The sequence below is a fragment of the Bradyrhizobium sp. Leo78 genome, assembly GCF_059512425.1.
Genome location: NZ_JCAMOT010000004.1, coordinates 284,263 through 331,496 on the forward strand (window position 1 = coordinate 284,263; position 47,234 = coordinate 331,496).

The window sequence follows — 47,234 nt, forward strand, 5'->3', positions numbered from 1 at the left end:
AGCAGTTGCCCACAGGTAATACTGGTCCTACAATACAACCGAGATCTCGGCCCGCCTCGGATCTCGAATCGACTTGATGGCGTTGCCCGCTCTTCTTTTGCGACCGAAATCGCTCTTTCCGATTCCCAGTGTTCTCCTTGCTGTAAGCTTAGTTGTCCCGAGTGATTAGTAGCTCTGTTTTCGGGAGAGAACAGAAATGGCGTGGAGTAGAGTTTTTAATTTATCTGATCCGTCACAGTGCAAGGCAGTTATTTGGTCCGCGGACATAGAACTTTTTCCGACGGCGAAAGGAAGCTTTCATGCCGAAATTGCGCAGATCGGCATAAACAGGCTTTTGGTGCAACGATATCAAGTGTCGCTTCCGCAGGTTAACACCCTCGCGATCAGTCCAGGCCGCAGATCAATTGGCTTTCTTACCGAACCCAATGAATCGGCCTTCCTGCACTGCGGCCTGGAGGTCTTAGCCAGCGATCTCGTCGTAAACAGGTCCGACGTCGTACATCAACGATCTGGCGCGAACCTCCACTATGGCACGATCTCTCTCGCGGCTGATGACTTTGATGCTGCTGCCGAGGCAGTACTCGGTCGCGAGTTTGTCGAAATGCCGCAGAATCGAATTGTTCGCCCGCATTCTGCGGCGATGCTCCGACTGCTGAAACTGCACAAGAGCATTGGGCTGCTCGCTCATGACATGCCGGATGTTCTCGAAATCCCGGAAGTGGGGCGGGCACTCGAGAATGAGCTCACTTATGTCATGGTGAGGTGCGTTGCCGAAGGCGCCGCTGTAGAGTCGAGGACCGGTAGCCGTCGTCACGACGCCATCGTCGCACGATTTGAGGAATTCCTGGAGGCCAATCCCGACCGGCCGCTTTATCTTGCGGAAATCTGCGCAGCGACTGGCGTCGCAGAGCGCACGCTCCGCGCCTCCTGCGAAGAGCATTTAGGAATGGGGCCGATCCGTTATCTCGCCCTGCGCCGAATGCACCTCGTACACCGCGCGCTCCTGAGCTCGGACCATTCAAAGCGGACCGTCACCCAGATTGTCACCGACCACGGTTTTTGGGAACTCGGCCGCTTTTCGGTTGCCTACCACGCACTGTTTGGCGAGGCGCCATCGCATACCTTGCGGCGATCGGTCGAGCTGCCGGAAACGCGTCCCAATCGCCCAACATCGCTTGCAGCCACAAACTTGCGGGCAGCTTGAGCCAGACAGGGACTTAATACAATGTCGTGGGCAAGAGTTCTCAGATTTACCGATCCGTTTCCCTGTCAGGCGGCCGTTCAAGCGACTGATGTCGAGATACTCCCCACAACGAAGGGAGATTTTTGGGCCGAGATTACACAGATTGGCATGACCAGACTTTGGATGCAGCGTTTCACTGTATCTTTGCCGCAAATCAGCAACGTTGCGTGCAGACCCGACCGGCGATCGATCATCTTTCTCACCGAATCCAATTCGTCCCCACTACAGCACTGTGGCCAAGACGTCTTGCCTGGTGACATCATCATTAACAGAACTGACGTTGCACATCATCGATCCGGCCATGATTATCATTTAGGGGCGATGTCTCTCCCGATCGATGAATTCGACGCCGCGGTCGAAGCGATAGCTGGCGGTGGTTTCAGCAAGCGGCTGGATGAGCGTAGCGTTCACCCGAATCCTGCGTTGATGTCGCGGCTGCTGAAGCTGCACAAGGTGGTCGGACAACTCGCCCATGAAACCCCCGATGTACTCGCAATACCGGAAGTGCTTCGCGCCCTCGAGAGCGAACTGGTGCATGTCATGGTCCGGTGCCTCGCGGAAGGCGTCGTGCTGGAAACGAGCATGGGCGACCGTCGCCATGACGCGATCGTCGCGCGGTTCGAGGAATTTTTGGAGGCCAATCCCGACCGCCCACTTTATCTCACGGAGATCTGCGCGGCGATTGGTGTCGCCGAACGCACCCTTCGCGCCTCCTGTGAGGAACATTTGGGCATGGGACCGATTCGTTATCTCACCTTGCGCCGAATGCACCTTGTGCGACGGGCGCTCTTGAGGTCGGACCCATCAACGGCAACTGTCACGCAAATCGTGGCCGACCACGGCTTTTGGGAACTGGGGCGCTTTTCAGTTGCCTACCGAATGTTCTTCGGAGAAACGCCGTCGTGCACCTTGCGGCGCCCGCCAGCGGACCCGAGGGTTCGGCTCGACCGCCCATCAACCCTTGCTTTTGCCGGGCCCGGCCTCGCCTGAACCGGGTGCGCGTGATCGCAAACGCGCGGTCGCCTGCGACAAAATCATGCCACTACGCGCGGAAAATCGCTAAATTCGAAAAAACCTCCGGATAAGGCGGTGAGTTCGATTGCTCTCTTGCAGGCTTCGCTCTCCCCTGCAAGAGGGGAGAAGGAGGCCCTTTGGAATGCGCAAACGCATTTTTTACGGGGCACTCGTTGTTTTCGTTCTGCTCGCAAATACGCAGCGGATTTCTGCGGCTTGCGTCGATCCCACACAGGTTGCGCACTCAGCCGTCAGCATCTTCAGGCATTTCGATGACGCGGAGCGCGAGTCGCATCGGGGCCTCGTCGGCGTGCGAGGCACCGGTTGGTTCCTGTCACCAACAACGATCGTCACCGCTGAACACGTCACCGCCGGCATGGAGCTATCGACGCAGGACTGGAAGTCACTCGAAATCGTGGACGGGAACGACAGTCAATTCATCGCCGCCCGAATCCTGCGCCTGGCTGGAGGGCAGATGGAAAAGCTGGCCGTAATCGAACTCGGACGTGCCGTTATCAACGCCCAGAGTGCGGCGATCCGCCACGAGCCACTCGTTCCGGAAGAGCAGGTCGTGGCGCTTGCCTATGGGGCAGGCCGCCCGCAACTCGTCGGAGGACGGTTCGTTCGATTTGGAGACGGCGGGAAGTTGTCGGGCATGGCACTCCTTGAAATGTATGAGGGCGAGAATCGCCTTATCATCGATCACGGTGCGTCGGGAGCACCGGTTCTTGATTGCGGAGTCGCGTTACGGCGGTCCTGAGCCACGTGTTTACCCAGAACGTTGGGTGGGCCCACCGGCAGATCAGGACGTCGACAGCATGGGGAATGCCCAACGTCGCGTCCGTGCCGGTCAAGGCGTTGGAAGAATTTGCCGAGACGAGATGAGAGCCGGGTTATCGCATCGTCAGTGTCGCCACAAAATGGGCATCCGGCCACAATTACTCCGCCAACTACGAAAGACCGCCCGCGGGTGGTCTTTCCACTGAGGGGGCACCTATGGTCGCCGCACCTGGTCGAGATTATCGACCGGCTTGCCGGATTTGCATATTCTTCACATTCCACCCCCGCCATCGACCTTCCGAACCCGCATAGCCGACGGCGGCCGACTGCTTGATGCTGCCTCCCTCGATGAGACCGGACCGTGCACCGGTCCGACGGGACGGCGCAAATGGCAGAAGGCGCGACACTCACGTTTGGCGACGCTGACGGCTATGCCGCAGGATTCGGCGATGTCCGTATCAATCTAACGATAACGGGTGCCGGCGATTTCGAGGCACGGCTAACACGGTTGAGATTGAACCATCTGGAATTGTGTCGGTGCCGGGAAATCCTTCCGCGCATCGCATACATTTCGCTGCCCCCCGAACGGATATTCCTTTCTTTTCCGCTGGGTACCGCGTCCCTCGTGTCCGACGGGCTCGTCTTGCGGAACGGCGACATGGTTTTGCACGGTCGCGGCGAAAGCACCCATCAGCGCTCCCACGGCGCGTCCCAATGGGGCTTGATAGCCCTATCGCCGGACCAATTCGGGACTTGCAGCAAAGCCTTGACTGGACGGGAAATCGCGCCGCCGCCCGTGAGCAGAGTGCTCCACCCTGCCCGCGCGAATATATCAAGATTTCGTCTTCTCTTCAGAGAAGCTTGCTACCTTGCAGAGGCTGGACGGAAATTGATCGAGCACCCCGAGGTAGCAAGAGCGCTGGAGCAGGAATTGCTCCACGCGATCATCGATTGTCTGACCGCCGACGACATCGACAACAATAACTCCAAGGCAAGACACCATCACACTGCCGTCATGCATCGATTCGAAGATGGCCTAAGCAAGCGCATCGATCAAAGACTCAAAATGCCTGCGCTTTGTGCCGAGATCGGCGTGCCGGAGCGCAGCCTGCGGATGTGTTGCGCGGAGTTCCTCGGCGTAAGCCCCGCACGATATCTCTTGTTGCGGCGATTGAACCAGGCTCGTTCGGCACTGCGTCGCGCCGATCCTTCGATAGCAACCGTCGCGGAGGTCGCGCGAAATCATCAATTCCAGGAGCTTGGGCGCTTTGCGGTGACGTATCGCACCACCTTCGGAGAGTCGCCTTCCGTCACGCTGCAACGCGATCCGTGATTTGATCCGCCGAAAGCGCACAGCCAGCCCTGCGAAGCCAACATTAGCCTCAGCCTCGTAGGCGAGGCTTTCAATCCTTTGTGCCGATTGACGATTGCGGGCGTGGTCGCTGCGGTACGGCGGCAACGCGCTTTGGTATACCGCTTTCCATCACGCCCTCAATCTGCCGAATGTGCATAGCGCATTCAGGGCCTTTCGCCCAATTTGCCGTCGCAAAGCGTCCGACCGATTGCCGGTTGCGATCTCGCATGAACCGGCAAAGGCAAGTTGGTCGGCGGGTGGAGGTGGGCGAAGGCTGCGGCCCGGGGCTTTCGGCAGCCGCCAACTAAGGAAGCAACCATGAGCTTGTTCCGACCAATTTCGGGCGCTCTTGTCTTGGCGTGTGCCGTCATGACAGTGGCAAGCATTCCTGCCTCCGCCCAGCAGGGACAAAAACCCAACATCCTCTTCATCATGGGCGACGATATCGGATGGATGCAGCCAAGCATCTATCACCGCGGTCTGATGGTGGGAGAAACGCCTAATATCGATCGCATCGGCAACGAGGGTGCCATCTTCATGGACTACGTCGCCATGCAGAGCTGCACTTCCGGCCGCAATGCGTTCTTCACTGGCATGTATCCGCTGCGCACTGGCATGATCCCGCCACAGCTCCCGGGGAGCCCGTCCTACCTGCGGCCCGGCACGCCGGCTCTCGCCCAGTTCCTGTTCGATCTCGGCTACACCACCGGCGAATTCGGCAAGAACCATCTCGGCGACCACACCGACGCCCTGCCGACGGCACACGGGTTCCAGGAGTATTGGGGCTATCTCTACCACCTCGACGCCATGCAGGGCGTGAGCTTCCCCGACATCAACAAGACCGCGCTCCAGCAGACCGTTGCGCCGCCGTGCAAGAACACGCCGATCCCCGGCGTGCCGGAAGTGCCTGGCGCGGTGGATCCCAAGACGACGATCTGTCTAACGCCCCCGCGCAATATCCTGTCGTGCAAATCTTCGGACGGCACCAGCAAGAACCAGATGTGCAGCGACGAGGGTCCGCTGACCCTGGAACGATCGAAGACGGTGGACGAGGAGATCTCGGAAAAGGTCATCAGCTTCCTCGACCGTAACGACCCCAAGAAGACCAATAAGCCGTTCTTCGTCTGGTACAACCCTGCCCGCATGCACGTCGTGACCGTGCTGCCGCCGAAATACGAGGCCATGGTGGGCGAGCGCGGCGGCAAGGACTGGGGCGTCAACGAAGCCGGCATGAAGCAAATGGACGACAACATCGGCCTCGTCCTCAAAAAGCTCGACGACATGGGTCAGGCCGACAATACCATCGTCGTGTTCACCACTGACAATGGTGCCGAGCAGATCAGCTTCCCGGACGGCGGCATCACGCCGTTCAAGGGGCAGAAGGGCGAGGCGTGGGAAGGCGGCTACCGCGCGCCGATGGTCATCAAATGGCCGGGCGTCATCAAACCGGGCACGGTGAAGAACCAGCTTTTCGCCGCCCTAGACTGGATGCCCACCCTGGTCGACATCGCCGGCGGACCCAAGGGCGACGAGCTGAAGCAGCAGATCGAGGCAGGGAGGTATCCCGGCATCGTCAAGACCACCCTCGACGGCGTCAACCAGCGCGACTACCTCGAGGGCAAGTCCGAAAAGTCCGCGCGCGACTTCTTCTTCTATTTCTCGGGCGCGACGCCGTCGGCGGTGCGCTACAAGAACTGGAAGATGTATTACACGATGTCACAGCCCGGGCCGGCCGGCTGGATCATGCCGCTGATCCCGTTCCATTTCACGCTGGTCCAGAACATCAAGCGTGATCCCTTCGAGCAGAATGTCGGCATCGACCAGAAATCCGCCATGAGCCTGGGCGGCACACTCGGCGCCCCGGCCACGGCTTTCCAGTACGACTGGAACCTGTTGCCGATCGGTCAGCAGCTATGGCTGCAGCACCTCCTGACGTACGAGAAATTCCCGCCGCTGCAGGCGCCGGAGAGCTACAACCTCAGCGGGATCCTGGACGAGGTCAAGAAGGCCAATTCCCGCGCAGCGAGCGACTAAGCTGCATGAAGGGAGCGCGATGTGAACAGGCAGACGCCCTACGGGGCGTCTGCACACGACAGTTGGAGCGAAAGATGGCTTCTATGCCCGCCCAGAATATTCAACCTTCGCTCCGATCCGTTCGAGCGGGCTCAGCACGAGTCCGGCGACGACGTGCGCTGGTTCATCGAACACGCCTTCCTGCTCGTGCCAGCGCAAGCGATCATGCAGAATTAGGAGACGATCATGCAGGCTCTCTTGCACTATCGCACGAACCGCCGCGTTCTGATTTCGATCTTGACGCTGTTGCCTGCCTTGTCCAGTCCGCTCCTGACGATCCCGGCATTGGCGCAAACAACGTCGCAGGCTCCATTGCCTTCATGGAACGATGGGGCCGCGAAACAGGCGATCCTCGACTTCGTGCGCGTCACGACCGACACCGCGAGCCCGAACCACGTGCCACCGGAGAATCGAATTGCCGTCTTTGACCAGGACGGCACGCTCTGGGTCGAGCATCCGATGTACACGCAAGTGCTCTACTGCCTGGAGCGCGTCCCGGCGGTGGTCGAGAAAAAGCCGGAGCTCAAGAACGTCGCGCCGTTCAAGACCGTGCTCTCGGGCGATCGGGAGGCGATCGCCAGGCTTTCCTTGCCGGACCTGGAGGAGATCCTGGCTGCGACGCTGACGGGGATGTCGGTGGAGGAGTTCAAGGCCGAAGCGAAGCAGTGGATCGCGACCGCGCGGGATCCACGCTGGAAGCGCCCCTACACCGAGCTCGTTTATCAGCCGATGCTCGAAGTCCTGCAATTCCTGCGTGATAACGGTTTCAAGACCTTTATCGTGACAGGTGGAGGGCAGGACTTCGTGCGTGTATACGCCCAACAGGTCTATGGCATTCCGCCGGAACAGGTCGTCGGTACCGCGGGCGGAACGAAATATGGCTACGGCAAGGACGGCAAGCCGTTTTTGACCAAGGAGCCTAAGCTTATCCTGAACGACGACAACGCCGGCAAACCGGAAGGGATTCACCTCATGATCGGACGTCGGCCGTATGCGGCGTTCGGCAACTCGACGGGCGATCGCGAGATGCTGGAGTGGACCGGTGCGGGTGCTGGTGCGCGTCTGAAGATGCTGGTGCTGCATGACGATGCCGCCCGCGAATACGCCTACGGCCCGGCACAAGGTCTGCCGGACACCAAGGTCGGCACTTTCACGCCCGCGCTCTATGACGAGGCCAGGAAGGACGGCTGGACGGTGATCAGCATGAAAAACGATTGGAAGCGACTGTTTCCGTTCGAGCAGTAGCACCGATTCTGAAGGCGACGCGGCAGGCGATGGACCGGCTCAGCCGGCAATGTCGCGCAGACATTTTGCCGAATCTGCATAGCGCGGGACAGCACCAGAGGATTTGCTGGAATTCGTCCTTAGCCTGCAGCGGATAGCAATTCGTGGCGCGCAGCGACAACAGAGCAGATAGGAACCAGAGGCCACCGACGCGCGCCGCCACATGGATGGCGATGGCAGTTCTCGCGTTGGGTGGTTGTGCACTCCTGTTTGCCATCAATGGCGGTGTCGTCCGCCCTGCGGCTTTTCGTTCAAGCAAGGCCGCCTCTGCTGCCGTCTTTGTCGGCAGTGAAGCCTGCGCCGGGTGCCATCAGGCCGAATCCGCGTTGTGGAGGGAGTCCCAGCACAAGCATGCCATGCAGCACGCGACCGCCGCTTCCGTGCTTGGGAATTTCAATGACGCCCGTTTCGACTATTTCGGCGTCCATTCGCGGTTCTTCAAGAAGGAGAACAAATTCTTCGTCGAGACGGAAGGTCCTGACGGCAAGCTTGCGAACTTCGAGATCAAGTACACCTTCGGCATCGATCCGCTCCAGCAATATCTGATCGAGTTCCCCGATGGTCGTATTCAGGCGCTTTCAATCGCCTGGGATAGCCGGCCGAAGGACAAGGGCGGGCAACGCTGGTTTCATCTCTATCCCAATGAGGAGATCAAGCACGACGACGTGCTGCACTGGACCAAGCTCAATCAGAACTGGAATTTCATGTGTGCGGAGTGCCACTCCACGGGCATCCGGAAGAACTACGACGCGGCCGAGGACCGCTTTCGCACGACCTGGACGGAGATCAGCGTCGGCTGCGAGGCATGCCACGGCAAAGGCTCGCGGCACGTCGCTTGGGCGCAGAGCCAGCGGAACTGGTTTGGGAAAGACGATGACACGCGCAAGGGGCTAGCCGTCTTGCTGAACGAGCGGGATGGCATTAGTTGGCACCCCGATCCGAAGACCGGCAACCCGCAGCGCAGCATCGCTCCTGCGGTGACACGCAGGGAGGTCGAGACTTGCGGATTGTGCCACGCCCGACGCGGTGAATTTTCGGAAGACTGGGTACCAGGACAACCATTGTCCGACACGCATGCCGTTTCCCTTCTTGCTCTTGGCCTGTATCACGCGGACGGGCAGATGCTCGATGAGGTGTATAACTACGGCCCGTTCAAGCAGAGCAAGATGTTCGCGGCTGGCGTGACCTGCAGCGACTGCCATGACCCTCATGCCGCCAAGCTCCGCGCTCCAGGCGACGGCGTTTGCCTGCAATGCCACGCCTCCGACAAATATGAAGTGACCTCACATCATCGCCACGAAGGCGTTGTGCCGGCCGTGGCTTGCGCGTCATGTCACATGCCCGTCAGCACCTACATGGTGATCGACAAGCGGCACGACCACAGTCTTCGAATTCCGAGGCCAGACCTCTCCGTAAAGCTTGGCACCCCGAATGCCTGCAACAATTGTCATGCCGATAGATCCGCACAATGGGCGGCCGACGCGATCGAGCGCTGGCACGGACCGGTCCGGAAAGGCTTTCAGAATTACGCCGAGGCTTTCCAGGCTTCCTGGACCGGCCGCGCCGACGCTGCCACACTGCTGGCCCTGGTGGCGGCCAGTCCCACCGCACCGTCCATTGCGCGTGCGAGCGCCCTTGGCGAACTTCATTCGCGGGTCTCGGGCGCGAATATCGAGCTGGCGCGCAAGGGATTGGCAGATGCCGACCCGATGGTGCGGGTCGCAGCGCTTGATATGCTCGACGGCCTTCCGGGCGAGCGGATCTGGCCGCTGGTCGCGCCGCTTCTTGCCGATCCAAGCGGCGGAGTTCGTATCAGGGCGGTGTCGATCTTGGCCGCCGTTCCGACCGCGGCCCAGCCCTCGGCGGACCGCGCGGCCTTCGAACGGGCCGCTGCCGAGTTCATGGCGGCGCAACATCTCAACGCCGACCGACCCGAGGCACGATCGACCCTCGGAAACTTCTTTGCGCGGCGCGGATTGGCAGCCGATGCAGAGCGCGAATACAAGGCGGCCCTGCGGCTCAGCCCGCAATATGCGCCTGCGGCGATCAATCTGGCAGACCTTTATCGGCAGCTTGGCCGGGACCGCGACGGCGAAAGTGTTCTGAGAACTGCGATCATGTCTTCACGCCAGGACGCCGGCTTGCACCACGCCCTCGGGCTCAGCCTGACGCGGCAGAAGCGGCCGGATGACGCGCTTGGCGAATTCCGCACGGCGAGCGAGCTCGAACCTGACCGGTCGCGCTACGCCTATGTCTACGCCGTGGCACTACATTCGTCGGGCCGCATCGGGGAATCGATTGAAGTCTTGAAGGCGAACCTGACCCGCCATCCGGACGATCGCGAGTCCCTGTCTGCCCTCGTCTCGTTCAGCCGCGATTCCGGCAATATTGCTGCCGCCCTTGAATACGCCGAGCGACTGTCTCGCCTCCTGCCGAATGACCGTGAACTGACCCGTCTCACCGACGATCTTCGCGCACGTTTGAAGTGAGTTGACAGCGCTTTCCTGCCGCTGCGGACGAACTGCGCATCGCAGGAGAGTATCGGCGGCACACCGAGTTATGTCAGTCTGCTGACCTGTCTTCAAATGTCGAACTGGAAGTGATCCTGCCTCGCAGAACAGGACCATATTTTCGTGATCGTGATAGCGTGCGTAGCTCGCCGATCTTCCTTGCCGATCGACGCGGCTTTAACACGTCAGCACAGCTTACCTAGCGCCGCCGACACTGTGCTGATTCGGCGCATCTATGTCTTTATCTTTGCTGGGCGAGATGAGACCTTGTCATCGGACGTGATGATAACAACGATCGGAATGGCAGGAAGACCCAGGTGGGCCAAACGAACAAGGAAGTGGCCATGTCCACGTCTGCGTGTGCCGACCGTTTGAACAAAATGCGTCGCATGCGGCAGACCGGACTGCTGATCTTGGTAGCTCCCGTGCTGCTAGCGGCTTGTCAACGTGAGCCAGAAACATCGGCTCCAGCCGTCCGTCCGGTTCGAACCGTAACCGTTGAAAAGAGCAAGGCCGGAACACCGCTCACATTTACCGGCAGGATTGAAGCCGAGGACGAGGTCTCGCTTTCATTCCGTATTGGCGGTCGGCTTCTCGAGAACAACGGCAAGCTCGGAGATCGGGTGAAGCGCGGTCAGGTCGTCGCGCGCCTTGAACCTCAGAACGAGATGAACGGCCTGCGGCAGGCGCAGGCTGCTCTCGCAGCCGCCCAGGGCCAATTGGTCCAGGCCCGCAATCAGTTCGAGCGCCAGCAAACTCTCTTCGCGCAAGGCTGGACCACGAACGTCAACTTCGACCAGGCAAAACAGGGCCAACAGACCGCTCAATCGCAGGTCGATGCGGCCGAGGCCCAGCTCAAGATCGCACATGATCTGGTTGGTTTCACCGAGCTCAAGGCCGACGCTCCGGGTGTTCTGACGACAATCGGTCCCGCCGCAGGTGAAGTCGTCCAGCCCGGACAAAGCATCGTCAGGCTTGCCCGCAAGGATGGCCGCGATGCCGTTTTCGACATCCCGGCCCAGGTCATCCGAACGGCGCCGAGCGATCCTGAAATCAGTGTGAGTCTGACCGACGACCCCGCGGTGACCGCGCAAGGCCGCATCCGCGAGGTCGCCCCACAAGCCAATCCGGCGACACGCACCTTCGAGGTCAAGGTTGGCCTGACCGATCCTCCGCCGGCCATGCGCCTCGGCGCAACCGTCACCGGACGCCTGGAGACGGAGGCTGTTCCGATCATTGAAATCCCGGCCACGGCGCTAACGAGAGTAAATCAACAGCCCGCCGTGTGGGTCGTCGATCCCTCGAAGAATACCGTATCATTGCGAAACATCGACGTGCTGCACTTCAACCAGGCGCTGGTAGCGGTTTCCCAAGGAATCGACACCGGCGAAATCGTGGTCACGGCAGGCGTGCAAGCCCTGCACCCCGGCCAGAAGATTCGCATACTCGGGTCGGGGCGGTCATGAGATTCAATCTTTCCGAATGGGCGCTGAATCACCGCTCGTTCGTAGCTTTTCTCATGATCATCGCTGTCGTTGCCGGCGTTGTATCCTATTTCCGTCTTGGGCGCAGCGAGGATCCCACCTTCATCATCAAGACGATGGTTGTTCAGGCGGCGTGGCCTGGAGCAACCATCGAGGATACCCTCAAGCAAGTGACGGAACGACTTGAGCGCAGGCTGCAGGAAACGCAGCATCTCGACTTCCTGCGCAGCTATACCAAGGCCGGCATCACGACGATTTTCGTCAACTTGAAGGGCAACGCAAACGCCAAGGAGGTGGCCGACACCTGGTATCAGGTTCGCAAGAACATCGGTGATATCAGGCATACACTGCCAGCCGGGATCGTTGGGCCCGGCTTCAACGACGATTTCGGCGCTACATTCGGGATCATCTACGGTTTTACGAGCGATGGGTTCACCCATCGCGAACTTCGCGATTACGTTGAAGACATCCGCTCGAAGCTGCTTCTTGTTCGCGACGTCTCGGAAATCGAACTGCTGGGCGCCCAGGACGAACGGATCTTTGTCGAGTTCTCGACCAAAGAACTCGCCGGGCTCGGCATCGACCGCACGGCGCTCATTGCCGCGCTCCAGGCCCAAAACGTCGTGCGTCCGGCCGGCACGATCCAGACCGGCGATGAGAGTCTTTCGCTGCAGGTTTCAGGTGCATTTCGGACGGAGCAGGACGTCGCCAACGTCAACTTCATTGCGGGCGGACGGACGCTCCGCCTGAGTGACATAGCGCAGGTTCGGCGCGGCTATTCCGATCCCCCGCAGCCCATGTTCCGCGTCAACGGCGAGCCAGCGATCGGGCTTGCCATCGCCATGCGGGAGGGGGGCGATATTCTCGCCCTCGGCAGGAACATCAAGCAGGCGATGGACCAGATCACCGCGGATCTGCCGATGGGGATCCAGCCAATCCTGGTCGCCGATCAGGCCGTTACGGTCGATGGCGCGATCTCCGAGTTCATGACGTCGTTGTTGCAGGCGATTGCCATCATTCTCGTGATCAGCTTCATCAGTCTGGGCCTCCGCCCGGGGTTGATCATCGCACTTTCGATTCCTTTGACGCTCGCCATCGTGTTTCCGATCATGCAGATGGCGGGCATCGACATGCAGCGGATATCGCTCGGCGCCCTCATCATCGCGCTGGCCCTGCTCGTCGATGACGCGATGACCACCACCGACGCCACGCTCAACCGGCTCGTTGCGGGCGATGACAAGATTGAAGCTGCGACTTTCGCATTCCGGACCTATGCGTTCGCCATGCTCGCAGGAACGCTGGTAACTATCGCCGGATTTGTTCCCGTCGGCTTTGCAGCCAGCTCCGCGGGAGAATACACCTTCTCGCTATTTGCCGTCGTCAGCATCGCACTGCTCGTATCCTGGTTCGTGGCGGTCGTCTTCGCGCCACTGCTCGGTGTCGTCATTCTGAGACCACCCCAGACCTTGCAAACCGCGACCCCCGGCAGAATTCTCTCTTGGTATCGAGGCTTCCTGACCGCCGCTATGCGGGCAAAATGGGTGACTATTCTTCTCACCGTGGCGCTCTTCGTTCTGTCCTATCTCGCCCTTCCGCTCATTCCCCGCCAGTTCTTTCCGTCCTCCGATCGTCCGGAGCTTCTGGTCGATATCAGCCTGCCGCAGAATGCGTCGATCTATGCCAGCGAAGCCGCCGCGAAGCGCTTCGACGCGGCGCTGAAGGGCGATGCGGACGTGGCGCGCTGGAGCACCTATGTCGGACGCGGCGCCATTCGCTTCTATCTGCCGCTCAATGTCCAGTTGGGGAACGACTTTTTCACGCAAGCGGTGATCGTTGCAAAGGATGTCGCCGCACGCGAACGAATTCGCGTCAGGCTTCAAGAACTCCTGGCCAATGAATTCCCGAATGCGATTTCCCGGATCTCTCCGCTCGAACTCGGCCCGCCGGTCGGCTGGCCTGTGCAATATCGTGTGAGCGGCCCCGGCATTGACCAGGTGCGGGACATTTCGCTGAAGCTTGCCCAGATCATCGCGACCAACCCGCAAGCCGAGCAGGTCAATTTCGACTGGATCGGGCCGGCGCGTCAGCTCCGCATCCGTGTCGACCAGGACGAGGCGCGATCGCTGGGTCTGAGCTCGCAAGCCGTGGCTAACGTCCTGAACACTGTGATTTCAGGCACGCCTGTCACTCAGGTTCGCGACGACATCTATCTTGTCGATATCCTCGTGCGCGCGACCGACGAACAGCGCGTCTCGCTGGCGAACCTGAGCACCTTGCAAGTGCCGCTGCCTAACGGGCGAACAGTTCCGCTCAACCAGTTCGCTACATTCGAATACAAGCAGGAATATCCGTTGGTCTGGCGGCGCGATCGCATACCTACGCTCACGGTGCAGGCCGATGTGGCGCCCGGGGCGCTTCCGGAAACCGTGATCAATGCGCTTGCGCCGGCGGTCGATAAGCTGGCAGCAACCCTTCCCCGCAGCTATCGCATCGTCGTGGGCGGAACCGTCGAAGAAAGCCAATATTCGCAAGCTTCCGTCATCGCCGTTGTTCCGGTCATGCTGTTGCTGATGTTCACGGTCCTCATGGCCCAGTTGCAGAGTTTTCAGCGGCTGTTCCTGGTCCTCAGCGTCGCGCCTCTCGGCTTGATCGGCGTTGTCGCGGCGCTTCTCGTGTCCCGCAGGCCGCTCGGCTTCGTCGCCATCCTTGGCATTCTGGCTTTGATCGGCATGATTACCAAAAACGCCGTGATCCTGATTGGCCAAATCGAAGCCGAACGCGCACGGGGAGAGAACGTCTGGTCAGCCGCAATCAATGCCAGCAGCTCCCGCTTCCGCCCAATCATGCTGACCGCCGTATCGACCGTTCTCGGCATGATCCCGATCGCTCCAACGGTGTTCTGGGGACCGATGGCGTTCGCGATCATGGGAGGATTGCTGGTCGCGACGATACTTACACTTATCTTCCTTCCTACCCTGTATGTAGCTTGGTTCAAGGGAACCGAAAAATCAGCCGATCCGCAGATGCCGGCGGAGATCGGTATTCCGAGGATCAACGCATAACACTGGGTTGCTGACAGTCTGGGTTGCTGACAATGGCGCCAAATCAGCCCGCCAGCGAAACGACCGAGCGGTTTCCTATGGCTATCGGTGCTTCTCACATTTATCTGGTTCGCGGCGAACTCGCCCTTCGCCGTCAGCGCGCGCGACCGCGCGTTGATTTCCGTCGCTCTGGCCTACATGTTCACGCGCAAACCGAGCGCGTGGCGAGACGTCCGTCAGCGGCATCACGCGGAGGATTTGCCACGCCAGATATTGGCTCGATCGCAGCGGGCTAGTTTCCACGAAAGACTGGCTTGCGCTTCTCTCGCTGAGCCGCCCGACCTTCCGCATAATCTTGACTGGCATAACATCGATCCGCCGCCCGCTGGGCACGTTCGAGATCCGGCGGTCCGTCGCGCCGAGCAAGTTCCTGGAATGCGATCCGCGCTGCGGCCAGACTAAGCGGTGCAGCAGACAACAAATCTCCTACCGCCGCGTCCACGATAGTTGCCATCGCTTCGACGCTGTCGGCCAACCAGTTTACGAGCCCTAGACGAAGCGCATCCTCGCCTCCGTAGCGTCGCCCTAGCAATACCATCTCGCGTGCCTGAGCCAGCCCGACCACATTGAGGATGGTCGCGATATCTTCGAGCCGATAGGGCAGACCGAGCCTTACCGCAGGTACTCCAAACTGCGCGTTCTTCGTGCAGACCCTCATATCGCACATCAGAGCCAGCTCAAAGCCAGCTCCAAGGCAATAGCCGTTGATCGCAGCAATGCTCGGCTTGGTCAGCGCGCGAAACCGAGTAGCCACATCGCGTTGCAGGGCGTTGTAAGCCGCTGCCGCGACAGGATCGGCCCGAACCTTGTCGAACTCGCTGATATCGTTGCCCGAGCAGAAGCTGCGGTCGCCCGCGCCCTGGAGCACCAGGACGCGGACGGCGGCATCATCCCGCACCTTCGCCAGAAGCTCTGGGAAGGCGCGCCACATGTCCTGGTTGATGGCGTTCAGCCTGGATGGATTGTCGAATGTGAGCCGAGCAACACCTCTGTCAATCGTCAGACGTAACATTCTCCCAACTCCGTCCGTTTCGGCATTCTCAGCGAGATCATCGGCTGACCCATCTCCCCGTGAAAGGCTCGAGCTCTTACGTCGACGCGATCACTACGTCCTCTAGGCGGTGCGCTCGCCGTTGGATTTGGCAAAAGGCGGCGCCAAACGGCTGGCAATCTCCAGATGTCGGCGTAGGAGCGTCGCGGCCCAAATCTGGTCGCCTGTCAGAAGGGCGTCCATGATCTCGCAGTGTTCGCGCACCAACGTCTGGATACGATCCTCGTCGTCGTAAACGTAGTACTCGCTGAGTTGACGAAGCCTATTCTGCTGTTCGACCGCTTGCGCAATGAACCGGTTTCCCGACATGACCGCGAGCATTTCGTGGAACTTCGCATTGGTATCGAATATTTCTCTGCCGCTCAGTTTCCCGCTCTTCGCGCGGACAAGCATCTGCTCATGCGCCTCGCGGCACCGCTCCGTCGCTGGCCTGTCCAGCACAAAGGTCGCCTCCATCAGCCCTGCCGGCTCTACGATGATGCGAAAGCGATAGCTGGCGGCATAAGCCTCCGCTGAATTAAGGCTCGGCATAAATATCCAGCCATGACCGGTGCTTCGTCTGACCAGGCCATCCTGGGACATCTTCGTGAGAGTGCGGACGAGCTGAGCACGCGATACGTCGTAGCGCCTCATGAAGCTTGCTTCGGTGAATTGCTCTGGAACTCTGTCGCGCATGCGGTCCATGGCAATTCGGTCATACAACGACACATCCGGTGGCGGCGAGATAGGCAGATCGATCGCGTCCAAGGTGCCACCATCGCGAGCGAGATAGTGCCCTTTGTTCGCGGCTGAGATCACGATACCCTTCTCGGCCAGCAATTGGAGCGCAGCCCGGATTGGAGAGCGTGAGACACCGACCTCCTCAGCCAGCTGACTTTCCGTCAGTCGAGAATCAACGGGTAACTTTTCACGTCTGATATAGTCGATGATCTTGGCGACAACGTCGCTTTGGACCCTGGTGAGTGTGGTATCGCGTATATTGCTCATGGCCCTGACGCCTATAGTTCGTCCTCGATTCCACAACGCTCCACTAGAGCATGATCCGGAAAAGTGGAAACCGGTTTTCCGAAAGGATCATGCTCAAACAAAGAGATGAGATCATGATCTGATTACGTCTAATCGGATCATGATCTAGTCGCCCATGGACCCGATTCTGGCGAGATCATCTCTTGAAATCATCTGCAGGACCAGGCCCGCGCCCGCAAGCACAATCATGGCGGTCGATCCGAGGCCCACGTAAAGGCTTCCTGTTGATTCGCGGAGCCATCCAATCAATGACGGAGAAACGGCGCTACCGACAGCCCCTACCATACTGACGAAGCCGATCGCACCGGCGGCTCCTCTGCCATGCAGATATGAAGTTGGAATGGTCCAATAGATCGCCAGTAACGAAACGCCTCCGATGGCTGCAGCGGCCATCAGCAGAACGGTCCCCAGCATGCTCGCAGAAGCCAGAGGCAGCAGCAGATAGGCACCGGCCGTCATCGACGCGCAACCAACGAAATGCCAGCGCCGCTCCATGAAAGCGTCGGAACTACGCGCGATCAGAAGCATCCCTGCAGCCGCCGCGATAGAAATGCCGCCGGTGACCCACCCGATTCCATCAAAACTGGCGAACCCAGCATTTTTCAGTACGCTGGGGGTCCAGAAGGTTGCTGTATTGGAGGCTGTGTTGGCCGCGAAGTTCAAGAGCGCCATCACATAGATGCGCGGATCCCGCATTGCTTCAGCAAAACTGCCTGTATTTCGCCTGTTGCCGACGGCTTCATCCGACTTCAGTTCGTCGGCGAGACGCTGCTTTTCGTGCTCGCTCAGCCATCTGGCACTCTTTGGGTCGTCGTCGAGATAGAAATATGCGATGATGCCAAGGAAAATGGCCGGAATGGCGAAAAGCAGAAACAACCATTGCCACCCGCGAAGGCCGAACACGTCGTTCATGCTCTGCATGATCATGCCCGACAGCGGCGCACCGATGATGCCGGACAAGGGAACACCAAGGAAGAACAAACCGGTGATGCGAGCCCGATAGCGAACCGGGAACCAGAAAGTAAGATACAGCATGATCCCCGGGATGAAACCGGCTTCCGCGGCGCCGAACAGCAGACGCAGGACGTAGAGATCGGATGCATTGCGGATGAACATCTGAGCTCCGCTGACAACTCCCCACAAGATCATGATGCGGAATAGCGTCCTGCGCACGCCCACCCGCGCAAGCATCAGGTTGCTGGGAATATCGAACAGACTGTAGGTGAGATAGAACAGTCCGGCTGCCAGTCCATAGTGCGCGTCAGTCAGATGGAGGTCGCCGAGAAACTGTAACTTCGCAAAGCCGATGTTTACGCGGTCAATGTAGCAAACGAAGTACAGCAGCAGGATGAAAGGGATCAATCGGTATGACACCTTCCGGAAAATCTCATCCGATGCTTCGAGCGGCGGTGAGCTGGCGATCTGCATGTCCCGACCTCTCTCCTTCGCTATGCCGCTGGAAGGTTGGAAGCAGACGACGAAGCCCCTTCCTCACCCTGAAGCGCTTCGTCCCGAGAGCGGCGCAGTGAGGGAAGCGCGATCAACACCACGAGCACGGCCGTAAAGATTATTAACCCGAGTGCAATCGGATGCCGGATGAACGTCGTCCAATCTCCATCGGAGAGCAGCAGCGCGCGGCGCAGTTGTTCGTCAAGCTGCTTGCCCAGCACCAGCCCCAGCAACAGCGGCGCCACAGGAAAATCCAGCTTCTTGAGCGCGTATCCAAGGACTGCAAACCCGGTCAGCACATAGATGTCGAAGATTTGATTGCTCTCCGCGAACGCACCGATCGCCGCGAGCACGAGGATGCCGGGAAACAGAAATACATACTTGATGCGAAGCAGGGAAACCCAGATTCCTATCAGAGGAAGATTCAGGATCACCAGGATCAGGTTTCCGATCCACATGCTGGCGATCAGTCCCCAGAAAAGGTCCGGCTGACGTATCATGACCTGCGGCCCCGGCGCGATGCCGTGCGTGATCATCGCCCCCATCATGAGTGCCATCAGCGCATTTGGCGGGATGCCAAGGCTTAGCATGGGAATGAAATTGGCCTGAGACGCAGCATTGTTGGCTGATTCCGGACCGGCCACACCTTCCACCGCGCCGCGCCCGAACATTCCTGGTCGTCGCGAGACTTTGCGCTCCAGGCTATAGGCGCCAAACGCCGCGATGGTCCCGCCGCCGCCTGGCAGGATCCCGAGCAGCGTTCCGAGAGCAGTGCCGCGCAGGACAGGCGCCCATGACCGCTTGAAGTCATCGCGGGTCGGCCAGAGGCTTGTAATCTTTGCAATGTTGCGCCCCTTGCCGTTGGTGTCCTCCAGACTAGAGGCAATCTCGGCGATTCCGAACAGGCCGATCGAGACTGCCGTGAAACCCAGCCCATCCGAGAGTTCGAACATTCCAAAGGTGAAACGTTCGACGCCCGAATTGACGTCCATCCCTACCAGACTAAGCAATATCCCTATCAGCACCATGGCGATGGCTTTCGCAATGGAGCCTCCGGACAACAGCACTCCTGAGACGAGGCCAAGTGCCAGCAACGCGACGTATTCCTCGGGCCCGAACAGCAGCGCCAACTTGACCAGCGTCGGCCCCGCGATGGCGATGAACACCGTAACGACGCAGCCGGCAAAGAACGAGCCGAGCGCGGCTGTGGCCAGCGCGGCACCCGCGCGCCCTTGCAGCGCCATCTGGTGACCATCAAGACAGGTGACGACAGTCGATGCCTCGCCGGGAATGTTGACGAGGATCGACGTGATCGAGCCGCCGTACTGAGCGCCGTAGTAGACGCCGGCGAGCATGATGATCGCGCCGACGGGCGGAAGATAGAACGAGATCGGGAGCAGGATCGCGAAAGTCGCCAGCGGCCCGATGCCGGGAAGAACACCGATCAGTGTCCCCAAGAGTGCGCCAAGGAAACAGAAGCCGAGATTCTGCAGACTGACCGCGACGCTCATCCCGTAGATGAGATTGTTCAGGAGATCCATGTCGGCCACACGCTGATATTGAGTCCGAGGAGATATTTGAAGATCAAGACGGCCAGAGCGCAGATGATGATGATGGTGGCGCAGCGTTGCTTCCAGCCGGGAAATGGAGCGGCGAGCGATCCGATGAAAGCGCAACAGCCGCCGGCGAGGACAAGTCCGGCATGTTCGATCAGAAGGCCGAAGGTCAGCACGCCGAGTATCAGCGCGCTGAGAGGACGCCACGACCAGGCCGCCATTTTCACCGGCGCTCTCAAACCCTGCGCGCCAATGAAGGCGCCTGTCGCGAGTACTCCATAGGCAATAAGCCTGGGCAAGTAAGCGGCGCCGGCCGTCTCCCCCGCATCAGCAGGCAATCGTGCGACAAGCAGCAGCGTCACTATGCCGATTGCGAGCACCAGCAATCCTGCAATCACGTCCCGGTTCATCTCGATCCTTTCGAAGGATGTCAGCGCTGACCGGCGTTGCGAGCCAAGCACGCACCGCATTCGGACGAACGGCTCATTGTTTGAGAGCCGCCTTGATGCGCGTGAGTTGCTCCTGTTGAGCTGATGCAAACTCCGCTGCATTCCGATAGTTGGAGGGCTCGCCGACCCGCTCGGCAAATTTTCGCCAGGTATCGCGATCCATCGCCTGATGGAACCTATCGTGGAGATATTTGACGACGTCAGGCGGCAGACCGGCCGGACCAACAAGACCCTTCATGTTGGTGCACACCACGTCGTATCCCTTTTCCTTCAAGGTCGGCACGTCGGGATAATGGCTGGAGCGCTCCGCGCCAGTGCTGGCAAGGATACGGATCGTGTTCGCCTGCACCTGGCCTTCGATTTCCTCGGTCGCTCCCAGGGCAATGTCAATCTGGCCAGCGATCAACGCCTGAATCGCCGGCGAACCGCCCTGATACGGAACGTGTTTAAGTTTCACACCCGCGGCACGCTCGAGCAGCACTCCGGCAGAATGCGTCAGACCGCCGAGGCCGGTATTGGCCTGCGAAATCTCACCGGGCTTGGCTTTGGCCGCGGCGATAACGTCCTCGATCGTCTTGAACGGTGAATTGGCGGCGACGATAAAGAAGAAGGGATTGTTGGTCAGGCGGATGATCGATGTGAAATCTTTGTCCGGATCGTACGGCACTTCGCGATGGGCCGGAACGGACGTCGTCTCCGAGCCGCCGGCTACGAGCAACGTGTATCCGTCGGGCTTGGACCGCGCGACCTGCTGCGCGGCGAGAACGCCCGCGGCACCTGGCTTATTGGTCACGACCAAGGGGACCGGAAAGCTTTCCTGCGCAGCCGCAGCAATTATTCGGGCGGCTTGATCGCTACCTCCACCTGGGGCGAATCCTACGACAATTTCAATCGGTTTCTTCGGCGTCCATTCTTCCGCGTGGATCGCTCCCACCCACAAAGAGAAGAGCGCCGCACCGATTGCAGTCCACGTGCCTGTCTTCATTTCGTCCTGCCTTGGGATTCCAAACCTGTTGTTGTAATAACTTCCTAAATGGGTGCCGCGCCGAAGCCGCCGCCTCCTGGCGTCTCGAGCGTCAGCCGGGCGCCGGGCTGGACGATCAAAATCTCACGGGGATCCACCGGCGCGCCGTCGAGAAGAACCCGCCCTGTTGCTCCGTGCCCGCCTCCCTGCAATCCGGGGGCGGGAGTCCTGAGACGATCCGCCATGAAGGACACGGTGACCGGACTATCGGCGAGCAACAGGAGTTCGAACACCTGTCCGTCTCCGCCGCAATGCAGCCCACGGCCGCCGGTGCCTCGTCTCAGGGCGCGACGTTGGACGCGCACCGGAGCCTGGGATTCGATGACCTCGATCGGAGTGTTGGAAAGATTGCTCGGAAAACTCAGGGTCGGCAGACCAGCCCCGTTCGCACCGGCGCCCTGCCCTCCGTTGAGGAAAAAAGTGGACGTGAAGCGCTGGCCTTGGTGCTGTCCTGATAAATGAACGCACCACAAAGGCGAGCCAGACGCCGCCCGCACCTTGTTGGGTATGACAGGCGCGAGCGCGCCCATGACGGCTGGCGGAATGAGGTGCCCTGTCATGGCCCGTGCGCTGACCGCCGCGGGAAAACGTGGATTGAGGATTGAGCCCAGCGGAGCCGTGGCGGCAATGGGCCGGAACGAGCCATCGTTGTTGGGTACGTTCGGCGCCAGCACGCATTTGAGAGAGTAGGCCGTATACGCAAACGTGTAGATCGGAACGACGTTGATGGCCTTCGGCAATTGGAGCGATGAACCGGCATAGTCAACGCTCACGGCCTCGTCACCGACATCGATGCGACAGCGAATGACCACCGGCTCGACGAAGCCGTCGACGCTGATTTCATTTTCATAGGTGCCGTTCGGCAGGGCACGAATTGCGTCACGCATCGCGCCTTCAGCGCGGAGCTGCATTTCGTTTCCGACGGATGTCAGCTCGCAACCGGTATCTTCGAGCGTGTCGAGCAGCCGTCTTGCCAGCATCTTGTTCGCTGCGACCTGCGCCCACAGGTCGCCCATGACCTGATCAGGCACACGCACATTGTTGCGGATGATTTCGACCAATGTCTCGTTGGTGACGCCACCATCGACCAGCTTTGTCGGCGGAATGCGCAGCCCCTCTTCGAAAAGCTCCGCGGTGCTCGGCGAACGCAGCCGTCCGCCGATGTCGGGTGCATGGGCCGCTGTGCCGGAAAAGCCCACCAGCTCCTCGCCTCGGAAGATCGGAACCGCAACGTTGATGTCGGGAAGATGCCCGGTGCCGAGCCAAGGATCGTTTGTGATCATGACGTCGCCGGGACGCAGCTTCTCCCGCGGAAAAACCTTCAGGAAATGGCGAACCGTCGCCGGCAGCGTGCAGATGAAAGACGGAATGCTCTGGCTCGACTGAGCAAGCAATTGGCAATCGCGATCCAGCAGCACGACGGCATAGTCGTTGGACTCTCGTACGATTGTCGAGAATGACGTGCGCACCAGGGTTGCCGCAGCTTCATCCACGAGGCTGACCAAACGGGTCCACAGAATTTCCAGCGAAATCGGATCGATGCCGTTCATGGCCGAACCTCCAAATGAACGAGGACACTGAGATTCTTGAGAATCTCCACCCGAGCTGCCATTGGAACGACGATGGTTGATTCCTCTTCCTCCAGGATCAGCGGTCCTTCCACGCAGCAGCCCGCCGGCACGGCGTATCTTTCGTACACCGGCACCTCCTCGAAGGTGTCTGTCTCGGTCCTGAAGATGACTCTGCGAGCCTTGGGGCGGGCCGCGCCCCCGGGATCCTGCTTGGTCGGCCAGACGAAATGCCTGACGTCCTGACGGGTCGCGCCCACGACGCGCCACGTGACGGTTTCGGGCGTACCCGACGGCAACAACCCGCCATAGTTCTCTTGATATTTGCGCTGAAACGCATCCACGAGATCGGCCCTGAACGCTGCGTCCGGATTCCGGAAAGGGAATGCGACCGTGAGATTTGCGCCCTGGCCCGCATAGCGCATCTCGACCAGCAGTTGCCAATCAACCTCGGCGTCACGCGGCGCCGCTGCGCTCAACTCGGCCTCGGCATCGACCTTCAGGCCGGCAAGCACTCTCGCCAGCTCGGCCCAATCAATGGCATCGATTCGCGTCGACCGTGACCAGGACCGATCGACTCGCACCGGCGCAGCCAGAAAGCCAAGGCATGACCCCGTGCCGACGGCGATGGGAAAGAGCACCCTCGGGACGCGCAGCTTGCGTGCAATTTCCACCGCGTGAACAGGACCCGCACCTCCGGTTGCCACCAAGGTGAATTTGCGCGGATCTTGCGCTTTCTCCGCAATATGAACCCTGGCAGCCCCCGCCATCGCCTCGTTGACAACATTGAAGATCCCCTTGGCGACCGCCTCGGCCGAAAGCGTCAGACGCTCACCCAGAGTGCGAAGCGCTCGCATCGCCGCATCAAGATCGAGACGCATGCGCCCACCCAGAAAATAATCTGGATTGAGATATCCGAGCGCCAGATCAGCGTCTGTTACCGTGGGCTGTTGGCCGCCTTGGCCATAGCAGGCTGGACCCGGCTCCGCACCGGCGCTTTGCGGGCCGACGGTGAGCAACCCCAGCTCACTCGTCCTCGCGATGCTTCCGCCGCCCGCACCGATTTCAATGAGATCGATGCTGGCCACCAGAAGCGGAAAGCCACTGCCCTTCTTGAAGCGCCGCACGCGGGCAGCCTCGAAGACGTGCACAACAGAGGGAGCGCCAGAGAGGATCGTGCAAATCTTGGCGGTGGTGCCGCCCATATCAAAGGCCAGAATGTCATCGAAACCCGCGGCGCGGCCGGCGTTCGTCGCACTCAGCACACCGCCGGCGGGACCGGACTCGATCGTGGAGATCGGCACTTCCGCAGCCGCGGCCACCGAACTGGTACCGCCGCTCGATACCATGATGCGCAAGCTCGCATCGATTCCCGCCTGCCGCAGCCGGCTCTCCAGCTCACCGAGATATCGCCTGACGATTGGCTGCACATAAGCATTGGCGACGGTGGTCGTCGTCCGCTCATATTCGCGGATTTCGCCAGCGACCCGCGACGAGAGGCTCACGCACATTCCGGGAAAGGCATCACGGAGCGCCGCTCCAACTTCATTTTCGTTGGCCGCATTGACGCAGGAATGAAGAAGCGAGACGGCGATGGACTGCACATTGGCCGTCCGCAACTTCGCGACGAGATCGCCAAGCGCATCTTGGGGGCGCTTCAGAACTGCGCCGTCCGCCGTGGTGCGCTCAACGATCTCGAAGCGACGCTCGGCAGGAACCAGCGGCTCAGGCATCTCGATATCGAGATCATAGAGGTCATAGCGAACCTCGCGCCGGATATCGATCACGTCGGCTGTCCCCGCCGTGGCGACGAGCGCAGTGGGAACGCCTTTTCGCTCGATGAGTGAATTCGTGACGAGCGTGCTGCCGTGAATCACCTCCGCTACGTCGGCGGAGACATTTCGCTTCGCACGCGCCGCAACCGCCGCAAGCAGGTCATTGACGACATTGGAGAGTGCCTCGCCAGGGTCACTTGGGGTCGTCAAACGCTTGGCCAGGTAAACTCGACCGTCGGAGATTTTCTCGATCACGCCGTCGGTAAAGGTCCCGCCGATATCCACGGCAATACGATAGCCCATAAACTCGATCCTCCCGGCAACGCCTTCTGTGGGATATTATCTACATAAAAAACAATCTCGTGCAACCTCCGAGATGCGCTGAATTCCATCAATGCTTCAAAATTTCCGCTCCATTTGCGAGCAATATGCCTCACTTTTCGCCAGCTCGCTTTCTTCCCGCCTCAGAGCCATCTCTTGCAAAATGTTTTTTAACGAAATAAAAGACCATTGGTCGAATTGAGATGAACCAACCCGGGCGGACACCCGGTCGCGTGCATCGGCGGCTTCAGTCGTCGAATGCGACAAAAATCATGAAGGAGACGGTGACTTGGACAATCTGCTGATGCTGCGGGGCGCCCGCAAACTGGTGACGACGTGCGCGAATGTGCAGCCGGGGGAGGAAGTCGTAATCGTGACTGATTTCGCCGGGCATCGTGTCGCCGAAGCGGTCGCTGCGGCGGCACTCGAGCGTACCGACGCGGTCAACATCATTGTCATGCCGCCAAGGTCGATCGACGGAGAAGAGCCGACCAAGACAGTTGCTGCGGCCATGTCCGCGGCCAACGTCCTGTTCACGCCGGTCAAACAGTCAATCACTCATACCTATGCAACCCGCACCGCGATCGGAAATGGCGCGCGCGGCATCATGCTGTCGCAGTTCAATCCGAACATGCTGGTGACCGGTGGCATCAACGCCGATTTTGAAGCGATCCGGCCACTCTGCTTTAAAGTCGGCGAACTTCTCGCCAACTGCGACAAGGTGCATCTCACCACACCCGCAGGAACGGATTTGCGTCTCAGCCTGAAGGGCCGTCCCTCGAACCCGCATTGCGGCTTGGTTCGCAAGCCGGGCGACTTCACGACCGTGCCCAACATCGAATGCAGCTCCTCTCCCATTGAGGGGACTTCAGAAGGCGTAATTGTCGTGGACGCGAGCATCCCATATTACGGGGTCGGCCTCGTGAAGCAGCCGATAAAGTTCGATGTCGCCAATGGTCGCGTGACCAGGATCTCCGGCGGCTATCAGGCGGACTTCCTCGATCAACTGCTGGCCCGTCAGGGAGACCCGGCCGTCTACAACATCGCCCAGATATCGTTCGGCCTCAATCCGCATTGCCCCATGGAAGGCGTGATGCTGCACGACGAAGGCGTTTACGGGACGGCCCATATCGGCATCGGGACCAGTGTCCTGCTCGGCGGTGAGGTGAAGACCCTCACTCATTTCGATTCACTGATGTGGAAGCCGACCCTCTCGCTCGACGGCAAGGTCGTCCTGAAGGACGGCAAGTGGTTGTTGCCGGAAGCCGAAGTTATTCATAGCGGGCGCGCTTAGCCCGGATCCGTCGCGGTCAAGATCGCGGCGGATGCTCTCCTTGATATTATTCCCATCATCTCTGGAGAACCCAGATGCACGATCCTGCTCGACAAAGCGCGTCACAAGACCGTCTAGCTCGCTTGAGAATTTCTGGCCGCGCCGGCTTGGGAGGCAAATCAGTACGACAAGCGGATCTCGATTTGCTGGCCAAGGCCCCAGTCGGTTTTCTTGACACAACCCATTTCGACACCGTGAGGTTTCCGCCACCTCCCTGGGCCGACGAGACATTCGGCCGCGCCGCGCGCGATGGAGCTCTCGCCTACACGGGTTACCGCGGCCATCCCAACGTCCTCAAGAACGTGGCGGATAGCACGGGCAAGTTTATTGGGATCACGCTGCGCCCCGGCGAAAACGTGATCCTGACGCCCGGCACGCAAGGCGGATTGTTCGCGTCCCTGAGCGCGCTGGTGCAGGAAGGCGATCGTGTCGCTCTGATGGATCCGGACTATCTCTTCAGCGAACGGATTGTGCGTTTCCTTGGCGCAGAGCCGGGCCACGTTCCGCTGCATCTCGATGCCGGCGACCCACATCCGGACTTCGACGTCCTGGAAGCCGAATTTGCGAACCGCGGCGCTCGGCTGTTCGTATTCTCTCATCCGAACAATCCGTCTGGCGCAGTATTTTCGGAGGCAGTGATCGGCCGTATTGCGGAGCTGGCAAAGCGCTACGATGTCACTGTCCTGGTGGATGAACTCTATTCCAGGCTGATACACGAAGGATCTTTCACTCACCTGGCCGAGCAGCGCGGAATGTTTGAGCGTACAGTGACATTGCTGGGGCCGAGCAAGACCGAATCCTTGAGCGGCTATCGCCTTGGCGTGGTGGTTGCACCGGAGAAGATAGCTACGCGCATTGAGGACGTGCTGTCCGTCACTGCGCTGCGTGCGCCTGCTTATGCGCAGCACCTCCTCACTTGCTGGCTGCGCGACGACCATGCCTGGCTGGCGGAGCGAATGACCGCCTTCACCGCGCTAAGGACACTCACCGAGCAGAAGCTGTGTCAGCTTCCCTGGCTCAAGTGGCGGCCGCAACGTGGCACCGCCTATGCGTGGGTCGACGTCAGCGCCCTTGAACTGCCCGGGCCGGCCGTGGCCGAGGCTCTTCTCACGGAGGCTGGAGCGTTGGTCAGTCCCGGATACCAATTTGGCCCTGCAAGTGGTGGCCACTTTCGGGTTTGCTACGCGCGCGATGAGACCGAGTGGAGCTCAGCGCTGGATCGCATCGTTCGCACGCTGGACACGCTGAAGAAAAAGCGCGGGGCAGTTGCATGACGACCCGCCAGGCGATCTCGACCGTCGCGGCGCCCCCACCGGCGGGTCCCTATTCGCAGGCCATCAGCGCAGAAGGACGATTCGTCTTTCTTGCCGGCCAAACACCTCGGACAAGGGACGGGCGGCGCATCAGCGATGCGCCGTTCGTTGAGCAAGCTCGTCTTGCGCTCGACAACCTCGAAGCCGTGGCGCGTGCATCGGGTCTTTCGCTTCGGCACGCCGTGAAGATAAATGTCTATCTGCGGTCTCTCGAGGACATCCCCGCGTTCAATCAGCTGTTTGCGGAATATATTGGTGATCCACCACCGGCCCGCACGTTGACTCAGAGCAGCTTCATCGATTTCGCCGTCGAGATCGATGCCATCTTGCTGGCGTGACAAAAGATCGTGCTCAAACAAAGAGATGAGATCATGATCCGACTCCGTCGGATCATGATCTCATCGACCAATCGGTCCTGGCGTGGCGTCAGGCCAAACCGCTGCCGGTAGATTCGCGAAAATGCATTCGGCAAGCGGGCCGCAGAGTCGGGTGCGGTGCAGATTGTTGACCCAGCGTGCATTTCGAACGATGCCCATGCCATAGCAGCGCCTTCGATCCTCCAGCGGCGGCCCGCAAGCGGCCACGCTTGAAGCGTGGGGCGCACCCATCTTCTCATGCACCGTCTCTTGCCACGAACGCTTCGATGTTGGGTCGAGGATGAGTACGAGTCCCTCGTAACGCTCCTCCCAGCGGCGCTCCGTTTCAACTGTAACAAACAACGCGACGTTGGTCGTTGGCGCGACAAATATGGCACCACGGTGACAAAACTCGAAACACCGAAATCGCGCCGTAACAAAGCCGATGTACTGCCCTCCCCCAATTGGAACAGCAGAGAAGTAAGAGATGACACGAAGGCGACACGCACGACGTCCGCTGGTCGGTCGGACCGATTACCGTGATCGCGAAGCCAAGATGTGCTGCGGGCGTGACGCCCTGCACCGTCCTCGCGCGCCAAAGCTCTACAGCCTGCAACGTCAGATTTCTCGTCCTGGAAATTAGGCAGTGGCTTTATTGTTGCGGCTGTTTGCCCTGGTGGCGTTTGCCCTTCTGCCTGGAATCGCAATCCAGTTGTACAATGAGTTCGACCTCCGTTTCTCGCACCAAATGGAAGTGCAAGAGCTGGCGCTTGGTCTCGCCAAGCTCGCCGCCGCCGAGCAGCAGCAGATCATCCAAGGAATTCGCCAGGCATTGATTGCACTCTCGGAGCTTCCCGCGGTCAAGGCGAAGGACGCCCGCGGATGCGAGGCTTACCTCTCCAGAATCAAGCAGCGCTATCCGGAGTTCATTGATTTTATTGTGGTCGACATGAATGGCGATTCGTTCTGCGACTCGACCAGCGATTACAAGCCCACGACCGCCGCCGGGCGCGCCTACTTTGCCAACGTCCTGAAAACCAGCAAGTTTACCGTCGGAGAGTTCGCGCACGGCCGAGCGACCGGCCGCAACGTTCTCCACTTTGCCCTGCCATTCTACGACGAAGATGGCCACATGGGCGGCGTCGTAATAGCCGCCCTCAGCCTCGATTGGCTGGCTCATTATCTCGCCCAGAAGGGCCCGCCCCCCGGCGTCGCCCTCGCCATTAGAGACCGCAACGGCACGTACCTCGCACGCTATCCTCGTAACGACCAGTTCGTCGGCCGGAGGATACCCGATGACCGTTACTTGCACTCGGATCACTCGGGCACAACAACCGCGCGCGACATTGACGGTGTAGAACGGATCGTAGGCTACACGGCGCTGCAAGCAGACGCCGGAGAGATTTTTGTTACCTTCGGCGTCGACAAGACGCTGGCCTTCAGTCAGATCCAACGTCGTACGCGGCTAGGCATCCTTCTGATTGTCCTGGGCACGTCGGTGGTGCTGGCCTTGACCTGGTTTGGTGCCCGTCGGTTCATCCAGCATCCGCTGGGACAAATGGTTGATGCGGCCAACCAATGGCGGCTTGGCGACTACGCGCGTCGAGTGCATATCCGGGACAAAGGATCAGAGATTACCCGGGTCGCCGACGCATTCAACACCATGGCCGATGCGCTCGCGAACCGCGAACACGAGCTGCACGATGCCAAGGAGAAAGCCGAGCAGGCAGCGGCTCGGATCACGACGATATTCGAGAGCACGACCGACTGCGTCCTTATCGTCGATACAGGATGGTACATCACTTATCTGAACGAAAGGGCGAAGGCGCAGCTCGCGGTAGGATATGACCTCATCGGCATGAATCTGTGCGAGATCTTTCCGGATTGGACCGACAAAGACCTCTCGGCCCGAGCACATACGGCGATGTCGGAACAGAGCTCCGCGTCTGTCGAAACGTTCTTCCGAGATGTCTGGTACGCGGTCAATGCATTCCCATCCGGCGAAGGCATCGTCATCCTGTTTCGAGACATCACCGAACAGAAGCACGCCGTCGAGGCACGGCGCTTGATGGAAGAACAGCTTCATCAGAGCCAAAAAATGGAGGCCGTCGGTCAGCTCACGGGCGGCGTTGCCCACGACTTCAACAATTTGCTGATGGTGATTTCCGGCAATCTCGAACTTATCGAGAGCCGTACGGCAGACGACAAATGCGTCCAGAGACTCGCAGTAGCGGCGCGGAAGGCCGCCGACCGGGGTGCGAGCCTGACCGCGCAGCTTCTCGCTTTTTCCCGACGGCAGAAGCTGAACCCGAAGACCATTCACATTGATGCTCTCATTCGGGATTTTCAGGGACTGATCCTTCGCGCACTCGGGGACAGGTGCAAGATCAACCTTGTCGCGGATGATCAACTGTGGCCATGCCATCTTGACCCTGCGCAGCTGGAGACAGCACTCCTCAACCTGGCCCTGAACGCGCGCGACGCCATGCCGGACGGCGGCAGGCTGGATATCGAGGCACGAAATATAACCCTTGACGAGGGCGCCATTGCCGGCGTCGCGTCCGGATCGTACGTCAAGCTCTCCGTCACCGATACTGGCTGCGGCATGCCGCAAGACACGCTGGATCGGGTGTTCGAACCGTTTTTCACCACGAAGGAGGTCGGCAAAGGAACCGGGCTCGGCCTCAGCATGGTTTATGGGTTCGTCCGGCAATCCGGCGGCCATGTCGCCATCGAAAGCACGGTCGGAATGGGAACCACGGTCAGTCTCTATCTGCCCAGATCCGGCCAAGCGTCCGATGTGGGGAAGGATATCACCCAACTCCAGGACATAGCAGCAGGGTCAGGCAGGGTCCTCATGGTCGAAGATGATCACGACGTCATGGACGTCACGTCAGCAATACTGAGAGAGCTCGGCTATGAAGTCCTCTGCGCCCAAGATGGCGCCGACGCCATCCGGATTCTGAGGGATAACAAGAAACTGGATCTGCTATTCAGCGATATCATGATGCCGGGAGGCATCAGCGGTGTTGAACTGGCTCGCGAAGCGAAGCACCTCTGCAGCGGCATCAAGATTTTGCTCACTTCAGGCAACGCGGCAGACACTTTGTCGCGCCACGGGGCAGAGGGCGAGTTTCCCGTTATCGGCAAACCCTTCCGTCGCGCCGAGCTGGCGCAACATCTGCGGATGGTTATGGGCGCCGCCTGAAATCATCTCCTGCTGGGAATGTTTTAGCGCAATGCACGGAACCTCACTCCCGCTCCGAATCCTTCCGCATCAACCTAGTCGTGTAGCTATATCGATCGGCCGGGTGAATGCTGAGCGATACTTCGGCCATCTCGTTCGAGCTGAAGAGATATTGGCGCCGGATCGCAAGCGCGTGCGCGCCCGGCGTGGCCTTCAAAGGCTCCGCCATGTCATGGGACACGCCGACCGCACGGATATCCTGACGAATTTCGCTGAATCGCCGGCCGGATATCTTTTCCACCAGCGTGCCGAAGATGTCGCGATGGTCCTCCATCCTGGATCGAACCTCGCGCGCAAAAGCGTCGTCAATGTAGACATCAGTCCAGCAGATCGGAGTCTTCGTTGCATCGCCGGGGATCATGCGGAGGCTCGAAATGCGCAGCCAGCGACGCCCGGGCTGGCATCCGAGATCCCGTGCCAGCGCATCATCGGCGACGACCTCGGCAACCCGCTGGACGTGGCGTTCGGTTTCGACGCCGAACCGCTGCACGGCCTCTATGGATTCGAGCGCCTGGGTAAATCCGCCACCGCTGCGCTGCGGGGTCAGCGCTTCGACGCGGGTGCCTGCATTCCGCTTGCGGCTGACGAGGCCTGACGCCTGAAGTTCGCGCATTGCGGCACGCACCGTCGAGCGGCTCACGGCAAACTGTTCGGCCAGCTCGAACTCGTTGGGCAGAACCGAACCTATGGGATGTCGACCGCCCGCGATTGCCTCCGTGAGCAGGCGAGCAACGTAAGCGTAACGCGTTTCCACACCTGCCTCCGTTCTATCCGGTCAATGGAAGCCCAATGGGAGTGGGATTCGTCAAGAAAGGATGTTGACTCATCCTTTATGTACGTACATATTAATATGTAGGTACATAATATAACACAAGGATCCAAAGGGGGTCGACGGATGGGCAGCACAGTTTTCGATTCGGCTTTGTTTCGCGACATGTTCGGGACTGCCGAAATGCGGGCGGTCTTTGCCGACGATGCGCTCATCGCGCGCTATATCGAAGCCGAAGTCGCCCTTGCCCGTGCCCAGGCCCGATTGGGCGTGGTGCCGAAAGCCGCCGCCAACGCCATCGAGGCGGCTGCGCGCTCCATCAAGATCGACGTCGAAAAGCTGCGTCACGAAACCGAGATCGTCGGTTATCCCATCCTTCCGCTTGTGCATCAGCTTTCGGAAGCTGCGGGTGAAGCTGGTCGTTACGTTCATTGGGGGGCGACGACCCAGGACATCATGGACACGGCCAACGTTCTGCAGATCCGGGCAGCGCTTCAAATCGTTGCGCGTGACCTGCGCGAGGTCCGTGACATCCTGGCGACGATGGCGCGGAAATACCGCGACACGCCGATGGCCGGGCGAACCCATCTCCAGCAGGCGCTTCCAGTGACGTTCGGCTACAAGGCCGCGGTCTGGCTGTCCTCCATTAACCGGCATATCGAGCGCGTCGATCAGGCGCTGCCGCGTATCCTGCTTGGCGAATTCTCCGGGGCCGCCGGCACGCTTGCCTCTGTCGGCGCCGCCGGCCTCGAAATGCAGAAACTGTTCTGCGACGAGCTGGGACTGCATCAGCCGTCAATCACATGGCACGTCGCCCGGGATGGCATCGCTGAGTCCGTGACTTTGCTGGGCCTCATCACCGGCACATTGGGGAAGATCGCGACCGACGTGATGCTGATGTCGGCGTCGGAATTCGGCGAGGTCTCCGAGCCGTTCGTGCCTGGGCGTGGTGCCTCGTCGACGATGCCGCAGAAGCGCAATCCCATTTCCAGCGAGCTGATGCTCGCGGCGGCGAAGGCCGTGCGGCAGCACGTCGCCGCGATGCTTGACGGCATGATCCACGATTTCGAGCGGGCGACCGGCCCCTGGCATCTCGAATGGGTGGCGCTGCCGGAGAGCTTCCTGCTGACCGCCTCGTCGCTGGCCAACGCCAAGTTCATGCTCGCCGGCCTTGTCGTCCATGAGCGGCGAATGCTGGACAATCTCGATCTCACCCAAGGCCTCATCGTTGCGGAGGCCGTGATGATGGCCGCCGCGCCAAAGCTCGGGCGGCAAAAAGCGCACGACGTCGTCTATGACGCCTGCCGCAAGGCCATCGAAGGCGGCGGACAACTCGCCGACATTCTCGCTGATGTGCCGGAGATCGCCGAAGCTCTCGGTGGCAAGGATGCGATCAGGCGTCACTGCGATCCCGCGAACTATTTGGGCCTGTGCGGCCCGATGGTCGATCGCGTTTTGGACATTTCAGGCGCGAACGCCGCTCGCGACGACTGATATCGCCCGCGCCGAGCACCCGATCTCATTAATGCGCCGCAGAGCGCCGCTTCAGCCCAACAGATGACCCCGGAGGACACCATGGCCGCCATGGCGACAACGCAGCGCGACGACATCGCTCTCGAACAGACCGTCAAGCCAACGAAGAAGGCCCTGTGGAAGAACCTCGGTCTCCAGGTTGCCGTCAGCATGGTGCTCGGAATCATCGTTGGTCTTGTGTGGCCCGAATTCGGCGCTTCCCTGAAGATCCTCGGTGATATCTTCCTGCGGCTGATCAAGACGGCGGTCGCGCCGCTGGTTTTTCTCACGGTCGCCGTCGGCGTCGTCGCGGCCGGAGACATCAAACGGGTCGGCAAAGTCGGGCTGATCGCCATGATCTATTTCGAGATCGTCTCGACGATTGCACTGGCACTTGGCCTGCTGTTCGGAAATCTCGTCGGGGTCGGCAAGAACCTCGATCATATCACTGCACCGGCAACAGCGACCAAAGGCGCCGAAGCCGCGACGAAGGCTGCGGCAACCTCGCACACGACATTCGACCAGTTCCTGCTCAACGTCTTCCCGGACAATTTCGTCGGGGCCTTCGCGCGCGGCGAGTTGCTTCAGGTTCTCGTCATCGCCTTGATCTTCGGCTTCGGGCTGATGGCGCTCTCGCCGGAGAAGCGCGCCCCCATCGAGAGCGGACTGAACACGATCTCGACCGCGTTCTTCGAGTTCATCCACATCATCATGGCCCTGGCGCCGATTGGAACGTTCGGCGCCGTCGCCTATGCCGTCGGCTCCAATGGAACAGCCGTACTGATTTCGCTCGCATACTTCGTGCTGACGTTCTACGCCTTGGTTATCCTCTTCATTGTGGTGGTCCTCGGCGCAGTCTGCGCCATGTTCAGCATCAATATCTTCCGGCTGCTGCGTTACATCCGCGACGAAATCATCATCATGCTGGGCACCGCCTCCTCGGAAAGCGTGTTGCCGCGCCTGCTGGAGAAGCTGCCGGCGTATGGAGCCTCGAAGCAGACGGTCGGGCTCGTCCTGCCGACCGGATACGCCTTCAATCTCGACGGCACCTCCCTGTTCATGTCGATGGGCGTGATCTTTCTGGCCAATGCCTATGGCGTGCCGCTCAGTTGGGAGCAGGAAATCGGAATTCTCGCGATCATGCTTCTGACATCGAAGGGCGCGGCCACGGTCTCGGGTGGTTCCTTCGTCGTCTTCGCCGCGACCGTCACGGCATCCGGAATTCTGCCGGTCGACGGCCTCGCGCTGATCTTCGGCGTCTATCGCTTTCTCTCAATCGCGCTTGCGACGTGCAACGTCATCGGCAACACGGTGGCAACGGTGGTCGTCGCGAAACTGGCCGGAGAGTTCGACGAGACCGCCTGGAAGCGCGTCGAAACTGCCTAGCGCAAACTGAACTTAATCTCCGGTTTCGAGTCTCCACGGGAGGACAGCCAACGTGGTCCAGTCACGCATCGAACATGACGCATTTGGCGCCATCGAAGTGCCAGCCGATCGCTATTGGGGCGCGCAGACGCAACGCGCGCTTGGGGTATTTGAAGTCGGTGACGAGCGTTTTCCTGTGTGTCTGTTTCGCGCTTTTGCTGTGCAGAAGATCGCGGCGGCCCGTGCCAACGTTCGGCTTGGCGCGCTTGATCGGGCGATTGGCGAGCCGATCGAGCTGGCTGCCGTAGAACTGCGGGAGGGCCGCTTCGACGATCATTTTCCATTGACGATCTGGCAGACTGGTTCCGGCACGCAGACCAACATGAACGTCAACGAGGTCATTGCCAACCGCGCCAACGAAATGCTGGGTCAGCCACTCGGCACGAAGGCACCGATCCATCCCAACGATCACGTCAATTGCTCGCAGTCGTCCAACGACAGCTTTCCAACGGTGATGCACATTGCCGCCTCGCTGGAGATACGCGACCGCCTGCTGCCAGCTTTGAAAACGCTGCGCGACGAACTCGCGGCGAAGGCCGTATCTTTTTCGGACGTCGTGAAGATCGGACGCACGCATTTGATGGATGCGGTTCCCATGACGATGGGACAAGCTTTTCAGGCCTTCTACACCCAGATCGATAATTGCATGGCCCGGATCGACGATGCGTTGCCTCGCCTCCATGTCGTCGTGCAGGGCGGGACCGCGGTCGGATCCGGCCTCAACGCGGCCGCCGGCTTCGACGTGGCGTTCTGCGATGAACTGAGCGCATTGAGCGGCCTGGCCTTCACGTCCAATCGGAGCAAGTTTGAGGGGATGGGCGCACACGACACCCTGGTTGAAGTTTCCGGCACGCTCAACACGCTTGCAGTGTGCCTTCTCAAAGTCGCGAACGACATCCGGTTTCTGGGTTCAGGCCCGCGCTGCGGCCTGGGTGAGCTCGTCATCCCGCATGACGGACTGACCTCGTCCATCATGCCGGGCAAGCGGAACCCGACCATCGCAGAAGTGGTGACGCAGGCTGCGTTTCAGGTGATCGGCAATCACGCGACCGTCACGGCAGCGGGCGCGTCGGGTAACTTCGAGCTCAACGTCGCCAAACCCGTGCTGATCTACAACATCCTGCAGTCGATCCGGATTCTGGCGGACAGCAGCCGGACGTTTGCGGTGCGTCTCATTCATGATCTGGACATCGACCGGCAGCAGCTTGATCGAAACGTGTCGAACGCCCTTCTGCTCGCGACCGCTCTGAATCCGATCCTTGGTTACGACAAGGTCGCGAAGATCACCGCCAAGGCGTTGAGCGATTCCACGACACCGCGCGAATCTGCGGTGGCGCTCGATTTTCTTAGTGCCGAGGACTATGATCGTCACGTCGATCCGCATATCATGGCAGGGATCGGAAACAGAAACCGATAGGTGGCGATTTTAGTTCCAATGCGAACGATGAGCGCGATTCGGTCTCGCGGGCGATCGCGCTCCAGCGAGTCCACGCCTCCCCCAGATTCATAAGCGCGTCGCGGACACTAGCCAGCCAGTGTCATGTCGGACATGATACACACGGGTCGCTGCAATGCTGATATTATAATGTCGATGGTTTTGCGAACGCCCGGCTGTTCGTGACCGAGCTTAGCTCGCGCTCGGCTTTATGCGTGCTGGACAAGCGAATGCAGCGCCTTGACCGCGGCCTCGCGGTTCTCCACGGGGACGAACAGACTGACCGAATGCGGCGACAGCACGTAACTGTCGGGGACGATCCCGTGTTGTCCGAGAACCTGCAACGCCCTGAACGGCAATTCCGACGAAACGCCGCCGAAGCAGGTGAGACTGACCGAGCTTGAGGCTTCGCGCTGCTTGCGCAGGTCCTTGGCGTGCTCCAGCGTGCGGAGCAGGGCGTCGAGCCACTCGGTATCGCAGGCCACGGTCATGCTGGTTTTTCCGGCCGTGAAGTTCGAGGCGAGGAGCTGCGGCCAGGACAGGCTGTTTTGCTTGAGATGTTGCGCGAATACTTCGAAGCCATGATTGAGATCGTTGGAATCGATTTCCACGTGCTCGATGCGCGCCATCGAGTTGACGGCCAGAACCTTTCCGTTTTCCATGCCTGCAACCTCTTTCATCACTTGCGTGCTGTGTTCGACGCCGCCCCACCGCTTGATGACCAGCGGCACATCCTGACTTTGCGCCAGCTCTACGCTGCGAAAATGCAGGATCTTTGCACCCCAGAAACACATTTCGGACAGGGATGCGAAGTCCACTCGCCGCAGCGGCCTTGCATCCGGCACGATGCGCGGATCGGCCGAACAAATTCCGTCGACCTCTTTGATGATTTCACAGCGTTCGGCTTTCAGCGCCGCGGCCATCGCAACGGCCGTGGTGTCGCTGCCGCCCCGGCCGAGCGTGGTGATTTCCCGCGTCGCCGGGTTCACGCCCTGAAATCCTGCCAGCACCACGACGCGACCGCGATCAAGTTCCTCACGCACGCGAATGGGCCGGACATCCAGAATGCGTGCCGAGGAATGCGAGTCGTCGGTCATCACACCGGCCTGGCTGCCGGTGAAGCTGATCGCGGGTATGCCAAGGTCGGCAAGCGCCATGCTCATCAGGGACATGCTGATGCGCTCGCCGGTCGTCAGCAGCATGTCGAGTTCACGGCGATTGGGAGCAGGACTTACCTGATAGGCCATCTGGATCAACTGGTCGGTGGTCTTGCCCATGGCGGAGACAATCGCCACGACACGATGACCGCGGCCTTGCAGGTCGGCAAGACTGCGCGCGACCGCGCGAATTTTCTCCGGTGTTTCGAGACAGACACCGCCATATTTTTGCACGATGATGGGATGGTTGCGCATCTAACCTCGGTGAGAAGCCGCGCCCGTCTCGTCCATCGAACCGACACCGCCTATCCATGTGCCGACGACTTCAAAGTTCGGATTGAAGGCAACAAGGTCCGCGCGGTATCCAGGCGCGATCCGTCCAAGCTCGGACTCCAGGCCCAGAAATGAAGCGGGCGTCCGAGAGGCCATGATGAGGGCATCGAGAAGAGAGATTCCGGCGAGTTCAACAGCGTTGCGCACCGCCTCGATCATGGTGAGGTGAGCACCCGCGAGGGTGCCATCGGGGCCAGTCAGGCGATTTTCATGCAACGTGATCTGCCTTCCCTGCAGCGTGAATTGCCGGTCGTTCGTGCCCACGAGTGGCATGGCGTCAGTGACCAGCATCAATCGATCGCGTCCCTTGCAACGGAAGGCAACACGCAAACCGGCGCGGTCAACGTGGATGCCGTCGCAGATGATCCCTGCAAACAGCCGGTCATCCCAAAGCGCGGCGCCCACCAAGCCCGGCTCCCGGGCGTTCAACTGCGACATGGCATTGAACAGGTGGGTCACCCCCGAGACACCGCGATCGACCACCTGGCCGATTTCGGCTGCGGTGGCGTCGCTGTGGCCGGCCGCGATACGCAATCCGGCGCCAATCAATTCATCGATCATGGACGCGGGCACGCATTCCGGGGCCAAGGTCACAATGGAGCGGCCGCGGCCCCCAAAACTTTTGATCGCGGTGAGATCGCGCCGATCGGGCACGCGTATCTCGGCTTCCGGATGAATGCCCTTGCGAGACCTGTTGAGAGCCGGCCCTTCCAGATGAAAGCCGAGCACGCCGGGAATCGTCAGACAAGCCTGGGCGACTGCAGCCAATCGCTCGATGACCTCGCTGCGATCGGTGATGAGGGTCGGCAGGCAGCCCGTGGTCCCCTGCTTACGGTGCGCCTCAACGATGCGTCGAACGCCAGCCTCCGTCGGCTGGTCGTTGAGAAGAACGCCCCCGCCTCCGTTCACCTGGATGTCGATGAATCCGGGTGCAAGGATCGCGTCTGCGGGAAGGTGGATGGAGGCGTGTGCCGCCGCCTCGCCGAAGGTGATGCTTTCAATCCGCCCCTGCGATATCCTGACCGACCCCGGGCCGCGCATGTCGACACCATCAAAGATGTGTTGCGCGGCAATCGAGAGAGAGGCGGAAGACCCAGCGTGGCCCATCTGTATTGATCCGAGAATGGCAGTCACGGACTCGTGAGGCGAGTCTGGTACAACACCCCATATGTACACCAAGCGGCTTCGGGAGGGACCCGGAGCGAAACCCTGGCGTTAACTTTCCATGGGAACAAAAGGTACCACGTATCTCGGCATCGATGGCGGCGGAACCCGCTGCCGCGCCCGGATCGAGGACGAAAGCGGCAGGGCGGTCGGTGAAGCGAGCTCCGGACCTGCTACGACGCGGATCGGCTTCGAGAAGGCCTGGCGGTCCATCATGGAGGCCACCGAAGCGGCAGCCGCACAGGCCGGACTGACGCACGAGGATTTCGCGCGGATGCACGCCGGATTTGGCCTTGCCGGAATTGGTCGCCGGGGCGCGGAAGCGGCGCTCAACAAGATCGCGCATCCCTTTGCGTCTGTCATCTTCATCAGCGACGGCCTCGCGGCCTGTCTCGGCGCCCATAGCGGCGCAGACGGGGCTATTGTGGTAGCCGGTACAGGCTCGGTGGGTGTCGGCCTGATCGACGGCCGCGAAATCCGTCTCGGCGGTTACGGTTTTCCCGTGTCGGACGAAGGCAGCGGCGCTGACATCGGCCTGCAGGTTGTTCGATTGGCGCTGCGGGCCGCGGATCGCCGCGGCGAGCTGACCCCATTGCTTTCAGAGGTGCTGGGCGCATTCGATCATGATCCCTATCAGGCGGTGGCTTGGTCTGAAGAAGCCAGAGCCACGGACTACGCTGCGTTCGCGCCGATCGTGATGCGCCACGCCAACCAGGGCGATCCGGTCGGCCGTCGCATTGTCGAACGCGCGGCCGATGCCATTGGCGATCTGCTCGATCTGTTCCTGGCGAGAGGAGTTGACCGGCTCTCGCTGGTGGGCGGACTCGCGGATGCCATTACCCCCTGGCTGACGCCTGACCTGCGCGCTCGCCTGAGGCGTCCCGACGCCGACGCGGCGGCCGGCGCGTTGCTGGTGGCGCGAGGGCGGCTTGACCTGCCCAAAAGAGAAACCGACCATGAACAGGATTCAAAGTTCCGCGTTTGATGGCGCACGGATCAACTATATGGCCACCGAAGAAGTCGATCCCCGCTTTGCCGATCTTGATGCATGGTCGCTGACGTCAGCGATGGAAGCGATGTGGGAGGGCCAGCTTGCGGCAGTCGCGGCGATCGGCCATGCCCTCCCCGCGATCACTGCGGCGACCGAAGTGGCCAAGGCGGCGCTGGGCGATCGCGGACGCATTGTATATGTCGGCGCCGGCACCTCGGGCCGCGTGGCGGTCCAGGACGGCGCCGAGTTGCTGCCGACCTTCGCCTGGCCCAACGAGCGCGTCCGCTTCATCGTCGCCGGCGGAGACAGCGCGTTCGTCACCAGCGTCGAGGGCGCGGAGGATGATGTCGATGATGCGGTCACGCAAATCAATGCCGCGCGGCTCACACCGCACGACGTGGTGATCGCCGTTGCCGCCAGCGGGACAACACCATTCACGGTCGCGGCGCTGCAGCAGGCAGGCTCTTTCGGTGCCGTGACGATCGGCGTCGCCAACAATCCCGGCACCGCACTGCTGGCATCGGCAAAGTTTCCGATCTTGGTCGAGACCGGCTGCGAGCTGATCGCCGGCTCGACGCGGATGAAGGCGGGCACCGCGCAGAAGGTTGTGCTGAACCTGATCTCTTCAGGGATCATGCTGCGCCTTGGCCGGGTGTATCGCGGCATGATGGTGAACATGCAGCCGACCAATGCCAAGCTGAAGCGGCGCGCCGAGGCCATGGTGGCGCAAATCGCGCACTGTGATCCGTCCCACGCGGCACGCTCGCTTGAGCAGGCCGAGGGAGACATCAAGACGGCTAGCCTTCTGGCGTTGGGTGTCGACAGGGTTGATGCCGAGACCATCCTGAAAAACTGTGACGGCAACCTTCGGCACGTGTTTGCCGAGCTCGCCAAGGATAGTGACAAGGATGGTGACCGGCATCCCAAGGGAGCAGCGGCGCGCAAGCAAGGCGGAGAGATTGACCCGTGACAACATCCGCGATGGCGAGCGAAATCGGGGAAAGCGCGGATGTCGTCGCCAAGATTGTTCGTAACCGCCCCGCCACGCGCGACATCGCGCAGCGAATTGGGATTGGCTCCGCGCCCCTATGCGTTGTGTGCGGCCGGGGAAGCTCCGGGCATGCGGGGGTTTTCCTAAGATACCTTGTCGAGACGCGGCTTCGCCTTCCCGTTTCCGCCAGCGCCCCTTCGGTGATCACGGCATTTCGTACGCCCTTGATGCTGCGCGATGCGCTGTTCGTCGTAATCTCGCAATCCGGGCGCAGCCCGGATCTTGTCGCGGCGACCAGGTCGGCGCGATCAGCGGGCGCCCGCACCGTCGCCATCGTCAATGCGACGTCGTCGCCGGTGGCTGACGAAGCGGAGTTCGTCATTCCGATCGAAGCCGGCAAAGAACACTCCATAGCTGCGACCAAGACCGTGATCGGCTCGATGGCCGCGAGCGCCGGACTTGTTGCCGAGCTGGCGGAAGATCACGCGCTGCGGGCAGCCCTCGACAGGCTGCCCGAGCGCCTGCACCGCGCGCTGGCGCTCGACTGGTCCGGGATTGCCGATGATCTCGCCAAGGCGTCAGCCGTGTTTGTGGCGGCGCGGGGCCTGGGCCTGGGCTCGGCGCGGGAGATCGCGCTCAAACTTTCGGAAATCCTGCGCCTGCCTTCCATTGGTCTGAGCGCCGCCGAGCTGCAGCATGGGCCGCGGGCCGCGCTATCATCGCGCACGCCGGTTGTGATGATGCGCCTCATGGATGAAACGGCGGCCTCGGTGGACGCGCTGGCAGAAGAATTGCGCGAGCAGAAGATCGCGCTGCACCTATGCGGCGGTCCGCATGGCTCGCTGCCGTGGTTGGCGGAGGATGACCCCGCCACGGATCCGATCACCATGCTCGTTCCAGCCTATCGGATGATCGAGCAGACGGCGCGCACCTGCGGATTTGACCCGGATCGTCCCCCTCGCCTGAGCAAGATCACCGAGACGTTTTGACAGGTACTGCCGTTGACTGGCGACCGAAAGCTGGACCACCGCCGCGCCAGTTTCGCAGAACAAGCGACCTCATGAAAACGTAACAAATGCGACAAAGACCAAACGAACCAGCAAAATCAACGAATTCGCGGGTGTCCGCGTGCTCGACACGGTCTGGTTGCAGGTTGGTGTGATATTCAAATGATAACGAAACAATGGCGAGACAGGAGGCTCGATGCGGCCGCGACGGGCTTTTGCTGCAAACACCAGGAGCGTTAGCGACAGTCCGACAACTCCATCGCGCGAAAATTCATCCCTGATCCAGGCCTTACCTGTCTCTAACGTCGTCCCATTTTTGTGATTAATAAATTTTAAATATTTAATTGACGTCTAAATTAAACGAATTAAACATTTAAAACTGTGTCACTCCGAATACTAAATCGATTGTTCGAGGGTGATTGCCATGCTGACACAGACGCCGAGCCTTTTGTCTGGGGAGCCACTCCCTGTTCCTCTGCCGCCAGAGGCCGGGCTTTCTTCCGTGAACTCGACGCAGACTTCGAATGCGACCCCATCCGGCCCTCCTGTCGGTTCGAGCACTCCTGCGGATACCGGCAGCCTTACAGCGGACCCGCCGCCGAGTGATCTGCTCGCGACGACGTTGCCCGAGGCGGCGACGACGGCCAACTCAGAGGCGGAGTTCAATCCGCCGGCGTCCGAAACGGCGAGCGAGCCGAAGCAAGACCTGATGATGGCTCGAACGGTGCCCGACAACTTGGCCAACCTCCCTCCGAGCACGATCGCCCACTGGAGCAATCCGGGCGGCGGGTCCTGGAACGCCGCGACGAACTGGACTACCGGTGTCCCTGGGCGTGCCAATAACGTGGTGATGGATGCGGCTCGAGCTTATACCGTCACGAGCGCGAGCAGCGTCGACATAAACAACCTGGTCGTCCATTCAGGCGTGAATTTGTCGAGCAATCCGGGCACGCTCTTCACCGTCGAAGGCAGCGTAGCCGATAACGGAATCATCCGAGCCGGCCCGTCCGATGGAAACCAAATTTCCACCGTAGATATCAAAGGCAACGTCCACGGCACCGGATCGTTGCACATTTCAGACCAGGCAGTCCTCGAGATCGGAGGTGCTGTTTCCGGACAACTGACAAAGGGGTCGTTTTCCGGGATCATCGTATCTTTCGACGCGGCAAATGGTGAACTCGTCCTCGATGATTCGGCGCAGTTCCAGGGCCTGATCACAAGCTCGTCGCCGGGGGCGGCGCTTGCGGCGGGTCAGCTCATCGATCTGAAAGACCTTGCGTTCACCTCCTCGATGTCGACGTCTGTTCAGTACGACGTCACCTTAAACACCAGCAAAGTAAACTTCAGCAACGGTTCTACCGCCATCTCCTTGCTATTTTCCGGACAGCATTCGACCTGGACTCTGAATAGCGACGGGCATGGCGGCACCGTTGTCGCCGATCCCTCTGGCACGCATCCGTTGGAGGCGGCTCTTGCGCCGAGCAACATGGTCGGCGCGTCGTCCGCAACCCTGGCGCAGTCGGCCACAACAGACCCGACCGGTTCACCGGGAACGAATGCGTCCCCATCCGACCCTCTCGGTTCGAGCACTCCTGCGAATACCGGCAGCCTTACAGCGGACCCGCCGCCGAGCGATCTGCTCGCGACGACGTTGCCCGAGGCGGCGACGACAACGGCCAACTCAGAGGCGGAGTTCAACCCGCCGGCGTCCGAAACGGCGAGCGAGCCGAAGCAAGACCTGATGATGAGTCGAATGTTGCCGGACAACTTGGCGAACTTCGCTCCGAGCACGATCGCCCACTGGAGCAATCCGGGCGGCGGATCCTGGAATGTCGCGACGAACTGGACTACCGGTGTCCCTGGAGTTGCCAATAACGTGGTGATGGATGCGACTCGAGCTTATACCGTCACGAGCACGAGCAGCGTCGACATAAATAACCTGGTCGTCCATGCAGGCGTGACTCTGTCGAGCAATCCCGGCACGCTCTTCACCGTCGAAGGCAGCGTCGTCGATGCCGGAATCATCCGAGCCGGCCCGTCCGATGGAAACCAAATTTCCACCGTAGATATCAAGGGCAACGTCAACGGCACCGGATCGCTGCACATCTCAGACCAGGCGGTTCTCGAGATCGGAGGTGCTGTTTCCGGACGACTGACAAAGCGGTCATTTTCGGGGATAACCGTATCTTTCGACGCGGCAAATGGTGAGCTCGTCCTCGATCATTCGGCGCAGTTCCAGGGCCTGATCGCAAGCTCGTCGCCGGGGGCGGCGCTTGCGGCGGGTCAGCTCATCGATCTGAAGGACCTTGCGTTCACCTCGTCGATGTCGACGTCTGTTCAGTACGACGTGACCTCAAACACCAGCAAAGTGAACTTCAGCAACGGTTCTAGCACCGTCTCCTTGTTGTTTTCTGGAAAGGATTCGACCTGGACTCTGAATACCGACGGGCATGGCGGCACCGTTGTCGCCGATCCCTCTGGCACGAATCCGATCGTGCAGGAAAACCAGTTGCCGGGCACGCCGAGGAGCACCTGGTGGGTCAATCCAGGTGCCGATTCGACTAACCTCGAGGGATTCACGACCGCGATCAGCACCAATATAGGCGACACGGTGCAGTTCAAGATCGATGATCTGACGGGCAGCTCGAACTATCAAATCCAGATCTATCGACTTGGGTACTACGGAGGAAACGGCGCCCGTCTGGTGACCACGCTGCAACATCAGGGCACGGCCCCGGTCCAGCCGGCCCCGACCACGAACCCGGCGACCGGAGAGGTCGACGCCGGCAATTGGAGCGTCACTGATTCATGGTCCATTCCGACCACGGCCGTATCAGGCGTTTATGTCGCCAACGTCGTCCAAGGCACTCAAGTTTTCCAGATTCCGTTCGTCGTCAAGGATCCCAACTCCACAAGCGACATCGTCTTTCAGACGTCTGATGAGACCTGGCAGGCTTACAACGGTTGGGGCGGCGCCAGCCTATATGGAGGCAACGGTCCTTCCCAGGGCGGCGCGGCCTACGCGGTCAGTTACAACCGCCCGATCATGACCCGGGATGGAGTAGGTCTGTACGCAAATTCAGATGATAGTGTGTTTACAGGCGAATACCCCGCAATCTACTGGCTGGAAGAAAACGGCTACAACGTAAGCTACATTTCCGGCATGGATACAGCGACCAATGGCGCGTTGCTGCTCAACCACAAGGTGTTCATGGATGCCGGACACGACGAATATTGGACCGACAGCCAGGTCGCGAATGTTCAGGCCGCGGCAAACGCGGGCGTCAACCTCACGTTCCTCAGCGGCAACGAGATCTTCTGGCAAACCCAGTTCACACCGAGCATAGACAGTAGCAAGACAGCCAATCGCACACTGGTCACCTACAAGGACAGCCACTTTGAGCAATTGATCAACCCTAGCGGGCAGGGGACGGGCACCTTTGAGGCCCCCACCAATTGGGGCGGTGCCGCCATGCCGTCCAATGCGCTGACGGGAACGGTGTTCTCGGTTGACGAGAGCGGGAGTCTTGGGACCATCAAGATTCCCTACAGCATGACCCAGTTGCGTTTCTGGCGCAACACAAGCGTCGCGGCCACGACACCCGGCCAGACAGCTTCGCTGGAAAGCGGCCTGTTAGGATATGAATGGGACTCCTCGCCCGATAACGGCTTCATGCCTGCCGGCCTGATCGACCTCTCTTCGACGACAGTCCAGGAATCTACGGCGTTCAATACGGAGTTCGGGAACGTCGACACAAGCGGTACCGCAACCCACAATCTGGTCGAGTACCGTAATCCCACCAGTGGCGCGCTGGTGTTTGGGGCGGGCAGCGTGTTTTGGTCATGGGGCTTGTCAAACCAGCACGATTCTTCGCCGGACGGCAATCAGACAAACGCCGACCCGAATGTCCAACAGGCAATGGTGAATCTGTTTGCGGACATGGGCGTCCAGCCGCAGACGCTGCAGGCAAGTCTGGTGATCGCGAGCCAGTCGACCGATCACACCGCGCCAACGTCCAAGATCACCAGCGTGTCATCCTCGTCCGTGATCGAAGGCCAAACCGTGACCGTAAGCGGTACCGCGACTGACGTCGGCGGCGTGATTGGCGGCGTTCAGATTTCGACCGACGGTGGAAAGACGTGGCACGTGACGAGCGGTCAAGTTGGCACGCAAACAGTCAATTGGACCTACACTTTCAATGCGCCGGCCAAGGGGTCGTACGGTATCGAAACCCGAGCGGTCGATGACAGCCTAAATCTCGAGACACCGGGTTCCGGCGTGTCGTACACGGTTTCACCGTCCACGTCCCTCAACCTGTTCGGCTCGAGCGCCACGCCTGCTACGGCTGATGTAAGTGATCCACACGGCGTGGAAGTCGGTCTCAAGTTCACGTCAAGTACCAACGGCCAAATCACCGGGATCCGCTTCTATAAGGGGTCCCTGAACACCGGCGCCCATGTGGTTGATCTTTGGAGCGCCAGCGGCACACTGCTGGCGACCGCCACATCCACCAACGAGACCGCCAGTGGCTGGCAACAGGTCAGCTTCTCCAGTCCTGTGAACATTGTTGCAGGCACGACCTATGTCGCCTCGTACCACATGACCAATGGCCAATACTCAGATACGCCTTACTATTTCGACACGCTCCAAAATCCGACAAACGGATCTCTGTCCGCAACGGCTAACGGTCTGAATGGCGTTTTCGCCTATTCCTCAGGGAGTATCTTCCCCACTAATATCCCTGCCTCTGGCGACAACTACTGGGTCGATGTCGTCCTTAACGATACCGGCTCGACGACCGAGACGCCGCCGGTGCTGGTGACCCAGACCGCCAACCAGAATGCGGTCGTCGGCTCGGCCTTCTCGCTGACGCTGGCTGGCACCTTCAACGATCCCGATGGCGGTGCCCTCACCTATTCGGCAACCGGCCTGAACGGCGCGGCGCTCCCCTCATGGCTGACGTTCAACGCGGCGACGCAGACGTTCAGCGGCACGCCGGCATCGGCCAATGTCGGCACCCTTGGCGTCCAGGTTTCGGCCACCGATCCGGCCGGCCTCTCTGCCAGTGAGACCTTCAATATCGCCGTGACCACGACGTCCACGACGGTGAGCCTGTTCACCGCGTCCAGCACCCCGAC

At 60.4% G+C, this 47,234-nt stretch carries 31 protein-coding genes; 20 read left to right on the forward strand and 11 right to left on the reverse strand.

From position 1 onward, the window contains the following. The first annotated feature begins 196 nt into the window (after positions 1-196). The 9 genes from AC5ZG1_RS07860 (at position 197) to AC5ZG1_RS07900 (ending at position 14,804) form a co-directional block, all read left to right on the forward strand. Positions 197-1,204, forward strand: a complete 1,008-nt coding sequence (locus AC5ZG1_RS07860; RefSeq protein ID WP_496132481.1) for an AraC family transcriptional regulator — start codon at positions 197-199, stop codon at positions 1,202-1,204. 162 nt (positions 1,205-1,366) lie between these two features. Continuing rightward, positions 1,367-2,233, forward strand: a complete 867-nt coding sequence (locus AC5ZG1_RS07865) for an AraC family transcriptional regulator (RefSeq protein WP_496132482.1) — start codon at positions 1,367-1,369, stop codon at positions 2,231-2,233. 166 nt (positions 2,234-2,399) lie between these two features. Then, positions 2,400-3,017, forward strand: a complete 618-nt coding sequence (locus tag AC5ZG1_RS07870; RefSeq protein WP_496132483.1) for a S1 family peptidase — start codon at positions 2,400-2,402, stop codon at positions 3,015-3,017. A gap of 408 nt (positions 3,018-3,425) precedes the next feature. Beyond that, entirely contained in the window at positions 3,426-4,370 is a 945-nt protein-coding gene (locus AC5ZG1_RS07875; protein ID WP_496132484.1) for a helix-turn-helix transcriptional regulator, read from the forward strand. Between the two features lie 390 nt (positions 4,371-4,760). Beyond that, positions 4,761-6,425 (forward strand): arylsulfatase, encoded by a 1,665-nt coding sequence (locus tag AC5ZG1_RS07880; protein WP_496132485.1) that lies wholly within the window; start codon positions 4,761-4,763, stop codon positions 6,423-6,425. Positions 6,426-6,650: 225 nt separating this feature from the next. After that, the gene (locus tag AC5ZG1_RS07885; RefSeq protein ID WP_496132486.1) at positions 6,651-7,709 is read left to right on the forward strand and encodes an HAD family hydrolase; all 1,059 of its coding nucleotides are present in this window, start codon (positions 6,651-6,653) and stop codon (positions 7,707-7,709) included. A gap of 395 nt (positions 7,710-8,104) precedes the next feature. Further along, on the forward strand, positions 8,105-10,237 hold the full coding sequence (locus tag AC5ZG1_RS07890) for a tetratricopeptide repeat protein (protein ID WP_496132487.1): 2,133 nt from the start codon (positions 8,105-8,107) through the stop codon (positions 10,235-10,237). 401 nt (positions 10,238-10,638) lie between these two features. After that, a complete protein-coding gene (locus tag AC5ZG1_RS07895; protein WP_496132515.1) occupies positions 10,639-11,724 on the forward strand; it encodes an efflux RND transporter periplasmic adaptor subunit in 1,086 nt (361 codons plus the stop codon). Next, the gene (locus tag AC5ZG1_RS07900; protein ID WP_496132488.1) at positions 11,721-14,804 is read left to right on the forward strand and encodes an efflux RND transporter permease subunit; all 3,084 of its coding nucleotides are present in this window, start codon (positions 11,721-11,723) and stop codon (positions 14,802-14,804) included. Before AC5ZG1_RS07895 ends, AC5ZG1_RS07900 begins: the two co-directional genes overlap by 4 nt. 271 nt (positions 14,805-15,075) lie before the next feature. On the opposite strand, the gene AC5ZG1_RS07905 is transcribed toward AC5ZG1_RS07900, so the two are convergent. From AC5ZG1_RS07905 to AC5ZG1_RS07940, 8 genes are all read right to left on the reverse strand, one after another. Next, positions 15,076-15,855: an enoyl-CoA hydratase-related protein gene (locus AC5ZG1_RS07905; protein WP_496132489.1), complete on the reverse strand. Its 780-nt coding sequence runs from the start codon at positions 15,853-15,855 to the stop codon at positions 15,076-15,078. A gap of 102 nt (positions 15,856-15,957) precedes the next feature. Beyond that, entirely contained in the window at positions 15,958-16,881 is a 924-nt protein-coding gene (locus tag AC5ZG1_RS07910) for a GntR family transcriptional regulator (protein ID WP_496132490.1), read from the reverse strand. 144 nt (positions 16,882-17,025) lie between these two features. Next, complete coding sequence (locus tag AC5ZG1_RS07915) at positions 17,026-18,348, reverse strand: MFS transporter (protein ID WP_496132491.1); 1,323 nt, start codon at positions 18,346-18,348, stop codon at positions 17,026-17,028. A gap of 20 nt (positions 18,349-18,368) precedes the next feature. Continuing rightward, positions 18,369-19,910: a tripartite tricarboxylate transporter permease gene (locus tag AC5ZG1_RS07920; protein ID WP_496132492.1), complete on the reverse strand. Its 1,542-nt coding sequence runs from the start codon at positions 19,908-19,910 to the stop codon at positions 18,369-18,371. Continuing rightward, positions 19,898-20,335, reverse strand: a complete 438-nt coding sequence (locus tag AC5ZG1_RS07925; protein WP_496132493.1) for a tripartite tricarboxylate transporter TctB family protein — start codon at positions 20,333-20,335, stop codon at positions 19,898-19,900. The genes AC5ZG1_RS07920 and AC5ZG1_RS07925 overlap by 13 nt, the downstream gene beginning before the upstream one ends. Before the next feature lie 73 nt (positions 20,336-20,408). Then, positions 20,409-21,359 carry a Bug family tripartite tricarboxylate transporter substrate binding protein gene (locus AC5ZG1_RS07930; RefSeq protein ID WP_130223268.1) on the reverse strand — a complete coding sequence of 317 codons (951 nt, stop codon included), beginning with the start codon at positions 21,357-21,359 and terminating at the stop codon, positions 20,409-20,411. A 44-nt stretch (positions 21,360-21,403) separates the two neighbouring features. Beyond that, the gene (locus AC5ZG1_RS07935; protein WP_496132494.1) at positions 21,404-22,948 is read right to left on the reverse strand and encodes a hydantoinase B/oxoprolinase family protein; all 1,545 of its coding nucleotides are present in this window, start codon (positions 22,946-22,948) and stop codon (positions 21,404-21,406) included. Beyond that, positions 22,945-25,026, reverse strand: a complete 2,082-nt coding sequence (locus tag AC5ZG1_RS07940; RefSeq protein WP_496132495.1) for a hydantoinase/oxoprolinase family protein — start codon at positions 25,024-25,026, stop codon at positions 22,945-22,947. Before AC5ZG1_RS07940 ends, AC5ZG1_RS07935 begins: the two co-directional genes overlap by 4 nt. 325 nt (positions 25,027-25,351) lie before the next feature. Between AC5ZG1_RS07940 and AC5ZG1_RS07945 the strand changes: the two genes are divergently transcribed. The 4 genes from AC5ZG1_RS07945 to AC5ZG1_RS07960 all read left to right on the forward strand — a co-directional run bounded on the left by AC5ZG1_RS07945 (position 25,352) and on the right by AC5ZG1_RS07960 (position 31,272). After that, positions 25,352-26,356: an aminopeptidase gene (locus AC5ZG1_RS07945; protein WP_496132496.1), complete on the forward strand. Its 1,005-nt coding sequence runs from the start codon at positions 25,352-25,354 to the stop codon at positions 26,354-26,356. 74 nt (positions 26,357-26,430) lie between these two features. Beyond that, the gene (locus AC5ZG1_RS07950) at positions 26,431-27,669 is read left to right on the forward strand and encodes an aminotransferase class I/II-fold pyridoxal phosphate-dependent enzyme (RefSeq protein WP_496132497.1); all 1,239 of its coding nucleotides are present in this window, start codon (positions 26,431-26,433) and stop codon (positions 27,667-27,669) included. Further along, positions 27,666-28,046 carry a RidA family protein gene (locus AC5ZG1_RS07955; RefSeq protein WP_496132498.1) on the forward strand — a complete coding sequence of 127 codons (381 nt, stop codon included), beginning with the start codon at positions 27,666-27,668 and terminating at the stop codon, positions 28,044-28,046. The genes AC5ZG1_RS07950 and AC5ZG1_RS07955 overlap by 4 nt, the downstream gene beginning before the upstream one ends. Positions 28,047-28,710: 664 nt before the next feature. After that, the gene (locus tag AC5ZG1_RS07960; protein WP_496132499.1) at positions 28,711-31,272 is read left to right on the forward strand and encodes an ATP-binding protein; all 2,562 of its coding nucleotides are present in this window, start codon (positions 28,711-28,713) and stop codon (positions 31,270-31,272) included. Between the two features lie 43 nt (positions 31,273-31,315). Here AC5ZG1_RS07960 and AC5ZG1_RS07965 read toward each other — a convergent pair whose 3' ends face one another. Next, positions 31,316-32,065, reverse strand: a complete 750-nt coding sequence (locus tag AC5ZG1_RS07965; RefSeq protein WP_464344041.1) for a GntR family transcriptional regulator — start codon at positions 32,063-32,065, stop codon at positions 31,316-31,318. A gap of 141 nt (positions 32,066-32,206) precedes the next feature. On the opposite strand from AC5ZG1_RS07965, the gene AC5ZG1_RS07970 reads away from it, so the two are divergent. The 3 genes from AC5ZG1_RS07970 to AC5ZG1_RS07980 all read left to right on the forward strand — a co-directional run bounded on the left by AC5ZG1_RS07970 (position 32,207) and on the right by AC5ZG1_RS07980 (position 36,434). After that, positions 32,207-33,574, forward strand: a complete 1,368-nt coding sequence (locus tag AC5ZG1_RS07970) for a class-II fumarase/aspartase family protein (RefSeq protein ID WP_496132500.1) — start codon at positions 32,207-32,209, stop codon at positions 33,572-33,574. Positions 33,575-33,664: 90 nt separating this feature from the next. Then, entirely contained in the window at positions 33,665-34,978 is a 1,314-nt protein-coding gene (locus AC5ZG1_RS07975; protein ID WP_456643830.1) for a cation:dicarboxylate symporter family transporter, read from the forward strand. A 52-nt stretch (positions 34,979-35,030) separates the two neighbouring features. After that, complete coding sequence (locus AC5ZG1_RS07980; RefSeq protein WP_496132501.1) at positions 35,031-36,434, forward strand: class II fumarate hydratase; 1,404 nt, start codon at positions 35,031-35,033, stop codon at positions 36,432-36,434. A gap of 227 nt (positions 36,435-36,661) precedes the next feature. Here the strand turns inward: AC5ZG1_RS07980 and AC5ZG1_RS07985 are convergent, their stop codons facing one another. Then, complete coding sequence (locus tag AC5ZG1_RS07985) at positions 36,662-37,864, reverse strand: aspartate kinase (RefSeq protein ID WP_496132502.1); 1,203 nt, start codon at positions 37,862-37,864, stop codon at positions 36,662-36,664. Next, positions 37,865-39,049: an N-acetylglucosamine-6-phosphate deacetylase gene (nagA, locus tag AC5ZG1_RS07990; protein WP_496132503.1), complete on the reverse strand. Its 1,185-nt coding sequence runs from the start codon at positions 39,047-39,049 to the stop codon at positions 37,865-37,867. It lies immediately after the preceding gene. Positions 39,050-39,167: 118 nt separating this feature from the next. On the opposite strand from nagA, the gene AC5ZG1_RS07995 reads away from it, so the two are divergent. From AC5ZG1_RS07995 to AC5ZG1_RS08010, 4 genes are all read left to right on the forward strand, one after another. Further along, positions 39,168-40,091 (forward strand): glucosamine kinase nucleotide-binding domain-containing protein, encoded by a 924-nt coding sequence (locus AC5ZG1_RS07995; RefSeq protein WP_496132504.1) that lies wholly within the window; start codon positions 39,168-39,170, stop codon positions 40,089-40,091. 19 nt (positions 40,092-40,110) lie between these two features. Continuing rightward, positions 40,111-41,067, forward strand: a complete 957-nt coding sequence (locus AC5ZG1_RS08000) for an N-acetylmuramic acid 6-phosphate etherase (RefSeq protein ID WP_496132505.1) — start codon at positions 40,111-40,113, stop codon at positions 41,065-41,067. Between the two features lie 11 nt (positions 41,068-41,078). Then, a complete protein-coding gene (locus AC5ZG1_RS08005) occupies positions 41,079-42,077 on the forward strand; it encodes an SIS domain-containing protein (RefSeq protein ID WP_496132516.1) in 999 nt (332 codons plus the stop codon). Positions 42,078-42,519: 442 nt separating this feature from the next. Then, positions 42,520-47,234, forward strand: a 4,715-nt coding sequence (locus AC5ZG1_RS08010) for a N,N-dimethylformamidase beta subunit family domain-containing protein (protein WP_496132506.1), incomplete at its 3' end; no start/stop codon positions are given.

What these genes read in the sequence shown, in the direction of transcription:
- AC5ZG1_RS07860 (WP_496132481.1), top strand. Translation starts at nt 197, where the DNA reads ATGGCGTGGAGTAGAGTTTTTAATTTATCTGATCCGTCACAGTGCAAG.
- AC5ZG1_RS07865 (WP_496132482.1), top strand. Translation starts at nt 1,367, where the DNA reads ATGCAGCGTTTCACTGTATCTTTGCCGCAAATCAGCAACGTTGCGTGC.
- AC5ZG1_RS07870 (WP_496132483.1), top strand. Translation starts at nt 2,400, where the DNA reads ATGCGCAAACGCATTTTTTACGGGGCACTCGTTGTTTTCGTTCTGCTC.
- AC5ZG1_RS07875 (WP_496132484.1), top strand. Translation starts at nt 3,426, where the DNA reads ATGGCAGAAGGCGCGACACTCACGTTTGGCGACGCTGACGGCTATGCC.
- AC5ZG1_RS07880 (WP_496132485.1), top strand. Translation starts at nt 4,761, where the DNA reads ATGACAGTGGCAAGCATTCCTGCCTCCGCCCAGCAGGGACAAAAACCC.
- AC5ZG1_RS07885 (WP_496132486.1), top strand. Translation starts at nt 6,651, where the DNA reads ATGCAGGCTCTCTTGCACTATCGCACGAACCGCCGCGTTCTGATTTCG.
- AC5ZG1_RS07890 (WP_496132487.1), top strand. Translation starts at nt 8,105, where the DNA reads ATGCAGCACGCGACCGCCGCTTCCGTGCTTGGGAATTTCAATGACGCC.
- AC5ZG1_RS07895 (WP_496132515.1), top strand. Translation starts at nt 10,639, where the DNA reads ATGCGTCGCATGCGGCAGACCGGACTGCTGATCTTGGTAGCTCCCGTG.
- AC5ZG1_RS07900 (WP_496132488.1), top strand. Translation starts at nt 11,721, where the DNA reads ATGAGATTCAATCTTTCCGAATGGGCGCTGAATCACCGCTCGTTCGTA.
- AC5ZG1_RS07905 (WP_496132489.1), bottom strand. Translation starts at nt 15,855, where the DNA reads ATGTTACGTCTGACGATTGACAGAGGTGTTGCTCGGCTCACATTCGAC.
- AC5ZG1_RS07910 (WP_496132490.1), bottom strand. Translation starts at nt 16,881, where the DNA reads ATGAGCAATATACGCGATACCACACTCACCAGGGTCCAAAGCGACGTT.
- AC5ZG1_RS07915 (WP_496132491.1), bottom strand. Translation starts at nt 18,348, where the DNA reads ATGCAGATCGCCAGCTCACCGCCGCTCGAAGCATCGGATGAGATTTTC.
- AC5ZG1_RS07920 (WP_496132492.1), bottom strand. Translation starts at nt 19,910, where the DNA reads ATGGATCTCCTGAACAATCTCATCTACGGGATGAGCGTCGCGGTCAGT.
- AC5ZG1_RS07925 (WP_496132493.1), bottom strand. Translation starts at nt 20,335, where the DNA reads ATGAACCGGGACGTGATTGCAGGATTGCTGGTGCTCGCAATCGGCATA.
- AC5ZG1_RS07930 (WP_130223268.1), bottom strand. Translation starts at nt 21,359, where the DNA reads ATGAAGACAGGCACGTGGACTGCAATCGGTGCGGCGCTCTTCTCTTTG.
- AC5ZG1_RS07935 (WP_496132494.1), bottom strand. Translation starts at nt 22,948, where the DNA reads ATGAACGGCATCGATCCGATTTCGCTGGAAATTCTGTGGACCCGTTTG.
- AC5ZG1_RS07950 (WP_496132497.1), top strand. Translation starts at nt 26,431, where the DNA reads ATGCACGATCCTGCTCGACAAAGCGCGTCACAAGACCGTCTAGCTCGC.
- AC5ZG1_RS07955 (WP_496132498.1), top strand. Translation starts at nt 27,666, where the DNA reads ATGACGACCCGCCAGGCGATCTCGACCGTCGCGGCGCCCCCACCGGCG.
- AC5ZG1_RS07970 (WP_496132500.1), top strand. Translation starts at nt 32,207, where the DNA reads ATGGGCAGCACAGTTTTCGATTCGGCTTTGTTTCGCGACATGTTCGGG.
- AC5ZG1_RS07975 (WP_456643830.1), top strand. Translation starts at nt 33,665, where the DNA reads ATGGCGACAACGCAGCGCGACGACATCGCTCTCGAACAGACCGTCAAG.
- AC5ZG1_RS07985 (WP_496132502.1), bottom strand. Translation starts at nt 37,864, where the DNA reads ATGCGCAACCATCCCATCATCGTGCAAAAATATGGCGGTGTCTGTCTC.
- nagA (WP_496132503.1), bottom strand. Translation starts at nt 39,049, where the DNA reads ATGGGCCACGCTGGGTCTTCCGCCTCTCTCTCGATTGCCGCGCAACAC.
- AC5ZG1_RS07995 (WP_496132504.1), top strand. Translation starts at nt 39,168, where the DNA reads ATGGGAACAAAAGGTACCACGTATCTCGGCATCGATGGCGGCGGAACC.
- AC5ZG1_RS08000 (WP_496132505.1), top strand. Translation starts at nt 40,111, where the DNA reads ATGGCCACCGAAGAAGTCGATCCCCGCTTTGCCGATCTTGATGCATGG.
- AC5ZG1_RS08005 (WP_496132516.1), top strand. Translation starts at nt 41,079, where the DNA reads ATGGCGAGCGAAATCGGGGAAAGCGCGGATGTCGTCGCCAAGATTGTT.